Genomic DNA, 57671 nt, shown 5'->3' on the forward strand with positions numbered 1-57671 from the left:
CTGGATGACCGCAAGCAGGATCAGAAACGGCATCGTAAACCATCCGGCAATGCCGTCAGCAGCCACCGTCAAAAACGCGACAAGCGTAAGGCCGATCATCAAACCGAAGGATATGACCTGATATTTCATCTCCTCGGCATTTTTCTTTTTTCGATATTCGAGATCCGTACTGACAGTCCCTCTGTTTTTGTTATCGTCCATCGTTATCCCACCATCCCCATCAAATATACAACGGTAAAGATAAAGACCCACACGACATCGATAAAATGCCAATATAAGCTGGCCACATAATATTTCGGCGCATTATAAAGGCTGAGCCCTCTTTTTGCATTCCGGATCATCAGCGCGCTGATCCACAACAGCCCGAACGCCACGTGTGCTCCGTGTGTGCCGACGAGCGTGTAAAACGCTGAGCCGAGCGCAGAGCTTGTAATGGTAAAGCCGAATTCGTGAGTGTAATGCATAAATTCATAGATTTCCACCCCTAAAAATCCTGCTCCCAATAAAACGGTAACCAAAAGCCACACCTGCATTTTTTTAAAGGAGAAATTTTTCATATGATACATCGCATACACACTCGTTAAGCTGCTCGTTAAAAGAAGCATCGTCGCGATAAATACGATCGGCAGCTCAAACATCTCAGCCGTTGACGGCCCTCCGGCTTTAGATTCCCGTAAAGCAAGGAATGTTGCAAATAGCGAGGCGAACAGAACCGTTTCCCCGCCGAGAAACAGCCAAAATCCCAAAAACTTATTTTTCCCCTCCAGCGTTGCTTTTTCAGGAGAAGCCGGAAAGGTTTCAGCCGTCATTTTTTCCTGCAGCTGCATTACGCCTTCACCCCTTTATCATCATTCGGCAGATCTTCTTTGTGAATATGATAGCCGTAATCATCGACCACAGAGCGAAGCAGCATGGTAAAGAATGTGATGCCGAGCCCTATGAAGATAACCGGAAGCCCCCATGAATAATCGGAGTGGTATAAAAACCCGAACGCTGCGACAAACAGCCCGAAAGATATGATAAACGGCATGATGGAGCCGTTCGGCATATGAATGTCCTCTACAGGCTCTGCAGGCGCCATCCCTTCATTTCCGGCCTGCTTTTCAATCCACAGCGGGTCAAGTCCCCGGACAAACGGAAGCTGTTTAAAATTATATTCCGGCGGCGGCGAAGAGACCGCCCATTCAAGCGTACGACCGTCAAGCCACGGGTCGTTCCCGACGTATTTCCCCTTTATTGAGGTATAAATAATATTGACGACGAGTAAAGCAGCCGCGCCTGCCATGAAAAACGCGCCGATTGAACTGATCAGGTTGCCGGTATCAAGCCCCTGGCCGGGCAGATATGTGTAAACGCGCCGCGGCATTCCCATCAAACCGAGGAAATGCTGAATGAAGAAGGTAAGATGAAACCCGATAAAAAATAAGACGAACGAAATTTTCCCCATCGTTTCATGAAGCACCTTCCCGAACATTTTCGGCCACCAGAAATGCACGCCCGCCAGGATGCCGAACACAACGCCGCCGATAATGACATAGTGGAAATGCGCTACGACAAAATACGTATCGTGGAACTGATAATCTGCCGCTGCGGCCGCCAGCATGACACCCGTGACTCCTCCGAGTACGAAAGAAGGAATAAAGGCGACGGCATACAGCATAGGCGTCGTGAATTTGACGTTTCCTCCCCAGATGGTCAAAAGCCAGTTGAAAATTTTAATGCCGGTAGGCACCGCGATCGCCATCGTCGCAACCGCAAATATCGCATTAGCGATCGGTCCGAGTCCCGTCGTAAACATATGGTGAACCCAAACCATGAACCCGAGAAAGCCGATCAGCACGATCGCAAAGACCATAGACGAATAACCGAACAGACGTTTCCTCGCAAATACGGGAATGATTTCTGAAAAAATCCCAAAGGCTGGAAGAATTAAAATGTATACTTCCGGATGCCCGAAAATCCAAAACAGATGCTCCCAGATTATCGTATTGCCGCCCAATTCAGGATTAAAGAAATTCGTTCCGAACAAACGATCCAGCATCATCAGCGCCAAACCGACGGTGAGCGGAGGAAATGCGAATAAAATGAGTGCCGACGCCACAAATGTCGTCCACGTAAACAGCGGCAGTCTCATATACGTCAAACCCGGCGCCCTCATATTAATAATCGTGGCGAGAAAATTGATCCCCGCAATCAGCGTACCTAAGCCTGATATTTGCAGGCCGAGCACGAAAAAGTCTATGCCGTGCCCTTTCGAATTCAGCGCAAGCGACGCATACGACGTCCATCCTGCATCAGGAGCGCCTCCTAAAAACCAGCTCAGATTCAAAAAGATGCCTCCGAAGAAAAACAGCCAAAATCCGAGCGCATTCAAAAATGGGAATGAAACGTCACGCGCCCCGATCTGCAGCGGCACAACCGCGTTCATCAGCCCGAATAACAGCGGCATCGCCGCCAGGAAGATCATTGTCGTGCCGTGCATCGTCATAATTTCATTAAACTGCTGAGCACCCATAAAATCGTTCCCCGGCCTCAAGAGCTGAATCCTGATAAGCATGGCCTCAAGTCCACCGACGACGAAGAAAAATCCCCCGGCGATCATATATAAAATCGCGATTTTCTTATGGTCAACCGTCGTCAAATAATCCCAAAGCAAAGAGCTTTTTCTTTGCTGTCCTGTAAGCGTATTCATCATTTACGACCTCCCCCCTGATATCTCCCTGTCCTCACTTGTTCTCAGCTTTCAGCCCTTTTAGATATTCATACAGCGCATCCGTTTCAGCGTCCGAGAGCTTCGGATAAGTGCCTGTCATTTTATTGCCCGGTTTAATGCTGTCCGGATTTTTCAGCCAGGCTTTTATATTCTCTTTATTCGCATCCTTAATGCCGGCCACTTTGACCCGTTCACCGAAGGTAGCGAGGTTCGGAGCCGTTCTTGCCGCTTCAGCCCGTTTATCATTGGGCTCAACCGCATGACAGCTCAGGCAGTTTTTTTCCTTAAACAGCTCTTCTCCTTGCGCGGCTAAACCGGAATCTGTTGTATGCTTATAATTTTTCATCGCTTTCGTCCATTGTTTAAATTCTTTTGACGGCAGCGGCTTCACTTTGAAATCCATCAGCGCATGTGAAGGTCCGCACAGCTCTGCGCATTTCCCGAAGAAATATTCTCCCGCTTCTTTGCTGCGTTTAGAATCGAAGGTCAGAAAGAAAGTATTATCATTATCCGTATTCGTATCGATTTTTCCCCCGGCTGACGGAATCCAGAAAGAGTGTTTCACATCTGAGGACTTCAGCTTGAAATAGACGCGTTCATCTGTGGGAACGATCAGCTCCTGACTTGTCACAAACCCGTAATCAGGATACTCGAATTCCCACCAGTATAAATTCGCCCTTACATTAATCACGAGCGCATCCTCTGCTTTACGGTTTTTCTTATCCATCGGCGACGTATCCGCCAGCGCCAATGTGTCGATGACAACCGGAATGACAAGAATAATCAGAAGCAAGATCGGAATAACGGTCCAAGTGATTTCTAAAAAACGGTTCCCCTCCACCTGTTTCGGTATCGTGTCTTCCCCTATACGCGACCGTCTGAATCTCACAATGACGTAAAAGAAAATAACTGCTACGACCGCAACGACGACAACCATGATAAGTGTGCTGAGCACCGTCAGATCATATTGTTTATCAGCCACTTCGCCGGCAGGCTTGAGTGTGGACAGAAACGGTTTTCCACAGCCGCTCAATAAAAGCGGCACTAAGGCTAATAATGATAAAAGACGCCAACGCTTTAACATTTCACCCAACCCCTTTTTTGAATCAGTACGAGATGCACAAGCAGTAAATCTGCTTCCAGCCGAAATACTTCTTTTCCTCATTTCTTAAAATATGAGATTTTTTACTTAAAATTCCATCTATGTATAAAAGCAAAGCCGCCTGATTAAACAAAAGGTCAAGGCGGCGTTTACTAGTTGTCATTGTTTGTTTTGGCGATCAAACAAGCTCATTATTCAATTAAAACAGCGTAAAGACCACCATCGCTACAAAATAAATGGTCATGTAATTAAGCGAATAGACAAACATAAGAGTTGCCCACTTCATGATGTTTTTCATACGGAATCCCATCAGTCCGAGAACAAGCCATCCGACATTCAGCAAAGTGCCGAGAATGACGATCGGAAGACCGAGACTGCCGAGGAAAAACGGAAGCGGCAGCAGGCATGCGACCCAGACGATAATCTGTCTTTTCGTCACTTCAAAGCCGTGCACTACCGGAAGCATCGGAATATTCGCTGCTCTGTAATCTTCCGTCTTCTTAATCGCAAGCGCTAAAAAGTGCGGAATCTGCCAGATGAATAAAATCATGAATAAAACCCACGCGACAACACCGATGTGCCCTTCAACCGCTGTCCAGCCGATTAACGGCGGCACGGCGCCTGATACACTTCCGACAACCGTATTAATCGTATAACGGCGTTTCGTCCACATTGTATAAAGAACAACGTACGTAAACACGCCGATAAAACCGATGACTGCTGCCATCACGGTGGTCATCAAAAGCATGATAAGTCCTAAAGCAATGAGTAAAATTCCTGACCACAGCGCTTGATTCGGCTGAATCTTTCCGGTTACCGTCGGCCTTACTTTCGTGCGTTCCATTAAATGATCGATATCACGGTCGTAATAGTTGTTAACCGCACAAGAACCGGCGATGATCAAAGAAGATCCTATTAATGTAAGAAGCACGGTGTTTAAATTGCCTAAAAAACTCAGACCGGATATATGTAACGCAAGCCACATGCCGGTAAAAGTCGTAATTAAATTCGAATTGACGATTCCTATTTTGATAAGCGAAAGGAAATCCTTCCATGCCGTCGTCTCTTCAATCTGTCCGTCTATAGCTGTATCGTTTAAAATTCTGGAATTAGCCATAACGTAAACCTCCCTTACAAACCTAAAGCAGGTTTTTTAAGACCTGCAACTCTATCATACAAGATAATGACCTGTAAAAAAACATCCTCTTAAATATTAAACGAGAAACAGGAATTTATTTGTGAACTTTTTATGAATTTTACCAAATCCGCCGGTTTCATAATAAAGCGGTTACTTTATTTCTATCAGACCCATCTGGAATAATCAACCCCATTATCTAAGAAGTCCTGATTCTATTATATTTTTGTGAACAAACAGAATTGAGAATTGCCACAAAACACATATTCGCTTACACTTGGTACGTATATCATTTTGTCCAGTTTGTTAAGAAGGTGAATGTAAAATGAATAAAGCTTTGAAAGCGCTCGGCGTGCTGACGACATTCGTTATGCTCGTCGTGCTGATCGGCGGCGCTCTTGTCACAAAAACAGGATCGGGTCTCGGATGCGGAAGGCAGTGGCCGCTTTGCCACGGCCGGTTTTTCCCGGAGCTTAACGCCGCTTCTATCATTGAATGGAGCCACAGACTCGCAAGCGGTGTCTCAATCGTTCTCGTGCTGAGTCTCGCTTTTTGGGCATGGAGAAAAGTCACGCCTGTTTTCCGTGAAACAACCTTTCTCGCCATTATGTCCATTATCTTTTTATTTTTACAGGCGCTTCTCGGCGCATTAGCGGTTGTTTTCGGATCAAATGCGCTCGTTATGGCGCTTCATTTCGGCATATCGCTGATTTCTTTCGCTTCTGTTTTGATTTTGACGCTGCTCATATTCGAAGCTGATAAATCAGACAAAAAGCTCGTCAAGCCGCTCAGAATCGGCAGGAAAATGCAGTTTCATATGATCGGCCTTTCGATTTACACGTATATCGTCGTTTATACGGGGGCTTATGTGCGCCATACGAAATCAAGCCTTGCCTGCCCTGACGTTCCGCTTTGCAGCAGGCTGAATCACGGGCTTCCGTCCCATTTTCAGGAATGGGTGCAGATGGGCCACAGAACGGCAGCGCTGCTTCTGTTCGTATGGATTCTTGTCGCTTTTGCACATGCGGTGCGCTCTTACAAAGACCAAAAACAGATTCTTGGGGGCTGGATAGCGGCTCTTGCCTTTGTTGTATTACAGGCGCTCTCCGGAATCATGGTTGTTTATTCAGAAATGGCCACCGGCTTTGCACTTGCCCATTCGCTCTTTATTGCCGGCCTGTTCGGCGTCTTATGCTATTTCTTATTATTAATCGCCCGCTTCCGCTATGAATCAAAACAGCGGAACATCTGAGGCACATGAAAAGGCCGAAGCATTAGAGCTTCGGCCTTTTTACATATAAAAAACCTGATCGCACACGGGGGAGGATCAGGTTTTTTCATGTTCATTTTTTACGCTTTTTCAATTTCGATCAGTAAATCGCCTGTCTGAATCGGTTCACCGTTTTTCACATGAATCTGCTGTATCGTCCCGGAGAACGGCGCCTGTACCGTCGTCTCCATTTTCATCGCTTCATTAATCATCAGATGATCGCCTTTATTCACCTTTGCCCCGGTTTCCGTTAACAATTTAATGACGGTTCCCGGCATGGATGCCGCAATGTGGCTTGGGTTTGTCCGATCAGCTTTTAATTTTTCCTGTACGGACGATTTAATACTTTCATCTTTAATGACCACCTCGCGCGGCTGGCCGTTCAATTCGAAATAAACGACACGTGTCGCATCTGGCTGCGGTTCACCGATAGATACAAGCTTCACGATCAGCGTTTTTCCGCGCTCGATTTCCACTTCGATTTCTTCACCGAGTGTCATGCCGTAGAAGAAAGTCGGTGTGTCTAATACGGAAATATCACCGAAGCGTTCTGCTGTTTTAACATATTCAGTAAACACCTTCGGATAAAGAGCATACGCGATTGCGTCCTGATCACTCAATTCCATCTGATGCGTTTCTTTCCATTCTTCTTTAATGGCTTCAAAAGATACCGGTTCAAGCAGCTCACCCGGTCTTACCGTGATCGGCGGCTGTCCTTTCAGAACGAGCTTTTGCAGTTTTTCCGGAAATCCGCCGTGCGGCTGGCCGATCTGCCCTTTAAAGAGCTCAACGACTGAATCCGGAAAATCAAGCGTTTCGCCTTTATCATAAACATCTTGTTCTGTTAAATTGTTTTGCACCATGTAAAGCGCCATATCTCCGACGACTTTGGAAGAAGGTGTTACTTTCACCACGTCGCCGAACATGCGGTTGACGACGCTGTACATGTCTTTCACCTCATTCCAGCGATCACCCAGGCCGACTCCTTTTGCCTGCTGCTGCAGATTGCTGTACTGGCCGCCCGGCATTTCATGATTATAAATCTCAGTATGCGGAGACTTCATCCCGCTTTCAAATTCACTGTAATACTGACGGACGGATTCCCAATATTGTGACAGTCTTTCCACCTGGCGGACATCCATTTCAGGACGGCGGCTGTTTCCTTCAAGGGCATGATAAAATCCGCTTGCGCTCGGCTGTGAAGTCAGACCCGCCATTGAGCTGACGGCGACATCCACGATGTCCACACCCGCTTCAACAGCTTTGGCATAGAGAAAGACGCCATTGCCGCTCGTATCATGCGTGTGAAGATGAACGGGAATATCAATCGTTTCCTTCAGCGCTGAGATAAGTTCGTATGCGGCTTGAGGTTTCAAAAGACCGGCCATGTCTTTAATGCCGAGAATGTGCGCACCAGACGCCTCAAGCTCTTTCGCCATAGAAAGATAATATTGCAAATCATATTTCGTCCGGGTCTTATCAAGAATATCTCCCGTGTAACAAATCGCAGCCTCCGCCACTTTTCCGGTTTCACGGACGGCATCGATGGCCAGCGTCATCCCTTTTACCCAGTTCAGGCTGTCAAAGATCCGGAATACGTCAATACCTGACTCCGCTGACTGCCGGACAAATTTTTGGATGACATTGTCCGGATAGTTTGTATAACCGACGGCATTTGATGAACGAAGCAGCATCTGGAACAATGTGTTCGGCACTTCCTTGCGAAGATCTTCAAGGCGTTTCCAAGGGTCTTCTTTTAAGAAACGGTACGCTACATCAAATGTCGCGCCTCCCCACATTTCAAGGCTAAACAGTTCAGGCCACAGGGCAGCCGTCGGATTCGCGATTTTTTTCAAATCATTGGATCTGATCCGGGTTGCAAGCAGGGACTGATGGGCATCCCTGAACGTTGTATCGGTCAGGAGCACGGATTTTTGCTCTTTCACCCAGTCTGCAAGCCCCTCAGCGCCTCTTTCATCAAGGATCTGTTTCGTACCGCTTGCCGGCTTTTCCCCGATACCTAACGTAACGGTCTGAGGCTTATCAAATGCAGGTTTTTCTTTTTTCCCGATTCCCGGAAAACCGTTCACCGTGACATTGCCGATATAGGAAAGCATTTTTGTTCCGCGGTCCTTCTGTTTTGGGAAAACAAACAGCTCAGGCGTTGTGTCGATAAACGATGTGTCATATTGGCCCGTCAGGAATTTTTCATGCTTTGCCACGTTTTCAAGAAACGGAATATTGGTCTTAATGCCCCTGATCCTGAATTCCTGCAGGTTGCGGACCATTTTCGCTGATGCCTGTTCAAACGTGAGCGCCCATGTCGACAGCTTGACGAGCAGTGAATCATAATAAGGCGTGATGACGGCGCCCTGGAAGCTGTTTCCCGTATCAAGGCGGACGCCGAAGCCGCCGCCTGAGCGGTAAGCCATAATTTTACCCGTGTCAGGCATAAAGTCATTCAGCGGATCTTCAGTGGTCACACGTGATTGTATCGCATACCCGTTTGTAAAAATGTCTTTCTGCTCAGGGATATTGACGGCACGGCTGTGCAGTCCGTGGCCCTGCGCGACGAGGATTTGCGTCTGAACGATATCAACCCCTGTTATCATTTCCGTAATCGTATGCTCCACTTGCACGCGCGGGTTCACTTCAATAAAGTAAAATTCACCGCCCGCTACGAGAAACTCCACGGTCCCCGCGTTGATATAGCCGACATTTTTCGCAAGCGCCACAGCCGCTTCACAGATTTCGTCCCTTAATTCAGGCTGCAAAGATACACTCGGCGCCACCTCAATGACCTTTTGATGGCGTCTCTGAACGGAACAGTCCCGCTCATACAGATGGACGACATTGCCTTCTTTATCTCCGATCACCTGAACTTCAATATGCTTAGGATTTTCGATCAGTTTTTCAACATACACTTCATCGTTTCCGAATGCGGCTTTCGCTTCTGATTTGGCCCGCTCAAACGATTCTTTCAATTCGCTTTCGTTTCGGACGATTCTCATTCCGCGCCCTCCGCCTCCGAGCGATGCTTTAATAATAAACGGAAATCCGTGGACTTTTGCGAATTGTTCGACATCTTTTAATGTTTCAGCCGGTCCGTCACTCCCCGGAATAACAGGGATGCCGGCTTTTTCTGCCTGCTCCCTCGCCTTTACCTTATCTCCGAACATATCCAAATGCGCTGACGTCGGTCCGATAAATACGATGCCCTCTTCTTCACAGCGTCTCGCAAATTGGATATTTTCAGAGAGAAATCCGTAGCCCGGATGAATGGCATCTACGCCGTTTCTTTTTGCGATCTCAATAATCCCTTCAATATCAAGATACGCGTCAATCGGTTTTTTGCCTTCTCCCACTAGATAAGCTTCATCCGCTTTATAGCGATGATAGGAGCCCGAATCTTCTTTTGAATAAACGGCTACCGTTCTGATGTTCAATTCTGTGCACGCCCGGAAAATCCGGATCGCAATTTCTCCCCTGTTTGCTACTAACACTTTTTGGATGGATTGTTGTGACAAACTTTTCTCCCCCTTGGCCTAATAAATATGTAGTTTATAATAAAGGAATATCCGTCCTGTGTATACACTTGTTTTTTAGAGATACACAGATTTTTCCGTCTGCCGTCTTTTTACCCCCTTAGACGGAACGGGCTCCCTCTTTTTCTTCTTTTCTGAGTACTTGACATGCATGCTGACATTCACCAATATACCGGCGCTCGTTAATAACAAAAACATTGATGAGCCCCCGTAGCTGATAAACGGCAGCGGAACACCTGTGATCGGAATTAAACCGCTGACACCGCCGAGATTGATAAAGGTCTGTATCGCAATCATGCTGGATATCCCGATTGCCAAAAGGCTTCCGAACGGATCTTCACATTTTCTCGCAATATAAAAACCTTTTAACACCACAAAAGCCAGCAGCACAATGACAAACAGGACGCCGAAAATGCCGAGCTCCTCTGAAATAACCGCCATAATAAAGTCTGTATGCGATTCAGGCAGATAACCGTATTTTTGAATGCTTTCTCCAAGACCGAGACCGAAAAAACCGCCTGAGCCGATCGCATAATACGAATTTATAATCTGCAGGCCTGATGTGCTGGCGTATTTAAAGGGATTTTCAAGGCTTTCAAACCGGCTCATACGCCCGGGTGTCAAAATATCGTCCCATTTCAGATAGATGATCGGGCTGACAAGGAGCAATACGATTCCCGCCATGAGAACCAGCCTGAGCAGGGTCCTTCCGCTGAATCCCGAACACATAATGACGCAAAACGCGATCAGGCCGATAATCATCGCCGTTCCGAAGTCAGGCTGAATGGCGATAAGCGCACAAATGACTACGGTGACGATCACCGGCGGCGCAACCCCCGTCAAAAGCTGATCGATATAGCTTTGTTTCTTTGCGTATACCGCGGCAAGGTACAGTATCAGGGTCAGCTTGACAAATTCCCCCGGCTGAATGGCCATTCCGCCGATTTTAAACCAGCTTTGCGCGTTTCCGGCAACATGTCCGAAAACAAACAGCGCGCAAAGCGCAGCTACTGACGCAAGCAGTATGAATTTCTGAATCTTTTGATGGGCGAACACTTTGTACGGAAAAACGGCCGCGATGATAAACAGCACAAACCCCGCGATGACGGCGAACAGCTGTCGTTTAAAGAAATAGTCGCTGCTCACGCCGTAACGCATAACGGCGGTAATCATGCTTGAGCTGTATACCATTACCAATCCGAAACTGCACAGCAGAATGATAGCGCATATCAATGAATAATCGTAAGATTTTAACATTCTTTTAAACATAACATCCTCTTTCCTGCTTAAAGCTTACGTTTAATACCTATTGCGTATTATATTTTACTATAATTCATAAACATTTTACGCAGTTTCTTTATAGTTTTTCGGATGAAATGCAGATTAAGAGACCGTCTTACGAAAAGAAGATGCAAAAAAACGGTTTACGGTTATAAAAAAACCCAAACCGTTGAATAGTTTGAGTTTGATCATTTATTTTCCTGTAAACGCGTCATGCAAAGCAGACAGTTCTCTTTCAAGTCTGTCCAGCAGCTCTTTGCCGTCGTTTTCGTCAACTAATCCCAGGCGGACAGCAAAATCGATTTCCCTCGACAGTCCGAACATCTGAGTATCCAAGACCTCTTCATACAGAGGACATTGAGGCATCGTTAAGTTATCCATTTGTACTCGGATCAGCTTCAAAATCTTCTCAGCATCTAACTTCAACAGCTCGAATGCTTTCTGCTGATGGTCAACTATAATCTCTGAAGCCAAAAGTATCCCTCCGTTCCCCAGGCGAGTACCTAATTCTTCTATTTATCATAAAGGGTATCAGATGAAATTGCAAGAGGATTTAAGCAGATGTTATGATAAAAAATGTTTCAAAAAATACTCAGCCTGTATTTCTCAGACATGATTTCCAAAAGCTTCACACCCGCGATGCTGTTGCCTTTTTCATCAAGCGCCGGGCCGAATATACCGATTCCGAAGTTGTACGGCGAAATGCCCATGATCCCTCCCGAAACGCCGCTTTTAGCGGGAATGCCGACCTTAATCGCGAATTCCCCGCTCGCATTGTACATGCCGCATGTCACCATAAACGTCTTGCAGATTCTCGCCACATCTTTTTTAATGACCTGCTCCCCGGTTTCCGGATGCTTGCCGTCAAGGGCGAATACGCAGCCGATTTTGGCTAAGTCCAGACTGCTCATCTTAATCGCGCACTGTTTTGTATACAGATCCATGACCTCTTCTACATCGCCTTCAAAAATGTCATACTGCTTCATGTAATAACACATGGCCCGATTAATCATGGATGAACTGAATTCCGATTCCGCGACATGTCTGCAATATGTAATGTCCTGATTATTCGCAAGTCTTCTGATGAATCCGAGCAGGTAATCCAGGCGGTCTTTCGGCGAATGCCCTTTAATGAAACCCGTAACGACGAGAGCGCCCGCATTAATCATCGGATTTAAAGGCTTGCCCGGATTCACTGTTTCAAGCTTAATCATGGAATTAAACGGGTCGCCGGTCGGCTCCTGACCCACGCAGCTGAACACCTTTTCCTTTCCGTAATCCATCAGTACGAGCGCCAGAGAAAGCACTTTCGAAATGCTCTGCAGCGTAAATGTCCGGTCGGCGTCTCCTGCCGTCAGACATGTATTTTCCGCATGATAAATTGTGACCGAAAGGCTGTCTTGTTCAGATTCAGCCAGAGCCGGAATATAGTCTGCCACTTTGCCTTCTTCGGTCCTTTTTTTCGCTTCTTGAACTAATGCGTCCAGCTCTTGGTAATGCCGGCATACCATGTCGATCATCCTCACTTCGCTGCCGTTGTATACATCTAATTTGCGACGCAAAGTGACAATTCATGCGAAAACTTTTATACTTTAAGTAAAGGGGGGCTTCACCATGAGCGTTATTCAAGTAAAAGGCAATGTTACATACCCGATTACAATTGATCCGAGTGTCTGGATTTTCGATGACCGCAAGTTTCCGTTTGAAAAAAATCAGCCCGTTCATCCGGACGGCTCTGCAGAAACCCAGGAGCATACGCTTGATCCGGAACGGGTGATCAGAGAAGGGCGCATTTCGCCGCCGACTTTAAAAAGCGAAAAACGTTATGAAAAAGAAAGACTGATGAACGGCAGCTTCGCCATGAAGCTCGGCGCTGTTTTAGCAAATGCCGAGCCGAAAGAAAGCGCTGTCCTGTGCGCATTTATTTCAAAATCAGAAAGAACCGAAGTGCCGCTCGAAAAGGCGATGGACGCAATCGCGCATTTCAGCGATGGGGGGAAACCCCTTCAAGACGGCGGCCCGGTCCATTTTTACGTGGACGGAGACTTAGAAAAACCGATAACGGGCGTCACAGAAATCGAAGTTTTATAACAAATCGGCTGCAAGCTGTGCAAGGCCGGATCTCTCACCTTTCACAAGCTTCACGCTGCCGGAGACGGTTTGTTCTTTAAACCGTTCTACAACATAAGCAAGTCCGTTGTTTAAACTGTCTAAGTATGGGTGATCTATTTGCTCCGGATCGCCCATCAGGACAATTTTGCTGCCCTCTCCCACCCGAGTCAAAAGCGTTTTGACCTCGTGCCTCGTCAGATTCTGAGCCTCATCAATAATAATAAACTGATCCGGAATGCTTCTTCCCCGAATGTATGTCAGCGCCTCCACCTGAATCGATCCGATTCCTGCCAAAATCGCTTCAAGTTCACCCGGCTTTTTCGCATTGAATAAAAATTCAAGATTATCAAAGATCGGCTGCATCCACGGCTTGAGCTTTTCCTCTTTTTCGCCCGGCAAATATCCGATATCCTTTCCCACTGGGACGATGGGACGCGCGACGATCAGTTTTTTATAAATACCGAGATCCTCCGTCTGCAGAAGCCCTGCCGCGAGAGCAAGCAAGGTTTTTCCCGTTCCCGCTTTTCCGATCAGGGTGACAAGCGGGATATCTTCCCTCAGCAGGAGTTCAAGCGCCCTTGTCTGCTGGACGTTCTTCGGCCTGATACCCCATACGTGCTCATCATCGAAAACGAGTCTTTTTACGGTCTCGCCTTTCTTATCTGTCATGCCGACCGCAGACGAAGATCCTCCTAATTCATCTTTCATCAGCACAAATTGATTCGGATAAACCTGATGCTGCTGAAGCTCCTTGACTGAAATTTGTTTGTCTTTATAAAACGAGGCAAACCGCTCTTTATTCATAAATATATCTTTGTACCCGCTATATATTTCATCATGGTCAACGACTCTGTCGTTTAAAAAGTCCTCCGCCAAAAGCCCGATGGCATCCGCCTTTACCCTGACAAGCACATCTTTGCTGACCAGGATGACGAGGCGGCCGTTTTCTTTCGTTTCCTCCTCAAGGCTTAAATTTTTTGCCACCGCCAAAATGCGGTTATCATTCGTTTTTTCGATAAAAATTTCTTGGAGCTGGTGAAATGACCGGTGGTTCAGTTCAATTCTGAGCGTTCCTCCGCTTTCAAGCGGAACTTTCTCGTGCAGCCTTCCTTTCTCCCTGAGCCCGTCTATCAGCTTAGATACGTGCCTCGCATTTCTCCCGACCTCGTCCATATACCGCTTTTTTGAATCGACCTCTTCCAGCACGACGGCGGGGATGACAACTTCGTTTTCTTCAAAGGAAAAAATGGCGTTAGGATCCTGCAAAAGTACATTCGTATCTAACACATAAATTTTACTCAAGTCTCAGCCTCCTGAAATAAGGATCAAAGCCCATCGTGTGCTTCTCTTTCCGCGAAAAACGGGGATGCCTGCTAAAATATATGATTTGGTGAATAAAGATAGAAGGTTAATTCAACAATAAAATAAATGAAAGCATTCAAGGAGGAAATCTGACGTGCGAATTCTTTTCATTATCATACAAGCCTTGTTTATCCTTACCGGCTGCACTGCTGTACAGGACGGCCGCGGCCGCAATATTCAGAACGAATCAGCCGATCAGCGCGATGCAAAACCGATCCATGTGAAAAATACGGCTCCTGAGACAGCTGAAAATCCCGGCCGGACAGACATCGCTAAGCATCTCGTCGAGGTAACCGAAAAAATCCCCGGCATTTCAGATGCCACCGCGGTTGTACTCGGAAGATACTCCGTTGTCGGTATCGATGTGGATGACAATTTAGAAAGAAGCAAAGTGGAGAGCATTAAATACACGGTTGCCCAGGCGTTAAAAAACGATCCTTACGGCGCCAATGCCGTTGTCGTGGCTGATCCTGATACGGTTTCCCGTCTGAGAGGCATGGGCAGCGACATTAAGGCCGGCCGCCCCGTTTCAGGCATTTTGGACGAACTTGCCGCCATCGTCGGCCGTGTCATGCCGGAAGTCCCAAATGATGTGACCGACAATGAAAAAGAATCACCGACTCAATCGAATGATGATCAGCTGAACGAAAGAGACCAGAATAAGCTGCAGAACGAACAGAACGATCAATCGGATCATCATATGAAAAACCGCCGGTAAAAAGCAGCGCCCGCTCCAAAGGAAGGGCGCTGCTTTCTTTCCCTTTGGCAGGAGGGGCATCCATGATATAATGCTTGTCATAGTGAAAGAGGTGAAAAATCAATGAGAGTAAAATGTTCCATTTGCGACAAAATCGAACAAATTGATGATGAAACACTGACAGCCAAACGCCTCCGCAATCGTCCGATTCATACATATATGTGCCGGGAATGCCATGACCGAATCAAAGTCAAAACGGAGGCGCGGCTGAATACCGGACACTTTTCCTTTCATCCCGGACAAAAAGCGAAAAAAGATAAACTGAAAAAATAAACCGAATAAAAAATGACCCGCCGGAAGGCAAGGTCATTTTTTTATTGCGGTTTAGCTGACTGGCTTTTTTTGGACTGGTGCAGACGGATTTTGTAAACGATCAAAATCAAGGCGGCGACAACAAGCCCTTCTCCGACCGGCAGAAACACACCGAAAAAAGTCAGCACGGTGCAGCCGAGCACGAGGAAGAGATAAACTGCCGCAGTCTTCAACACCGGCAGCCGTTTGGCAAAGCCGAGTTTAAATACAATCACCGAAAGCACGACGATCGTTCCGTATAACAGCCACATTCCCGTCAGCGGATGCTCATCCACTTGGTAAAGAGCCGCAAAGAACGACAGCCGTTCACTTACTTCATTCAAAAGGATCCCCCTCCCCTTTTCCGTTCGGGTTCTACCTTTTCAAATTCTGCAAGTGATTAAGACATTCCTGCTGTTTTTTTCTTTTTCGCCGCTTTTTCACGTTCGTTTTTATTCAGGATTTTCTTTCTTAAACGGATGGATTCCGGCGTTACTTCACAGTATTCATCTTCGTTTAAGTACTCGAGTGATTCTTCAAGCGACATAATGCGCGCTTTCTTAATCGTAGTCGTTTGATCCTTCGTAGCGGAACGGACGTTTGTCTGCTGTTTCATTTTGCTTACATTGACGACAAGGTCATTGTCACGGTTATGTTCGCCGACAATCATGCCTTCATATACTTCTGTTCCGGGCTCAACGAAGATGACGCCGCGGTCTTCAATACCTTGAATTCCGTAAGATGTCGCTTTTCCGTTTTCCATGGAAACGAGCACACCCTGACGTCGGCCTCCGACTTGGCCTTTTTGCATCGGCTGATAGCTGTCAAACGTGTGGTTCAGGATACCGAAACCGCGTGTCAGTGACAGAAACTCAGTAGAATAGCCGATGAGTCCGCGTGAAGGTACGGTAAAGATCAGGCGGACCTGACCGTTTCCGTTATTAATCATATCAAGCATTTCGCCTTTTCTCGCACCCATTGATTCCATAACAGAACCGGTATGCTCTTCAGGCACATCAATCTGCACGCGCTCAACAGGCTCGCAGCTTACGCCGTCGATTTCCTTAATGATAACTTCAGGTTTAGACACTTGAAGCTCATAGCCTTCACGGCGCATGTTTTCAATTAAAATGGACAGGTGAAGCTCACCGCGTCCTGAAACAACCCATGCGTCAGGTGATGCGGTCGGTTCGACACGAAGACTGACGTCTGTTTGAAGCTGCGCGTTCAGACGCTCTTCAATTTTGCGGGCTGTGACATATTTGCCTTCACGGCCTGCAAACGGGCTGTTGTTTACGACAAATGTCATTTGGAGCGTAGGCTCATCAATGCGCAGAACCGGCAGCGGCTCATGGTGGTCAGCCGGACAAACCGTTTCACCGACGTTGATGTCTTCCATGCCCGAAACGGCAACGAGGTCTCCCGCTCTCGCTTCTTCAATTTCCACGCGTTTCAATCCTTGGAAACCGAAGATTTTCGTTACGCGGAATGATTTTACCGTTCCGTCAAGTTTCATCAATGAAACCTGCTGACCCACTTTCATCGTGCCGCGGAAAACGCGTCCGATACCGATACGGCCGACATAATCATTGTAATCAAGCAGCGCCACTTGGAATTGAAGAGGCTCTTCGGCGTTATCTACCGGGGCAGGGACATGTTCAAGAATCGTTTCATACAGTGATTCCATATTTTCGTCCTGCTTTTTCGGATCCAGACTTGCCGTTCCGTTAATCGCAGAAGCGTAGACGACAGGGAACTCAAGCTGTTGTTCGTTTGCGTCAAGCTCGATGAACAAATCAAGCACTTCATCAATGACTTCTTCCGGGCGGGCGAAATCACGGTCGATTTTGTTTACGACGACAACCGGATTTAAGTTCTGCTCAAGGGCTTTTTTCAGTACGAAACGGGTTTGCGGCATGCAGCCTTCATATGCGTCAACGACTAACAGAACGCCGTCAACCATTTTCATAATCCGTTCTACCTCTCCGCCGAAGTCGGCGTGTCCCGGAGTGTCCAAAATATTAATGCGTGTATCTTTATAGTTAATCGCAGTATTTTTCGCAAGAATTGTAATACCGCGTTCACGTTCAAGATCGTTTGAATCCATTGCGCGTTCGGCAATATTTTCGTTGGCACGGAATGTTCCGGCTTGGTGAAGCAATTGGTCTACCAAAGTCGTTTTCCCATGGTCAACGTGGGCAATAATCGCGATGTTGCGAAGATCGTTTCGAAGTTTCACATTTTCATCTCCTAAAAAAATTAGATAACTTTCATATTATACCACACATCCTCTTTAAAAGCGTTACGTTTTTCTGTAAACTGAAAGTATGACGTTAAAGGGGATGGAAATATGAAAAAATTGAATTGGCTCTTATTATTATTTGCATTCGCAGCAGTCTTCAGCATGATGCTGATCGGCGTATCAATCGCTGAGAAAAGCGCATGGGGCATCATCGGAAGCATTGTTCTTGTTATCGCCATGATGGGAAGCGGTTTCACCGTAAAGAAAAAAATGCGCGAACAGGGACTGCTTGATTAAAAGCATGACCCTTTGCAAAATTCCGTAAACATGGAAAGACAATATCTTATGAAGCCTGAATCAAAGATTCAGGCTTTTTTATATCCTCAAAACAGGCTCCAGATGTAAGGCTTATCTCCCCCGCCGCCTAGTCAGGAAGCCGGAAATGACAGCTCCCACTCTAGTTACATCAGCAGATTCCCTCAGAAAATGAAGTCAGAAATAGTCCGGCACCGTTATGCAGAAAATACCATACCTCCTATATCAATTCCATCATTGTCTTTTTATACTTGTGGCTGTAAGCAAATACACATGACAAGGAGAGAATGAAATGAAAACATCTTTTTTGAAGAAAACCGCTGTAACTGCCGCAGCAACCGCCTCAGCCGCCTTGCTTGCATTCAGTCCGCTTGATTCTGCCGGCGCAAAAACGATCCAGGTAAATGAACCGCATGCCCTGGAGGCTTCCGCAGAGAAAACACCGGAAGACGCGGCAAAACTCATTGACATCATCAGCCAATCGATTTACGAAAAAGACGGTGTCTATTATTTTGACGGCGAAAAAGCGGTTGAATTGGGATTAGATCAAGAACAAGCCCAGATCATTCAAAAGCTGTGGGACAGTTCAACCGAATTTTTAACCGTTATTTCTCAATGTATTGAGAAAACGGACGGCGAATATACATTTAATAAAGAAAAAGCGGTGGAGCTCGGCTTTACGGAAAAAGAGGCCCTTATCGTTGATCAGCTGTTCACCGCTTTTTCCCAAAGTCTTCATATCCTTCAATCTGCGCTGATTGAAGAAGACGGTGTGTATACGTTTGATCAGGACCTTGCTGAAAAAGCAGGAGCAGGAAAAAAAGAAGCAAAGCTATGTGCCGGATTCTTTAATTCACTGCCCCAGGAATTGCTTGAAGGCATTTATACAGCCTTTCATCCGGCTGAGTAAACGGATTAAAACGCCCGGTCATTCAGCCGGGCGTTTTTTTAAATCAGCAGTTTAAGGACCAGCATGATAAAGAAAACAGCGCCGAACAAACAGGCTGCTTTTATCAGCAGCTTTCCGTAATACCGTTCCTTAAACCGCCTTTCTTCTTCTGCATAACAGGATGGCGCCTTCATCTCAGAGCTGCCGAGGTCAAGCGGCTCCTTCATCATATGATATAAACTCCCGCACTTACCGCATGATTCAAGATGGCGGGAAATAAACCGCTCCGTTTCTGTTTCACAATCGCCTTCAATATATAAAGGGAGTAAATCTCTCACTAAACAGCAAGTCATATCTGTCCGTCCTTCCTTTTTTCCCCCAAGTGCTGTTTCAGCTGCATTCTCGCCCTGTACAGGGTGCTCTTCACCTTCGAAAGACTCCAGTCCAAAACATCAGCAATCTCTTCGTAAGACAGCTCTTGAAATTCCCTTAAAATTAAAACGGTCTGCTGATCGCTTTTCAGACGCTGAATCTGCCCGGTCAGCGCATTCTAAGTGTCTGTCCGGGCGACGTAATGCTCCGGCAGTTCATATGTTGTTTGCTGAAGCCCTTCATTCAGGGTGATATCTGAAAATTGATATTTTCTATCACGTCTGTACCAATTGATGAAGGTATGATGGGCAATTGCATAGAGCCACGTTCTGATAGACGAGTGGCTCTTAAACGAATCAAGCCCGTTAAATGCTTTCATAAATGTATCCTGAGCGAGGTCTTTAGCGGTCTCAGCATGATGTGTGCGTCTGTAAAGGTAATACATAATATCTTGATAATGTTCACGATACAGCTGTTCAATTGACATCTTGTTTTTCATTTAAAAATAAAACCACACTGTCATCCAGATTGAGAGCACTATGAAGAATCCGTACAATCCATACGTCAGGCATTTCATATATTTAATCTGACGGATATCGCCGGACGGCGCATTCAAACCATGTTCCTTCTGCCCTTTTCTGTTTTCCGCCTCAGCTCCGAATAAAGGCTCATGTTCTTTCATCCACTGGAGCGTGCCGCCTTCGAGTTCCCCCTCCTTATATAGGTCGTATAAATCGAAGAAGACAGCCTTTTTTTCTTTATTGTTCATAAAGGTTCACCGCCTCGTAAGTATCCGCGTTCACTACATATGCGTCATGACGGTTTGAACCGAACGGCTGAATAATGACGAGCCATGCGTTATATGTTACGCCGTCTTTCACCGCTATGACAGGCTTGACCCGCTTTTTGTAAATGATGCCGTTATAAGCTGCCGCCACTTTTTTGAATGCTGTTTGTCCGTCTCTGTATGTATGCGGGAATGTTTTGGCACTTACCTGTCCGTAGAATGAGGCCTCTTTCATGCCTTCTTCATTCCGGAGCGTATAAACGAATGTGCCTTCAGAGTTTTCAAAAACGAGATTGCCTTCCGATTTATCAATTTGTCTAAGCTTTGAAGTATCCGCGTCCAGCAATGAAAAAAGCTTCTTCTGAAGTTCTGTTTTTGTTAAAACGGTGCTGTCAGGTGAGACTCTGATTTTTATAAGACGTCCGGATACTGCATCAAATATCAGCTCCGTTCCGTTATTCGCAGTTACGGTCAAACTGCTGCCGATCAGGCTATTTATATCTGTCTTTGTGATTTCAAATGTCTGATCAGGCATTTGAAGCGTACGAAAGGCGGCTTTTGATGCTTTCACTATGTCTTTTTCCGTCATATGCACCTGCGGCAGTGACTCAAGCTGATAAATAGACGGGGCTTCTGAAAAACCCATAATGGTGTCTTTTTCCCAGTAAAATACTGTGCCCGAAACTTCGTGTTTCGTCCCTTGTGTTTTCGGCGCAATCTCCACGACAAACTGTCCGTCTTCTTTTCTCACTGTTGTCTGAATGCCTTGTGTTTTTATTTTCCGGCCGTGTGCCGACAAGAAATCCAGCGACTTTTTCCGGTATTCCTCTTCTGTAAAAGTGCGGCCTTCCGGTTTTTTAAGATATTGATAATTTGTAATCAATCGGGAAACCTCGTCCACTTCCGCTTCGTAATCTTCCGTTTTAAAACGGTAAAAGTAATGGAGGTCCTGATTGGTTTCTGTTAAATAAATCGGATTCTCTGCCGGAAAAAATGATGTAAGGATCCGTTCCGCTTGGTCTGAAGTGATATGTTCACCCACATTATCAACAGAATCTTCAGCTATCGGCTTTGAAACCGCAAAAGCTGCATCGCCCGCATTGTATACCGGATTCAAAAAGACAATAAAACCAGCGGCCGTTGCCGCCGCAAGAAAGCTTTTCGTCCGCTGTCTGATCCTGTCTGACCGATGAAATAAATGATGGGTCATCAGAAAACCGGCCATCGTTAAATACACCGTAAATGGTAGAAGTCTGCCGTAATCTTTTGTTACACCTGCCGAGGGCGCAGCGAGCACCCACACCAACAGCCCGATGACTCCGGCATAAAACACTCCGATAAAAACAGGTCTCGGTTTCCAATACATTTTAAAGAATAAAACATTCATAGAAATCAGCAGAAGTAAAACAACCGTAATAAAACATAGCATCGAAACTATATCCTCCCCCGCCATCACATCGGGACTGATATTCCAGAAAGCGAAAAAGCTGAAGATCAGCTGAATGACGGGCAGTGCCACCACAGTGAGATCAAACGTATAAAACATGCCCTTTCCCCTCTGCTCCCGCGTCATGAGCATATAGTGAAACGCGGTGAGCAGCACATACCCATACATTAAGAGATGAACGATCGGAAGAAGCTCTCTTTCTTCCGATATCAAATAGTGCGCGCTAAAGTAAGTACTCTGCACCTGATGAACCAATTCAACTGTTATGCCCGCTAATAATACGGCCCTGAGCAGAATTCCTGAATAAAACCAAACTCTCTCACGGCTGATTTTCGGATGAAAAGTCAGCGCGTATAAAACAGCAAGGCAGACGGCTGACCACTGAATGATCAACACGCTCTGTCTGCTTAAAATGAAATACCTGTCGAAATGCTGAATAAAATGACTGAAAATCTCTGACATCTGAAACAATCCTTTTCGTTTATTAAGGCCTCACCCATTTAGACAAACGGCTATAAAAAAAGTTTTACAGATCGGAACATTTTTCCCCTATCATTTTTCCCGACTTCATTTGTCATTTTTTTCAGAATAAATCGCATCATTCGACTCATGTCTGATTCAACACGTGCCTCTCGGCTTATCCCCCGATGCCGGCCGCCGGAAGCCTTTCCGGGACGATTCTATCAATTCATCAGCGGAGTCTAGTTTTATATTGCAGAATGAGAGAATGCTGGTTTATTATAACAATATAAGTTTTCATTATTTTCAAAAAGGGGGATTTATTGTGGGTTTAGGTAAGAAATTGTCTGTTGCTGTCGCCGCTTCCTTTATGAGTTTAACTATCAGTCTTCCGGGTGTTCAGGCCGCTGAGAATCCTCAGCTTAAAGAAAACCTGACGAACTTTGTGCCGAAGCATTCTTTGGTGCAGTCTGAGTTGCCTTCAGTCAGTGACAAAGCAATCAAGCAATACTTGAAACAAAACGGCAAAGTCTTCAAAGGCAACCCTTCTGAGAGACTGAAGCTGATTGACCACACGACCGATGATCTCGGCTACAAGCACTTCCGTTATGTGCCTGTCGTTAACGGTGTGCCTGTGAAAGACTCGCAAGTCATTATTCACGTCGATAAATCCAACAATGTCTATGCGATTAACGGTGAATTAAACAACGATGCTTCTGCCAAAACGGCAAACAGCAAAAAATTATCTGCAAATCAGGCGCTGGATCATGCTTTTAAAGCAATCGGCAAATCACCTGAAGCCGTCTCTAACGGCAACGTTGCAAACAAAAACAAAGCCGAGCTGAAAGCAGCGGCCACAAAAGACGGTAAATACCGCCTCGCCTATGATGTAACCATCCGCTACATCGAACCGGAACCAGCTAACTGGGAAGTAACCGTTGATGCGGAGACAGGGAAAGTCCTGAAAAAGCAAAACAAAGTGGAGCATGCCGCTGCAACCGGAACAGGTACGACTCTTAAAGGAAAAACGGTCTCATTAAATATTTCTTCTGAAAGCGGCAAATATGTAATGCGTGATCTTTCTAAACCTACTGGAACGCAAATTATTACGTACGATCTGCAAAATCGACAGTATAACCTGCCGGGCACGCTCGTATCAAGCACTACCAACCAGTTCACAACTTCTTCTCAGCGCGCTGCCGTTGATGCGCATTACAATCTCGGCAAAGTGTACGATTATTTCTATCAGACGTTTAAACGCAACAGTTACGACAATAAAGGCGGCAAAATCGTATCTTCCGTTCATTACGGCAGCAAATACAATAACGCGGCCTGGATCGGCGACCAAATGATTTACGGTGACGGTGACGGCTCATTCTTCTCGCCTCTTTCCGGTTCAATGGACGTAACGGCCCATGAAATGACACACGGTGTTACACAGGAAACAGCCAACCTGAACTATGAAAATCAGCCGGGCGCTTTAAATGAATCCTTCTCTGATGTATTCGGATACTTCAACGATACTGAGGACTGGGATATCGGTGAAGATATTACGGTCAGCCAGCCGGCTCTCCGCAGTTTATCCACTCCGACAAAATACGGACAGCCCGATCATTACAAAAATTATCAAAACCTTCCGAACACTGATGCCGGCGACTACGGCGGCGTGCATACAAACAGCGGAATTCCGAACAAAGCCGCTTACAACACGATTACAAAAATCGGCGTGAAAAAAGCGGAGCAGATTTACTATCGCGCACTGACGGTATATCTCACTCCGTCATCAAACTTTAAAGATGCAAAAGCAGCTTTGATTCAATCAGCGCGGGACCTTTACGGCTCTCAAGACGCTGCAAGCGTAGAAGCGGCCTGGAATGCGGTCGGCTTGTAAACAAAAAAAGAGACCGGAGAAATCCGGTCTCTTTTTTATATCTGAAACATTTCACAATGGCTTCACCATGATCATATATGTCTTTTCCCGATCGTCTTTTTCAAGCTTAAGCTGTTCAAAGCCGCATTGGCTTAAAAACAAAACCCATTCCTGCCTGTCCAGGGGAACGGCTGAAAACATCGCTTTATGCTCCCCTCTCAGCCGGCCCGCAATCTCTTCAATGACCGCGCGTCCGATTCCTTTCTCTTTTGCCTCCGGAGCGACGGCCACGGTTCCGAGCCACGGTTTTCCGTTTGAAGGCGCCCATTCCAAATGAAAACTGACGGCGGCAGGAGCGCCGTCAATCTCCCATACGAGCCACGTTCCATTGTACATGGAGTATGCAAGCATAAACTCCGCCGCATTTTTTGTTCCGAACTCTTCGTTTTTCCACACCGGGTGTGCAGCCGCCAGCTGCTCCAGAAACCCGAGATCTTCTTCTTCAAAATCTCTACCTGTCAGCATGTAAATAGTCGTCAAAGATAATTTTATGTATTGCCGGATTGCCCGCAAGCACGCTGTGGTTGTCTAAAAACGTAAACGGTTCGCCATCTGTGGTCGTGTAAATGCCCCCGACTTCGTTCAGCAGCACGCAGCCGGCAGCGTAATCCCACGGCGCGAGCCTCATCGTAATGTATGCGTCAATGCGGCCGGCCGCAACACTGGCGAGCTCAAGTGCCGCCGAGCCGTAGGACCGCGTTCCTCTGACCCGTTTTACGAGCGGCGCCAAAATACTCGGGTCAATCCTTCTGTTTTCCGTCACCCATGTGGCATTGATTGCAATAATGGCTTCTTCAATGGAAGCTTCTTTTAAAGGAGCAAGCGGCGTGTCGTTCAGATAAGCCCCTTTTCCGCTGAATGCGTGATACAGTTCGTCCTGCATCACATCATAAATTAAGCCGATTTTGCCTTTTCCGTCTTCAAAGATGCCGATGGAGATCGCGAAATGCCGCTTTTGATGGACAAAATTCATCGTCCCGTCAATCGGATCAATGATCCAGACGATTCCGTCAAGGGAGCGGAGCTTATCTCCCTGCCCTTCTTCTCCGAGAATCCGGTGTCCGGGAAAAGTTCCCTGTATACGGTCAATGAAAAAGCGTTCCGTCTCTTTATCAATATTTGTGACTAAATCATTCGGATTTGATTTTGTTTCAATCGTCAAGCTTTCCTGCATGGATTGTCTGATTCTCGTTCCGGCTTCTTTTACCCATTGTTTTGCGATATCATCAATTTCCGTCCAATTTGTCATACCGTGTACCTCTTTTCTATGTATAGCTTATTCTATAGCATACTGATAAAGGCGATGAAAAAGCAAGGAAAATGAAAAAAATGCCTTCTCACGTAAAAACGAACCATTTCCTGCGGTTCGTTTTTACTATTCTTTATCCGTTAAGCCGAATCCATTCTTTTCTGAGACGTTCCAGTTTTCTTTTGCTGAGATCGATTTGATCTTCATTCTCTTTTTGCATGGCCTCATACAGGGTTGCCAATTCATAATCAACCTCTAGTCTCCAGACAGCTACACGGTTATTTTTTTCCTCCCTGAATCCTTCCTTCACCACTTGCCTCATTGTCTTTCGCCCCTTCCAGAGATCATTTGTTAAAAAAGCATCCCATTTTTCCAATTTATTAATGATACTTCTTATATCGTATGGAAACTTATATTCGGCTGTAACAACATTCTTAAAATTGTGTGTTTACCTATTCGTTTTTTACCACCAATCCTCTCGGTTCAAACGTTCTCAATGTTTTTGCGGCCGGCGGCGGCTGTGGTAAAATATGAATACTTACGATAAGGAGGAAAAAGATGACTCAGATGCGTTTTACAAAAGAAGACTTCGATACATTTACAATAGAAGGTTTAGATCCGCGCATGGAGGTGTTAAAAGAACAAGTCCGCCCGAAGCTGACCTTGTTAGGAGAGCATTTCGCACCGACATTGTCAGCATTGACAGGAGATGAAATGTTCCCGCATGTCGCCAAGCACGCGAGAAGATCTGTCAACCCGCCGGCTGACAGCTGGGTTGCCTTTGCCAACAGCAAACGCGGGTATAAGAAACTCCCTCACTTTCAGATCGGTTTATGGGACACTCATATGTTTGTATGGTTTGCCATCATTTATGAATCTCCGATAAAAGAGGAATACGGCAGATTGCTGGAAGCGAAGCAGGAGGACATCACAAAACAGATTCCCGGTCATTTTGTATGGTCGCCGGATCATACGAAGCCAGGTGCGTACAAGCAGTCCGACATGGATCAGGAGCAGCTGAAAACATTATTTGAACGCCTGCAGACAGTGAAAAAAGCAGAGCTTTTGTGCGGCATTCAGCTGCAAAAAGAAGACGTGATCAACATGAACAACAATGAATTCCTGCAAACCATTGAAGATACTTTTAGGAAGCTTTCCTTTTTATACACACTGACTCAGAAAGTCTCATAACATAAAAAGCGGGCCGATTGCCGGCTCGCTTTGTCTACATTTTGATAATCGCTTGATCTGATTGTTTCGCCTGTTTCACAGTCCGATACGGGGAATAGGTGCTGTCAGCTTCAAATTGGCTGCAGATTTTCTTTTCTTCCGCTTTCCCGGGAACGATTTCTTTAAAGCGGCGGTACGCATTCAGAAGCCTGTCTCGGTCAGCTCCTTTTTCATAGGCGTTTTCCACCTGCTGAAAAAAAGCAATAACATCCACGGCCTCCTCTGTCGTCCAGTCCTCATTCATCGGATATTGATATTCCAAATGTCCTCACTCCTTTATCATCATGCTCAAAATAAGCATCTTCCATAGATCATAAATTGTTCTTTACTTTCTTTCAAGTTCATAATATAATTCATTTGTTTTACGTTTAAAAAACGGGTAATAAAACTGAATGTAATACAAACTAATCCGTAGGTATTATGATAAAGGTGGGAAAACAATTGCCGCAACATGAAACACCCCTGTACAGCGGACTGAAAAAGCACGCGGACAGACAGCCTGTCCAATTCCACATTCCGGGCCATAAAAAAGGCGCGGGAATGGATCCGGAATTCAGACAATTTATCGGAGAAAACGCGTTAAGCATAGATTTAATTAATATCGAACCTCTGGATGATTTACATGCGCCAAAGGGCATCATTAAAGAAGCCCAGGATCTGGCCGCGGAAGCATTCGGCGCAGACCATACCTTCTTTTCCGTACAAGGGACGAGCGGCGCCATTATGACGATGGTCATGGCCGTATGCGGACCCGGAGATAAAATCATCATCCCGAGAAACGTTCATAAATCCATTATGTCGGCCATTGTATTTTCCGGAGCGGTGCCGATTTTTATTCACCCGGAAATTGACGATGAGCTCGGAATTTCTCACGGCATTACGCTTGAGTCCGCCGAGCGGGCTTTGACGGAGCACCCTGACGCAAAAGGCCTGCTTGTCATAAATCCGACGTACTTCGGTGTGTCAGCTGACTTAAGCAGCATTGTAAAGCTCGCGCATTCTTTCGATGTGCCTGTGCTTGTCGATGAAGCGCACGGCGTGCATATTCATTTTCATGATAAGCTTCCTCTGTCCGCCATGCAGGCGGGCGCTGATATGGCAGCCACAAGCGTGCACAAATTGGGTGGCTCCCTGACGCAGAGCTCCATTTTAAATGTGAGAGAAGGTCTTGTTTCCAAAGAAAGAGTACAGTCGATTTTAAGCATGCTGACGACAACGTCAACATCCTATCTGCTTCTCGCTTCACTGGATGTCGCAAGAAAACGCCTCGCTACAGAAGGCCGCGATCTTCTAGAAGATACGATTCTGCTGGCGGATCAGACACGGGAACGCCTCAATCAAATTGAAGGCATCCGCTGTGTCGGTGAAGAAATCACAGGGTCTAAAGCTGCCTTCAGTTATGATCCGACTAAATTAATCATTTCGGTCAAAAACCTCGGCCTGACGGGTCATGACGTTGAAAAATGGCTCCGCGAATCATATAATATCGAAGTCGAGCTGTCCGATTTGTATAATATTTTATGTATTTTCACCCCCGGCGACAGAGCGGGAGATGCCGACCGTCTTGTAAGCGCGCTTACAGACATTTCAAAGCAGGCTTCCGCCAATGACTATGCTCATCAGCAAACCGAGGTTCTGCTTCCTGAAATTCCTCTGTTAGCGATGACGCCAAGAGACGCGTTTTACGCAAATACGGAAGTCATTCCGTTAAAAGAATCCGCGGGACGGATCATCGCAGAGTTTGTCATGGTGTACCCGCCGGGAATTCCAATCTTTATTCCGGGCGAGATCATTACTGAAGAAAATATCAGCTACATTTTTAAAAACTTGGACGCCGGCCTTCCTGTGCAGGGTCCCGAAGATGCAACGCTTGAAATGATCAGAGTCATCAAAGAGCAAAAAGCCATCCAATAAACATAAAGAAGCCCGAAACGAAATCGTTTCGGGCCTTTTTACGCTTTTTACTCTTCTTCAAGATGACACTGGCATTGTCCGCAGCATGTTCCGTATAACGTCGTGACCTTCTCATCCTCAAAGTAATGAATCGCTTCGTTACAGTCTTGGCAAACAATTGTACCCATCTGTCATTCCCCATTTCTCAGAATTTGAAAACGCTTAATTTTTACTTGTTGTTATTATATTATTATGTCACATTTAATATGTCAACTGATAAATTGTATAACACATTTATTTTTTACGGTCTTTTTATAGCTCGAGGGTCAATCACAGTATATCCTTTATGACGCAATCCTTTTACAATGTCCGGCATGGCTTCCGCCGTCCATTTCCGGTCATGCATCAATATGTTGGCCCCGTCCCGCAGATAAGGACTGTTCAGTGTGATATCGGTAAGCGCTTTTTTGGATTGATATTTCTGATCCCAATCATACCCGAAGGTCCAGTTCATTTTCACCATACCTTCTTTTTTTATAAGTCTGTCACTGTAGTCCGTATTGCTTCCGAAAGGCGCCCTGAAAAATGCGGGTTTCTCTCCTATTACCTTTTCAACCGCTTTATTGACGCCAATGATTTCTTCCCGTTGTTTTTGTTCGGAAAGATCTTTTAAGTTTTGATGAGTCATTGTATGATTACCGATCATAAAACCTAACTCATGAATATGCTTAAGCGCTTTCTTATTTTCATCTTTTTTCAAAAAATGTCCGTTTACAAAAAAGATCGCTGACGCATTGAGATCGTGCAGTTTGTCCGCAATCTCAGCGGCATGCTGATCAGGCGCGTCATCGATCGTTACCAATGCGATCGGTTTTTTCTCTTTCTGTTCATCCATTTTTTCCACAGAAAAGCTTTTCGGATTGATATAGTAACGGGGCTCCGCCTTCTGTTTTTTCTGTTTTTCCTCTTTTGTATGGTGGTTTTCCCGTTTGGCATGATTGGCCGCGGTTTGAGAATGGGGTTTGTTTGTTTGCATCTTTTCATTTGATTGGCAGCCGGCGAGTAAGCATATACATATGACAGCTGCAGCGGCTTTATACATGACAATCCCTCCTGATATGGTTTTGCTCCCAGTATAACGAAAAAACAGCGCTCTCACGAAAAACAATGTGCCTTTTTTACACATCGGCTGCGCAAGTTGTCACACGTATTATTTCTTCATTAAAAACGGTTTCAATTATATAACAATTCAGTAACAAGCCTTAGGTTTTTCACCTCTCGTGATACACTTGATATAGTCCTTATAAATGGATGAACCCATATATTATATAAAACAGAGGAGTAAGATAGATGCGCTACCGTACGGTGATTCCCTTTTTTTTGATGCTGTTCGTTCTGTCAAGCTGTTCGGTTTCTACTGTCAGTCCATTCACAAAAAACCGGATCGACAGCATTCATCACACTCAAATCTTGTTTTTTTCCGATGAAAATCATATAGATAAAGAAGTGCCTTATTACGATGCGATTCTTGATTTAGAAAAGAAATATCCCCATCATGTCGATCAAATGAAGGTTTATGACAACAGAAAGGGATGGGAAGAGGAAATCAACACGTTCCCTGCGCTGATGGTGATCAATCATCGGCATGTGGTCATGAAGATTGAGGGATCCGTAAAGAAAAAAGAGGATATCATCAAACCTATGCAGCATGTGCTTGCACAATAAAAACAGCCCCCGCTTTTACAAACGGGGGCTGTTTCTTTGTTGCATTATTATTTCACGATATGGATCGGGCTTCCGATTGCTACTTCGGCAGCTTCCATAGTGATTTCGCCCAATGTCGGGTGAGCGTGAATTGTCATTGCGATATCTTCAGCAGTCATTCCGCCTTCGATCGCCAGGCTCAATTCAGAAATCATGTCAGAAGCGCTTGCGCCGGCAATTTGCGCACCGATTACAAGACCGTCTTCTTTACGAGTGATCAGCTTCATAAAGCCGTCAGTTTCGTTAAGAGACAGCGCACGTCCGTTTGCTGCAAACGGGAACTTAGCTGCAACGACTTCAATGCCTTCTTCTTTCGCCTGTGCTTCAGTGTAACCGACAGAAGCCAGTTCAGGCTCAGAGAATACAACCGCCGGAATACCGAGGTAATCGATTTCAGCCGGCTCTCCTGAAATAGCTTCGGCAGCGATTTTACCTTCGTAAGACGCTTTGTGAGCCAATGGAGGTCCGTCAATGATGTCACCGATTGCGTAAATGTTCGGTACGTTTGTGCGGCACTGCTTGTCTGTTTTAATGACACCGCGGTCAGTCATTTCGATACCGACTTGCTCAAGTCCGAGCTCATCAGTGTTCGGACGGCGTCCGACAGTGATTAATACGTAATCAGCATCAACCGTTTTTTCTTCGCCTTTTACTTCGAATGTAACTGTTACGCCGTCAGGTCTTTCCTCAACGCCTTTAGCCATGGCGCTTGTATGGATTTCAACGTTGCCTTTTTTCTTCAGTCTGCGGGTAACGAGAGAACTCATTTGTTTTTCGAAGCCAGGAAGAATTTCATCTCCGCCTTCTAAAATAACCAATTCAGTTCCGAAGTTCGCATACGCTGTTCCAAGCTCAGTACCGATATATCCGCCGCCGATAACAACGAGCTTTTTCGGAATTTCTTTAAGTGCAAGTGCGCCTGTAGAGTTCAGAACGCGTTCGCTATATTTGAAGTTTGGCAATTCGATAGGGCGAGAACCGGTAGCAATGATTGCGTTTTTAAACGTGTATGTTTGCGCAGAGTTCTCATCCATTACGCGGACAGAGTTGCTGTCTACGAAATAAGCTTCCCCTTTTACAACGTCCACTTTATTTCCTTTTAAAAGACCTGCAACACCGCCGGTAAGCTTATTTACAACAGAAGCTTTCCATTCTTGGACTTTTGTAAAGTCAACCGTTACGTTCTCAGCAGTGATTCCCATGTCATCTGAATGTTTTGCATTCTCGTAACGATGGCCTGCATTGATGAGCGCTTTTGAAGGAATACAGCCGACGTTCAGACAAACGCCTCCAAGAGTTGCTTTTTCAACGACTGTTACTTTTTGTCCAAGCTGAGCAGCGCGGATGGCAGCTACATAGCCGCCGGGTCCCGCACCAATCACAAGAGTATCTGTTTCAATAGGGAAATCTCCTACTACCATAACATTACGCCTCCATTAAAATAAGTTGTGGATCGTTCAGTAAACGCTTGATGTGGTTTAACGCATTTTGTGCAGTTGCTCCGTCAATCATACGGTGGTCAAAGCTGAGAGAAAGAGCTAAGACAGGAGCAGCTACAATTTCACCGTCACGGACGATCGCTTTTTCAGCAATACGGCCGATACCGAGAATCGCAACCTCTGGATGGTTGATAACCGGTGTGAACCATTGGCCTCCGGCAGAACCGATATTTGTGATCGTGCAAGAAGCGCCTTTCATTTCCGCAGGTGCAAGCTTGCCTTCACGCGCTTTTGTAGCAAGGCTGTTGATTTCATCAGAGATTTCGAAAACGGCTTTACGGTCGGCATTTTTCACTACCGGCACAAGCAGGCCTTTTTCGGTATCCGCTGCAATTCCGATGTTGAAGTAATGTTTTTGGATCACTTCATCTGTTTTATCATCAATAGATGTGTTTAAAACAGGGAATTTTTTCAAAGCGGATGTTAATGCTTTGACGACGTAAGGCAGATAAGTCAGCTTAATGCCTTGATCAGCAGCAACTTGTTTGAACTGTTTGCGGTGAGCAACAAGATTTGTTACGTCAACTTCATCCATAAGAGTTACGTGCGGTGCAGTATGCTTAGAGTTCACCATTGCTTTCGCGATCGCTTTACGGATACCGCTCATTTTTTCGCGTGTTTCAGGGAATTCGCCTTCAGGAGCCTGAGCCGCTGCAGGTTTAGCTGTTTCCTGAGGTGCAGCTGTTTCTTGCGGTGCCGCTTCTTGAGCCGCTCCTCCATTTGCAAAGCTGTCGATATCTTCTTTTACAACACGTCCGTTATTGCCTGAACCTGTTACTTTACGGATATCCACGCCTTTTTCACGGGCATATTTGCGTACGGAAGGCATGGCGATCACGCGTTTGTTCGGATCAGCTTCCACTTGGTCCTGCTGTCCTGCGCCGGTTTCTTTTGCAGGCTCTTTAGGAGTCTCTTCTTTAGAGATATCCTGCCCTGCTTCAGCAGACGACTGAACTTGAGCCTCAGTTTTCGCCTCTCCTGAATCATGGCTTCCTTTAAATTGAAGATCTTCGTAACCAGGTGCGTCAAACGTAATAATCGTTTGTCCAACAGTTGCAACTGTTCCCTCTTCAACTTTTAATTCTAATACTTTTCCTTTAACAGGTGAAGGAATTTCTACCACTGCTTTATCATTTTGCACTTCAGCCAGAACATCGTCTTCTTCTACCTCGTCGTTCGGCTTAACAAACCATTTTACGATTTCGCCTTCGTGGATACCTTCCCCGATATCCGGAAGTTTAAATTCAAATGCCACAGTTTTCGACCTCCTAGTTGATTAAGCAAATTTTAGTTATGCATTCGCAAGCATTGAACCTAGTAAACAGATTCCTTCATATAAGAGAGAAGGACTCTCTTTACCGTCTTTTATGATGCCTGATTAAAATTCAAGAACTTTTTTCGCAGTTTCAAGAACGTCTTTATGGTTTGGAAGCCATACGCTCTCAGCAAGCGAGAAAGGAAATACTGTATCAGGCGCCGCAACACGCAGAACCGGAGCTTCCAGGCTCAGAATCGCGCGGTCATTGATTTCAGCTACAACGTTGGCAGCGATGCCGGCTTGTTTTTGAGCTTCTTGCACGACAATTGCGCGGCCTGTTTTTTCAACAGAAGCAATAATTGTATCAATATCAAGCGGACTTACAGTGCGAAGGTCGATAACTTCAGCAGAAACGCCTTCTTTTTCAAGCTCTTCAGCAGCCTTAAGCGACTCATGAACCATCGCGCCGTATGTGATGATAGAAAGGTCAGTACCTTCGCGTTTCACATCAGCTTTGCCTAGCTCGATTGTGTATTCCTCCTCAGGAACTTCCTGACGGAAAGAACGGTAAAGTTTCATATGCTCTAAGAAAACAACCGGATCATTGTCTCTGATAGAGGCAATCAGCAGTCCTTTTGCATCGTAAGGAGTGGATGGGATAACAACTTTAATACCCGGCTGCTGAGCGATAAGGCCTTCCAAACTGTCAGCGTGAAGTTCAGGTGTATGAACCCCTCCGCCGAATGGAGAACGGATTGTCACCGGAGAAGTCCAGCGTCCGCCGGAACGGTAGCGGAGACGAGCCATTTGTCCTGAAATTGAATCCATTACTTCATATACGAATCCGAAGAATTGGATTTCCATAACAGGACGGTAATCTTGCAGGCCTAAACCGAGAGCGAGACCGCCGATACCGGATTCAGCAAGCGGCGTGTCAAATACGCGGTCCTCACCGAATTCTTTTTGAAGGCCTTCAGTTGCACGGAATACGCCTCCGGCAACGCCTACATCTTCCCCGAAAAGCAGAACGTTTTCATTGTTTTTCAGTTCTGTGCGTAACGCATCAGTGATCGCTTGAATCATTGTCATTTGCGCCATGGCTTACTTCGACTCCTTCGCTTTGTAAATTTCAAGTTGTTCTTTCAAGTTGAACGTCGGCTCTTCAAACATATTCTCAATCAGCTCTGTTACTTTCGGTTTTGATTCGCCGTCAGCCTTTTTGATAGCTTGTTTGATTTCTTCTTTGGCCTGTTCAATCACTTTGTTCTCTTCTTCTTCAGACCATAGTCCTTTGTTTTCCAAGAACTTGCGGAAACGTACGAGCGGGTCTTTTTGCTCCCATTCATTTTCTATTTCTTTCGTACGATATTTAGTCGGATCGTCACCGGACATTGTATGAGGTCCGTAACGGAATGTAAGAGTTTCAATCAGAGTCGGACCTTCACCGTTAATTGCGCGCTGGCGTGCTTCTGCGGTTGCAGCGTAAACGGCAAGTGCATCCATTCCGTCTACTTGAACACCTGTAATACCGACGGCAACTGCTTTTTGGGCAATTGTCTGTGCGGATGATTGCTTTTCTACAGGAGTTGAAATCGCATAGCGGTTATTCTGAACAACGAAGATCGCTGGCGCTTTAAATGCTCCGGCAAAGTTCATTCCTTCATAGAAGTCACCTTGAGAAGCTCCGCCGTCACCAGTGTAAGTAATAGCTACCGCTTTTTTACCGCGCTTTTTAAGACCTAAAGCTACACCTGCGGTTTGGATAATTTGAGCACCAATAATAATTTGAGGTGATAAAGCATTTACTCCCTCAGGCATCTGATTACCTTTAAAATGGCCTCTTGAGAACAGGAATGCCTGGTGTAAAGGAAGACCGTGCCAAATCAGCTGAGGAACGTCACGATAACCCGGAAGGATAAAGTCGTCCTGTTCAAGCGCGAAGTGTGATGCAATTTGAGAAGCTTCCTGGCCCGCTGTCGGTGCATAGAAACCTAAACGTCCTTGACGGGAAAGAGAAATTGAACGCTGGTCTAAAATGCGGATATACACCATTCTTCTCATTAATTCCTTTAACTGATCATCTGAAAGATCAGGCATTGCGTCTTTATTTACGACTTCTCCTTCAGCATTTAAAATTTGGAACGTTTCAAACTGCTTATTAATAGCATCAAATTGTTTTTTGCTATCAACAATTGAAGTTTTTGTCTTTGCAGCCATTTTTTAAACCACCTCTTCTTTTGATTTAACAGGGTTAGGATACCGTTTAGCCATCCGTATTAAAAACAGTCTTATCATGCTCTGCAATTCTAAAATTAATCATTCAGAAATTCACATAGCGCTTAAGCAAAGATAATGACGTTTAAACTGTACTAATAAAAAAAGATTTTTTATTAGTACAATATGATCAACAACCATAGTTTACAGTAATTAAACAAAGCCGTCAATTATTTATAACCTCATTTTGAAACCGCTTATAAAACATAAGATCATATTGCGCCAAACTGTACTATAAAAGACTTTAAACTGTATTATAAAAATGCTCTACTGTACTATAATTAAAAAAAATTACAAAGAGTAAATTAAGTTATTTAACTTCGGGTCAGGCTTTGAAAAGATGCCGCGGGATAAAAACGGGCAGTTAGCAATCGTCCCGCCTGCCGGACAGACGGGACGACGCTTTTGACAATTATTCAATACCCGCCCACACGATATTCAGCGGCGTCAGCACGGCATGAGGATGAAACTCGGAAATCGGAGTGAAAAATACATACGTAAAATCTTCGGCTGGATCAGAAAACATGCCGCACCACCCCATTCCAAGATGTGAGAAGGTGCCTTCTGTCATGAAATAATGGTCACCGGCCGGCCACAAATTAATGCCTAAACCAAAGCCGCCTTCCTCTCTGGGCGCTCCGAAGAAGTAAAAAGGAAGACCGGGCTTTATTTGATTTCTCAGCATCGCTTCGACTGTTTTTCTTCCAAGTAGCTTCTTATCTTTCAATCTGCCTTTATTTCTAAACATTTCAGCTAACTTCCAAATATCTCGCAACGAAGAGTACAGACCGCTTGTCGCTTTATTCGGAAAATACGGGTGATGACTTTTTTCCAGCTGTACGCACTCGTGCTCATTGATCACACAAACTTCTTCTTTTAAAGCATCAGGCACATAAAAATACGTTCTTTCTAATCCGAGCGCTTCAATAATATGCTTTGTTACATACTGTTCGTAGGATACGCCTGTTACTTTTGAAATAATGATGCCAAGTATAACAAAGCCGGTTCTGGAATAGTTCCATGCTTCATCCACTCCGTACTCCAAAGGCGTACTGACCAGATTGTTTATCCATTCTTCCTCATTCGTTAAGTCAATGCCTTCAGCCTTTTGAATATCCAGCTCAAAACTTAATCCCGCCGTATGAGTCAAAAGGTGCAAAATTTTAATGTCTCCGAAACCCGGTTTATCAAACGCTGGCAAAATGAGCTTGACCGGCATTTTCAGATCGAGCAAACCTTTTTCGACGAGCTGCATGACGGCTACAGCGGTAAACACTTTTGTCAAAGAACCGATTTCTCTGATTGTATCAAGCTGAAATGTTTGCTTTTCTTTTTGTCCGCCGGTAAATTCCCCTAACGACTCAGCTGCAAAAACCTCACCTCCTCTTGACATCATATAACTCGCACATTGCAGATCTCCATTGTCTATCATCGTCTGATAATGGCCGTTAAGAGCGTTAATTTGTTTCATATCAAATGCCGGATTGCTTATTGTTTGTTTCATTGTTTTCTCCCCCTGTACTGTATGTATCTTTTTCATCCCTTACTTACTGATTTCTTGATGAATTCTGACACCGTTTTATTGAATTCTTCAGGATGTGTAATGTTCGGAAGATGCCCCGCTCCCTTAATTTTCTTTAATTCTGCATTGCTCAGCAGTTTCTGCAGCCTTTTTGTTTCTTTCTGATCAACTACGCTTTCCTTCTCACCCGTAAGGATAAGCGTTCTTGTATGAATGTCTTTTAAAAAGCCGATCGTAGAATAGCCTTCTTGTTGATGTATCTTCATAAAACGTTCAATAGAAGCATTTAGGAATTGATTACTGTATAAACTTTCATATTCATGTGATTTTCCTATAGCTATAAAATCATTTTTCAGTTTTTCCTCGACACTGCTTTCAGGGTCTTCTTCGTATTCGGTGTAACTTCCGGAAAGAATGAGCGTTTTTACTTTTTCAGGGTATTCATAGGCAATCCTCTGCCCTATCATGCCTCCCCAAGAAGCTGCCGCAATGTGGATCGGCCAAGCAACCCCTATCTCGTTCAGCACTTCGATAAAAGTCTGAGCCAGCCCGCTCAGTGTAAAATCGGCGCTCCCCTCACTCAGCCCGTAACCCGGTGTGTGTATGACAATTACATTAAATTGATCTGCCCACTCCTTCATTTGTTCTTTCCACATGTAAGCAGTGGTAGCAAAACCGCAAATCAGTAAAATTGTTTCACCCTTACCGCTCATCAATATTTCCATATGCCGGGCATTTTCTGTGTTTGCCAGAAAATGAACGGTTTCCGTTTCTTCTGTCTGGTAAAAAGCGATGAGTTTTTTTGCGGCATCGCTTTGATTGTGCTGAAGGGCTCCTTTCTTCAGTCTGCTCCAATAATGCAAATAATCGTCGAGATGACGATTGGAAGCTGTGCCGAGTATTCGGAAAGGACTTTCAGCTTCTTCCGTAACGATTGACGAAGCATCAAAATCGGCTGCAATCGCTGAATCTCTTACCAGAGGCGGTGCTGAACGGGCGGATAACGGCTTGAAATCGTTTTGTATTTTTTCTTTTTCTCCGTATAACACGATCAGCTGGTGGCCTCGGCCGAGAAGCGAGTGTTCCAAAGCTTTGATTCCGGCAGTATTTTCTAATGGGTGAAGTCCGTACTCCATTTTCATAATATCTTGAATGCCGGGATCAACTGACATGCCTCCGTCTTTCCAGAAAGGCCAATTTACAGCGATGGTTTTTCCTGATCTTCCCCCCGCCTTTCTCATACATTCCCTCCACTCGGCAAAATGCTCCAGAAAACGATTGGCGTAGGCGTAATCGGCTTGACCCAGACTTCCGATTTCTGAGGAGATGGAAGAAAACAAAACAAAAAAGTCTAAAGGCATACCTCTGAGCGCTTCATCCAAATGAATCACACCATTGACCTTTGATTGCAGCACCGCTTGAGCTTCCGCGTCTGTTTTATTCATAATGAGAGAGTCTTTTAACACGCCTGCACTGTAAATGACCCCGTTGATTTCGGAATAATCAGCATGAATTTTTTCCGCTAACTTGATGACCTGCTGCTTATCTGACATGTCAGCCTGGATATAAGAAATGCTTGCCCCGTCATATCGGATGCTGTCTAATTTTTCTTCCATGTCTGCTGTCATTTTCGATCGCCCGGCAATGATAACGCTGGCTCCGTGATTTGCATAAAGAAACGCTGAAATAATCCAGCCGATGCCGCTTAATCCTCCGATGATGAGATACACCCCGTTTTTTGCAAACTTGGCGGCCTTTTGTCCTGTTTGCGGCGAAGCGTCTTTATATGCTGTCACCCTCCTTTTTTGATCGCTGTCATATTTCACAGCCTGATGATGTCCGGCACTTAATTCATTGAGAAGCAAAGGTGCTTTTTCAATGGTTTGTCTTGAAGAAATCTCAACCGTTTTACACTTTATATTCGGCTGCTCCGCATTCAGCGTTTTAAAAAAGCCTCCAATCGCGGCGTAAACCGGGTTTGTATATTGACCCTTGTCATGCACGTACAAAATGTTGATGTTTTCTTTTGTTTTTTGACGGATCAACGCTTTGCTTAAATAAAGGATTGAATAAAAGCTGTGAGTCAAATCTAACGCTGCCTCAGTATAAACTTTTTTTGACAGGTAATGAATGATTGACGCCGGAAATGCTCCGGACTTTTTCATATCTTCTAATAGTCTGGTGTAATGAGCAGACTGCTCCGGATTAATTTTATAATGCTTTTCATTTACCATTTCATATTCAGCAGCGGCTTCCGCATAAATAACATTTTCACTGCCGATGTACTTTCGGATTTCATCACTCAATGAACTGTCGAAATCGAAAATCAGTGTATTTTCCTTAGGTACTTCTCCGGACTTTAATGGCGATTCTATCCATTCTTTTTGTAAATACAAGGAATCAAGCACCGGCTTTTCAGACGGCTCTTTCGTTTGCGTTTTTTCTTTAAAAGCTGCGGCCGGCGTATTACGCACATCATATTTTTCTTCTAAATAAGCCGCTAAATCATGAATATTGTTATAATCAAAAAGCAATGTCGGATACAATTGTGTATCCAATCTTTCCTCGAGCATTTTCGATATATGCAGCAGCTGTTTTGAGTCAAGACCCAGTTCGTAAAAAGATTGGTGTTTGTCCGCTTTATTTGGCGGTGTGTTTGTAACCTCTCCAATAATGGATGACAGCTCATCTGTTAATGTTTTATGACTGTCTTGGTGCTGAACTGTATCAGAGATAGAGTCTGTAATGTTAGCTCCGTATTTCTCCTGCAGAAATTCCGTCAATTCACCGATTGTGGAGTAATCAAATAATAAAGTCGGGTACAGCTTTGAACCTAACATCAGTTCTAACTTTTTGGATAAGTCTAATAATTGTTTAGAATCCAAGCCCATCTCATAAAAGGAAATATCATTCTTCACTGTTTCAGCAGGTTTTTCAATCATGCCGGCTATCTCTTGGATCAAATTATTTCTGATTATTTCTTTATTTTTCGTTGCGCTGCCGACCTCTTTAGCTTTTTGGGAATGCTCCAGCCTTTGTATTGAATTTTCATTTCTGACTCTTTTCACACCGAATCGCTCATAATAAAAAGCAAGCTCTCCATCAGGCCTGTATACTTCTATGTCCGCATATAAAATGTCTTTAGAAGGCGGCTGCGTTATACTGGTTTTATTAATATACACAAAACAAGACCCAGTTGTTTTATGCAGTGCCCGGAATGTCTCAATATATATAGGGATAAACGCATTTGTTCCTTCATCCGGCAAGTCTGATGTAAGGATTCCCAACAAGCTGAGAGACCCATCCAAAAATGCGGGATGCATGTAAAAGTCATCTGTATATTCTTTTGAAAGTCCGCTTAAACTAACCTCTCCCAGAATATAATTTTCACCTTCATATACCGTACCTTCCAATTTCATAAAATCTTTATGAATCAGGCCGCCTCTGCGCAAATTACGATAGGCGGCTTCAGCATCCGAAATCCGGACGGCCCCTTTCTTTAATTCTTCGATTGAAATTGTCTTTTCGTTTATCGCATTTTTTCTTATGATTTCCGCCTGCAAGTTGACTGACGCTTCACCTTCCGCCTTTTCAGCGACCCATTTCCTGCTTGTTATTTCAACAAGCCAGCCGTTTTCTTGTTCCGTAAACTGGAAGGTGACTTTTTTATCAAAATGGACTGACGTCGCAACAGGTTCACGGAATAAAACATGTTTGATTTCAAAACTTCGGGGTGATATCCCTTTCTCAGCTAAAAATCGTGTTATTAAATCCAGATACGTTACGCCGGGTATCGTACGCACTTGATGAAGGACATGGTCTGAAACAATATAATCGTCATGTTTGACTAATACGCTGAACCTCATGCAACTCGACAACCTTTCTTCTTTTACAAAGTAAAGAAACAGAGCAGGTGCTACTCTGTTTCATCAATAATTTCAAGAAGCCGTTTTTTATTCTGTTTGATTTGTTTTTTCCGATTTGAATCCGGCCAGTACTCTTTTCTGACAAACTCGGCAGGCGGCAGCGGAGTTCTGACGGAATGATATGAATCATCCAGGCCGCTTACCAAAAGGTGGGCGTTTGTTCCGCCAAAACCGAAAGCGCTGATGCCCGCCCTCCGTTTTCCATCCTTCCAGCTTCTCAGCTCTGTATTCGGATAAAAAGGCGACTTTTCAAATTCAAAGCGGGGATTTGGCGTTTCACAATTCAATGTAGGCGGAATTTCCTTATGCCATATTGATAAAATCACTTTAATGAAACTTGCCGCTCCGGCAGCGCTTAATAAGTGTCCGATATTGGTTTTCACACTTCCTACTCCGCAAAATTGCGTTTTGTTTGTGTCTCTTCGGAATACTTTTGTCAGAGCCTGAAGCTCAATCGGATCTCCAATCATCGTGCCTGTGCCGTGAGTTTCGACGTAGCTGACTGATCCGGGAGTGATATCGGCTTTTTCAAATGCATCTTGAATAACCTGCTCTTGAAGCTTAGGATTCGGGGTCGTAATTCCCATTGTCGCACCGTCATTATTAATAGCTGATGCTTCAATGATACCGTATATCCGATCTCCGTCAGCTTTCGCTTTCTCCAGCGGTTTTAACAGAACAGCGCCAAAACCCTCTCCGGGTACAAAACCGTTTGCCCTTTCATCAAAAGTAAAACACTGACCGTCCGGCGAAAGAGCTCCTCCTTCTGTTAACATCAGGTAAGGAATTTCATCCAAAAGCAGATCCGCCCCTCCTGCCAGCGCCATCTCTGAATCACCGTTTTTTATGCTTTGGCAGGCTAAATGAATGCTGACTAGTGAAGAAGAACAAGCGGTATCAGAAACCATGCTTGGACCGTGAAAATTAAAGAAATGCGACACATGTGAAGCAATAAAGTTTTGACTAAGCCCGACGATGTGGCTGCTGCTTTCTTTCGGCAGTTTGTGACCGTAGCCGCCCATTCTGGAACCGACAAATACGCCGACTTTTTTTCCCGATAATTCCGTTTCTTCATAACCGGCATCCCGTACAGTCTGTACACTCGTTTCTAAGAAATGTCTTATCAGCGGGTCCGTTTGGATGGCTTTCTCCTCTTCCATGCGGAAATACTCCGGATCGAAGCTGCCGATTCCATTGATAAATCCTCCCCATTTGCTGATGCTTTTTCCCTTTTGCTGCACCGGAGAGTAATTTTCTTCTATATTCCACCGGGAATCAGGTACTTCTTTAATATGATTCTTCCCTTTTCTCAGATTGTTCCAAAATTCCTCTTTATCAGCCGCTCCAGGGAACTTACATCCGATTCCGATAACAGCTATCTTTGCAGAGGAAGCCGTCTGCGGTTCTGTATTTCGGCTCGTCACAGACTGCATATCTTGCTGATTGCTGCTTTGAGAATCAGTCTGTTCGATTTGTTTCTTCAACGGCGGCGCCGTCTTACCGATATATTCCGCAAGACCATGAATCGTGTTGTGTTCAAGAAGCACAGTAGGGTCAATTTTTTTCTGAATCATTGCTTCTATTCGATGTATAATGCTGACAAGAAGTATAGAATCCACACCGTATTCCTGAAAATCCGTATTTGGGTTAAGCTTTTCAAGGGGAATGCTCAATTCCTCGGCAAATACGGCAGAAAGTTCACTGACAAGCCCTTCTGAATGATCAAAAGTGTCGGGAGTCTCCTGTCTTCGGACTGGAACCGAAGCTCCGCCGGTTTTATTGATGTTCAGGAGACTGTCTGCATGAAACACTGTTCCTTTTTTCACGATAGGAATGATATTGGCTGATTTTTTCTCCAGTGCATGATACAAAATCGCCAGTCCTTCCCGTGTGGATAGAGAGTTCAGTCCCAATTCATCATATAAAGGACTCGTCACAGTACCCATTCCGACTTCTTTCCAGCTCGGCCAATTGATTGACGTGAAATACGTTCTCCCCTTTTGAAAATGATAAGCCGCGAAATAGTCCATATATGCGTTTGCAGACGCGTAATCAGTCATTCCTTTCGACAGTTTGGGTGACTGTGCTGCAATTGATGAAAATAGAATAAAGAAATCCAGCGGCCTATTATTAAAAATCCGCTCCAAATTTTGAAGTCCAGTGACTTTCGGCCCGTACACCGTCTTAAATTCACTCATTCTTTTATGAATAAAGGCCGGATTTCCGCCGCTGTGCAGTCCGGCACAGTGTATGATACCGCTTATATCTTTAAATTCAAGGCTTACTTGGTGAAAGAATGAACGCAGCTTCTCTTCATTTGTGAGAGAACCGCTGTAATACAGATAGTTGACACCTTTCTCTTCAAAACTTTGAAACAGTTTTATATTGCTGACTGTCTTTTCGTCCTGTCTGCCCTCTTTCAGCAAATGATCCCATTCACTTCGCAAAGGTAATGGACGCGTACCCGTCAGCACGAGTTTTTTCACTCCCCGTTTCACCAAATCTTCAGCTATTGCTCTGCCAATGCCCCCTGTCCCGCCGGTAATCACGACGGCTTTATCCGCAGGAAATGAAACAGGCCCGCCGGTATGGATTCTTTCTTCTTCAAAATACGGAACATATCTGACGCCGCTGCGGTAGCATACTTCATTCTCTCCGGTACATTGCCTTTCATTCTCAAAGATTTGTTTCAGCTCATGCGTTTCTTTCATGCTGTCTATATCTATTGTTTTCACATGAACAAAACCGTATTCCGCAGAAAGGGCTTTCAGAAAAGCCGCTGATTCTGCCCCCGTCAGCTTTGGTTTTTCCGCTTTAAATACCTGCAAGCCCTTGGTGATTTGTAAAATGGATAATGGTGTTTCCTTTTTACTCCGCTTAATTATTTCTTGTATAAATAAGAATTTACCATATGGGATGCCGTTCTGATTGTCACTCTGGTTTCCGATATCTGAGAAATCAATTATATTTTGGATCTGCCGCTCACCGCCCGAGAAGATCTCACGGATAACGTCGTATGCGTGGTTTTCATCTAATAAAGAACACTCAAACATTTGATCAGAGTGTTTTATAAATGAAGAGTGATGTTTTATGACAATCAGATTCTCCTGATCTATATCCGAACAAATAGAGCGGGCAATTGATTCTGTGTCTTGATTTACAAATGCTACTGTCAGTCCGTACTCTTTTGTTTCGGATGGATTTACAAACGGATTCTCCCTCCATTTTTTTTGCAAGTGATGTTGAAAAGAATGCTGAGGGATCTCTGTCTTCTTAGTCCTGGACGGAACCCAATAACGTTCTTTTGCAAACGGATAAGTCGGAATTGAGATCCGTTTACCCGGCTGCTGTAAATGTTGATGAACGGATTTCCAGTCGACATCCGCCCCCCAAACCCATAATTGAGCCAGCTTTTCCGCATCACCGTTCTCAATAATAGTCTTTACAAACAATTCACCTGCTGTGCCTTCCGTTAACACCTTCATTTTTTCAGCAAATGCATCTGCTGATTGCTGATGAACATATACGCCTGGAACTTGCTTGTCACCGCGGCAAAACTCAAATAATTTATCTTTCATTTCTTTAAGAGACGTACCGGTAATCGCCGCTCTGGCCTCCATCGCTTCTCTGCCCGATTGTGTAGTGTATGCCAGATCCCGTAAAACGACGCTTTCCGATTGGCTGCCTTCCATCACTTCATTCGGGAACAGGTTTCTTATCGCTCCGGCATATTCCTTCAATAAGTATTCAGTAACCGCTTGAATGGAGGGGCAATCAGTTAATTCATACATCGTGAGTTCAATATGAAACATTTCGTTAATAAAATCCGCCATCCGGCTTAATTCCAAAGGCCCTACGCCAAATTCACTCAGGTGATCAGCAATATTAATTTCTTCCGGATGGATATGAAGCAATTCCGAAACAAACGGTTTGAGTACTTCATACACCTTTTCTCTCATATCAGGCTGCTTATCCTTTACTTCAGGACTTAGTGAACGTTGGATAAAATCTCTCATGTTTTCGGCATACTCAAGAAGACGTTCATTGTCTTTGGCAGATAACAGGACAATATGCGGTTCGTTCTCAACATGTTCTGTTGAGACGTTTGTTTCTTCATATTCTTCTATAATGATATGAACGTTCGTTCCTCCCGCTCCGAATGAGCTGATCCCCGCTCTTCTCGGAACAGTTACTGTTTTTCCGTTTTCCTGCAGTTTTGGTTTCTTCCAATCTTGCAATGACCGCTGTACATAAAAGGGAGATGCTTTAAAATCGATATTTGGATTCAACGTCTCCGCATGGATGGAAGGAAACAGTTTTTTCAGTTTCATTTGCAAAAGAACCTTTGTCAAACCGGCAATTCCCGCTGCGGCCTCAAGATGGCCGATATTTGATTTGACAGAACCGATGGAACAATATTGAGTGTGCTCCGTAAATTCCCGAAACGCTTTTGTTAACCCGGTGATCTCAATCGGGTCTCCAAGAGAAGTTCCCGTTCCGTGAGCTTCAATATAACTAATTGTACGAGGGTCAATACAAGCTTTCTGAAGCGCTTCCTGTATCAGTTCAGACTGACCATTTGGATTAGGAACCGTAAAACCGTTTGTTCTCCCTCCGTGATTGACCGCTGTCGCTTTAATCAGCGCATAAATATGATCTCCATCCCTTACCGCTTCCGCCGCCGGCTTTAAAAGTACGGATCCCACTCCTTCTCCCGGTACATAACCGTCACCGCCTTCGCCGAATGTACGGCATCGGCCATCACTTGCAAAGAAGCGGCTTTGATTTAATAATGTATATTTATTGGGATGAAGCGTAAGATTGACCCCGCCCGCAACAGCAAGTGTGCTTTCTCCTCTTCGTATACTTTCACAGGCTAAGTGAATGGCGTTAAGAGAGGATGAACACATTGTATCAACCGCCATACTCGGCCCCTTAAAGTTAAAGAAATATGATATTCTGTTTGCTATTGCAGAAAATGGAGACCCGACGGCCAGTTCATTTCCTTTAAGTGATTCTTCAACGCCGAAAAATTGATAGCTTCCATATGTGACGCCTGCAAATACTCCGACCTTTTTGCGGGTCAGATCTGAAGGTTTATAACCCGCATCCTCTATGGTATTGTACACTGTCTCTAAAAAGAGACGTTCCTGAGGATCAAGAAAAGCCGCTTCTTTCGGTGATATCCGGAAAAATAAAGGATCAAACCGGTCTGGATTTTTCAGAAAACCTCCCCACTTATAGCAGCTTCCCTCCAGCATTTCCTTCCGGTCATCAGGAATTTCGCTTACGCAATCCCGTCCATTCATCAGCACATTCTGGAACTCCCTGATGTTTTCCGCGCCCGGATACCTGCCGCTGACACCGATAATGGCTATATCAGCAGAAAGGGGATCGGCCGCCATGTGCTCTTTTGAATCTTCTCCTTCAGAGCGTACCGGCGCTTTTGTTTCCACTGGTTTTCTTTTTGGCTTTTTTTGATATGAGACAAGTTCAGATGTGCCGGCCGGTTTCAGCAGTTTCATCATTCGTTCGCTGTGATGACTCAGGAAATATTCGGCTAACTGAGATATTGAATGATATTCAAAAAATAATGTTTTCGACAATCTGCCGATACTTTGCTCCAGCTTTTTGGTCAGACGCATGATCATTACTGAATCAATGCCGTATTTCTCCAGGTATTGTTTTTCATCTATGAGTGAGACCGGTAATTTCAATTCCTCTGACATTATATTTTTCAGATAACTGATGATATTTTGTCTTAATTCATCGTTTTGCAAATCGGCATCTTCCTGCTGGTCTGAATGTAAGCTGATTGTGCCGGCACGCTTCAGCACATCCTCAATCTTTTCTTTACGGCCTTTCAGGGCAATCAGCTGTTCAGATGATTGACACAAGCTGTTCTCCAGAGCCTGTATTCCGTCACCGTCATCTAACGGGTCAAGACCGAGTTCCTGTTTCATGTAGGATATTCCTTCATCGTCAATATTCATCCCGCCGGAAGTCCATAGCGGCCAATTGACTGACACTATCCTTTCGGCAGACTCTTTTGCGGTCATAACTGCTGCATACTGATCCAAACAGGCATTGGCGAAAGCATAGTCACATTGGCCGGCTGAGCCGAAGACTGCCGATGTGGATGAAAACAAGACAAGTAATTCAACTTTCATTTTTTTGATTTCTTCCGCCAGCCACAGCGTGCCATAAACTTTCGAACCTGTGACTTGATCAATTTCTTCTTTTGTCTTTCTTAAGATAAAAGAGTCACGGAGTACGCCGGCACTGTGAAATACTCCATGTAAGGTGCCGAACTGCTCTTTTGCAAAAGCAAACATCCGTTCAGCATCACTTTGTTTTGAAACATCAGATCGGATATATTCAACTGTTGAACCTGAACTTCTTAAATATTCGATCTTTTTCTCCTGCTCTTCAGTTAAATCAGAGCGCCCCGTCAATATGAGATTCGCTTTCCATTTTTCCGACAGATGTTTTGCCAGAATATAACCGAGACCGCCCAGGCCTCCTGTAATTAGATAATTCCCATGATGTTTCAGCGGCTGGGTTAAATCGAATGAGCCGGCTTTATTATAGCTTTTCGTAAAACGTCTGCCGTTTTCATAGCGCACTTCAAAATGGATATCCCGTTTTTCGTCACACTCTCTCTGATATATATCCGCTATTGCTGGAAGAGCGGCTCCCGCACCCTCTGATTGCGTGATATTGATAATCTGATAGTGAAAATTGGGGTGTTCCTGGTGAACGGTTTTCACCAATCCGCCGAGAGCATGATGCAGCGGCAGTTGTTCTTTATTCTCTGTTTGAAAAATATGCGTCAGCTTTATTATCTTTTTCCATTTTAGTTCAATCAGCGCCTGTGTAATATACAGAAGAGAAAACAATCCGTTTTCCAATTGTTTCTGTATACCTTCCTTCCTCATGTCAGCCTGAGAATCAGACCACAAGTGAAGAATCTTTTCGGGCAGCTGATAATGATCATGAATGTATCGGAACAGCTTTAGATAATCGTCTTTTTTCACGTGGTTCATACAAATCGTATCATCATGTAAAACAGCAAATTCTTTTCCGCGGATAACAAACAAGAGAGTACAGTCCTTAAACAAACCGCTCAATTCTTGTATTTGCCGTTCATTTTCTGCAAAAATCAGGAGCAATCCCGTCAAGGGTACGCTCTTCTTACTCGGAATGAACGATTCAGTCCATTCCGGCTTGTAATAAAAAAGCGGATGGTTCGATGCCCGTGATTTTTGATTCTGAATGGATGTCACACGGGCATAGCCTTCGTCAGCCGATATCTGTCCTGATTGAATCAGATCAAGAATATCGCTGATTTGTTCACGTTTTCCGTTCATCATTCTTCCCCCATTAATTGTTTCAATACAGCCTTCTGATCAATATCATTGGTTTCCAATTGACGCAGGAGACGAATGAGTTCGTCGTCCGTCTGAACAGTGTCTTTTTCATGACCATATCTGAATCTCACATCTCTGCACTCTGCCAGAATGCTTCCGTTTTCATCTGTAAATGTCATATGACACGTTACATCACGGCTGTTCTGCCGGTTCTCTTTTTGAGTATAGACATAAAAATTTTGAGCGAGAGGGTGATAGACATCCGCCGCTCCCATTCCGATCAAATCCGGGAAGGTTTCGCCGCTGACAAAAAACGCACTGGCTTGAATCGCGGACTCAAGCGCTTCAGGAGAGATCGTAAAATTCTCTCTTTTTGCATAAAGCTCATCCGGCAATGAATGAAGCGACAGCATTCCGTCACTGTTTTTCGCTGATTCAATGACAAAAGGCGCTTCAGCCGGATGTTCAGTCATTTCTGATTTGACTTCAGCAATATCAAGCGCTTCAGGAAGCATACCGCTTTCAGGCTTAACAATATGCGCATTTCCCCTGGCAAGACGTACTTTATTCTCATTTTTTGTGTTTGCATATATGTCAAACCGCGCAAAGTCGCGCTCAGGCGTCAGCGTAATCATCAGTTCCCTTATATCAGTCATTCCGTTCATGCTTTCGGTCCACAATAAATCAGTCAATGTTTGAACTGGTTGTCCAAATGCCGCCGCTGCATTGACGATAGCCATTTCAGCCAAAGATGCATAAGGGAAAAAGGACACGTTTCCTTCAGACAGACTTAGTGCGAACGGATGATTACGGGTGATTTTTTTCGTGAAACTGAACTGATTAAAATCGGACGTGTTACTCCCCAAGAAAGGGTGACCCGGCTTACTCATATCCGCTGAAACAAGCGTTTCCCCTTTTTCCGCTATCCAATACCGCTGTTTGATCAGCGGTTGTCCCGGAATAGAAATCCTGCGAGCATTCCGATTCACCTCAAAAGTCTCCCAATCTATCTTTCTTCCATTTACCCATTTGGATGCTGCTTCGGCGTAATCTGAACAAACGTGAGGCATTTCATTGTGAACTTCTGATTCGAATGTATTACCGGTATAGCTTAAGCTGCTTTTTTCACCCCTGGTATAAGCTGAAAGCTCTTCAGCAATGACCCGCCCGGAATCTGCCACTATCGCCAGCCGTTCTTCCATATGATCGCGTCCCGTCTGAAGTGTATAGGCAATATCCTGAAGACGCAGTTTATGATTGTTATCCTTCGATTCATTTTCTGATAGAAAATCAGCCATAACCTTCGCATATTTTATCAGCCGTTGCTTGTCTTGAGCCGATAAAACAAAGATCACTCGGCCGCTTTGATGATCAAAAGCTTTTGGCGGCTCATACGCTTCCAATATAAGATGCGCGTTTGTTCCTCCTGCCCCAAAAGCGCTTACCCCGGCTCTCAAAGGATGAACAGCATTGCTGTTTTGCGGAATATTCCATTCAGCCGCTTTCCGCTGCACTTGAAAAGGAACCTGATCAAAATCTATAAACGGATTAACAATATCGGAATGCAGAGAAGGAACAAGCTGCTTATTCTTCATTTGGAGAAGCACTTTCGTTACCGCAGCGATTCCTGCCGCAGATTCTAAATGTCCGATATTTGATTTCACCGAACCGATGGCGCAAGGATGGTTCAATTGATAGGAATCTTTCAGTCCTTGAATTTCAATCGGATCGCCTAATGACGTACCCGTTCCATGCGCTTCAATATAATTGACGGTATTCGGATCAATGTCAGCTTTACGAAGCGCTTCTGAAATGACCTCCGCCTGCGCATCCGGATTCGGTATGGAATACCCGCTCGTCTTTCCTCCATGGTTAACGGCGCTTCCCTTAATCACACCGTATATTTGATCTTGATCGTCTATTGCTTTTTTCAATGGTTTTAACAATACGGCCCCGACTCCCTCTCCGGGAACATAACCGCTTCCATCTTTTCCAAAACTCCGGCATCTGCCGTCACTTGATAGAAACTGTCCCATGCTGAGGAACTTATATTTATTCGGATGTATTGACAAATTCACTCCGCCGGCTAATGCCATATCGCTCTCTCCGCAATGTATGCTTTGGCATGCGTAATGAATAGAGGTCAGTGATGAAGAGCACATTGTATCCAGAGCCAAACTCGGACCTTTTAAATGAAAATAATAAGACACCCGATTGGCAATTGAAGAATAGACGGACGCCGGCGAGAAAGCCACTCCATTTTCTTCTCCTTCAAATAGTTGATATTGGCCCCACATTGCACCGACAAATACACCGACTTTCATCTTTTCCAGCATGTTTCTCGGGTACCCTGAGTCTTCAAAACAATGTTTGGCCGTTTCTAAAAAGAGCCTTTCCTGGGGATCCATAAGTTCTGCTTCCCTTGGGGAAATATGAAAGAAAAGCGGATCAAATTGATCGGCTCCGCTGATAAAACCTCCCCACTTGCTGTAAGACTTCCCTTTCATATCTCTGTCTTCGCTGAAGAAATCATCCATATTCCAGCGGTCAGGCGGGATTTCTGTAATACAATCTTTTCCGCTCTTTAAATTTTCCCAAAATTCAGGTAAGTCTTCAGCCATCGGATACTTCCCGCTTAATCCGATAATGGCAATGTCCTCATGCCTTGTATCAGCTGTTTCATTTATTTGGATCTCACGGCTTTCATCCTCTATGAAGGTATCTTGAAGTGCAGATTCCAATTTTTCTTTGTCACCTTCAAACACGATCAGCTGTGATGCGTTCAGAGAGAGTGAATCTTGAAAAGCTTTGATCCCATTGGTTTTACTAAGAGGAACCATACCGATTTTTTGTTTCATCCATTTTTCAGTTTGTTTATCCACTTTCATGCCGCCGTCTTCCCATAGCGGCCAGCCGATGGCTACTGAGACGCCGGAGCGTTCTTTTTTCCGCCTCATTCCTTCACGCCACTCAGCGAAAAGATCGATGAAGCGGTTGGCCAATGCGTAATCCGTCTGTCCGATATTCCCGTACATCGAGGTGCTTGATGAAAACATCACAAAGAAGTCCAAAGGTTCGGTTTGCAGCAAGCTGTCCAATAAGACCGTCCCATTTATTTTCGGAGCGATTACTTCCTGAATTTCATCTTTTGATTTTTGAATCAATAAAGCGTCGTGCGTCACACCGGCACTGTGTATCACACCGTTGATTTCCCCAAATTTCCTTTTAATGGTTTTTATGATTCGCTCTGCATCGCGGCTATCTGAAAAATCACCTCTTATATATTGAAACGAAGAACCGCCTGCTTTCATTCGGCTGATTTTGTTCTTTTTGTCTTCCGTAAGTTCAGAACGGCCCGCTAAAATAATATTGGCTTTCGTTTGGGCTGCGATATGTTCTGCAAATATAAGGCCTAAGCCGCCGGCCCCTCCTGTAATCATGTATACTCCGTTTTCTTTAAAGGAGAAATCTGAGTTTGGAGCCGGTTCTGCTTCCCGTAAGGCACGGACCCAGCGCACATTTCCTTCATAATAAAGATCGGTTTCTCCCGGATGCGCTTCCGTAGATTCGACTCTGATGATTTCAGCTGTAAGTTCCGGCAACGATGACTTGTCTGAAACTGATATCCCGATTGTCTTAAGGGCCAGTTTCGGGTTCTCAAGCACAATAGACTGCCCTGCGCCATGGACTGAAGCGTAAAGCGGCTGATCATTTTTATGATCCGCCGGATAAAGGAAAAGCGATACAACCTTTTTTTCCGTCTTGCTGCGCATCAATGCCCGGCTGAAAAAGAATAGCGGGTAAGCCCCCTTAGAAAGCTGTTCACTTATTTTTTCCGGGCCGGCAAATGACCCTTCCGGCCACCCGTAAACCACGGTGTCGGGCACTTGCCCCCTTTTTTTCAGATCAGCTGCAAGCCTGTCAAAGTGAGCTTCCTCCCTGTGATCTATCTCATAAACACCGTCTCCGTGATAGGAGAAACGATTCCCTGATAAAACGAGAATGATCTGTGTATTTTCGAATCCATTTTCAGCATTTTCCCGCATAAAATGAAAAAGCTCTCTGTCATATTGAAACAGCAGGCATGTTCTTTTCTTTTTATTTCCGCAATTCGGGTCCCAAGCGGCAGCCTTTTGTCTCCAATGCGGCGTTAAATAGGTCAGAGCCGTATGATTCTCTCCATGATGAAGAGGGAGGTCTTTTTCAACGGAAGTTTTTTCGCCGCTCTCTGCAAAATAGTTTGCAAGTTTTTGAATCGTCGGATACTCAAACAATAAAGTAGGGTACAGTTCCCTGCCTGTTTTCTCTTCCAGTGCCTTTACGGCTTGCATAAGTGTTACAGAATCGAGGCCTTGTTCATAAAAACCTTTTACAACAGAGAGTGTTTCAGGGGCAGTCCCTTTGATATCTGCGATCAGCTGCTGAATGTCTCCTTCTGTTATAAGAGCGGAAAGATTTTCGTTCATACTTTCTTTCATGTCAGGCTTTTCAGCCGGTTGATTTCGCGTTAAGAAATAACTGGACATTCTTTGATTTTCTTTAATATACGCGGCGAGTTCCCGGATCGTTTTCTGCTCAAACAGGAGTGTAGGATACAGCTGTTCCCCTGTTTTGTTTTCAAGTTCTTTAACAATGGCAAGCAAAGAAGCTGAATCCAGGCCCTGTTCATAAAAACCAATGTCTGTCCTTATGTCACGCAGATCTATATTTGAAACCCCGGATATTAATTCTTTAAGGTGTGTCTCGATGCTTTCGCTTCGATTTTTGATTGAATCTTTTCTGATCAGGCTGTCTTTTGGCTGAGAAGCCGCTTCAGTTTCCAAACGAGTCTGCTTCAGGTTTTCAATTAAATCTTTTGAGCGAATATGTTTCACAGACAGCCGCGTAAAATAAGCGATCATCTCCCCGTATGCATCGTACAAACCGTAGCTTACTTGGATGACATCCCCTGAATCATGATTTTGGTCTTGCTTCTCTATGTACACATAACACCTGTCTTCCAGGCGCTTCGTCATACGGAAAGATTCAATATGAATGGGAATATACGTTTTCATCCGGCTTGCCGGAGATCCTTGTGTAAAATATTCGGGACATGCCTGATAAAGGATCGATATGATGGTAGACGCATCAAGAAAAGTGGGATGCAATTGAAAATAGCCGGTATATTGATTGGCAATTTGGCTGAGCGACAACTCTGCAAGTACAGAATGATCAGACGCATAAACCTTCCCCGGACTCTTCATAAATTCAAAATGCTCTATATCAACCTTTTTTAAATAGTCATAACATATCTCCATATCGGCTTCACGGACGGAGGCATGTTTGATTTCATCGATATGAATTGAACTCATGCTTTCCGGGAATTTCTGCATGAGCCTGCAGGTCATATTCTCATCCCAGCTTTCATCCAGGATGCGGTCATCTTTTACCTTTCTGCTCTTCGCCTGAATTTCCCATCCCTGTTCCAATCCCTGAAAAAGGATGCGGATTTCTCTGTCAAAGGTATCCGATGTTGCTACAGGTTCCAAATACAAAATATTCTGACACTCGAGTTCTTCAATAGGCAAACCTTTGCTCAGCGCCATACGGTATATCATATCTAAAAATGTGACACCGGGTATAATCCGGGTGCCATGCACCCGGTGATCCCTGACAATATAGTCCGTATGTTTAATTGTTAATGTGAACTGATAGTTTTGATTACTGGCCACCTGTCTCATTCCTTTTCTTTTCTTTATAATTCTTTGAAATCAAGTAAAGGAATCAGCAATTCTGACTCTTCCTTTTCTGGAGTTTCTCCATTGTCAATCCAGCATTGCTCCTTATTGAATATAACCGGAGAAAGAGGGTGTCTTTTTGTCTCTCCATATCCTAATGTGAGATGGCTGTCGCTCAATATCATATGTGCGTTCGTGCCCCCGAATCCAAAAGAACTGATTCCGGCTCTCAAAACCCCTTTTCTGGGACGCCATTCTTTTAAAGACGTGTTCGGAAAGAATGGCGATTGATCAAATTTAAAACGCGGATTTGGCGTTTTACAATGTAATGTCGGCGGGAGCATCTGATTTTTTATGGATAAGGCAACCTTTATAATACTCGCTATCCCCGCTGCGCTCATTAAATGTCCGAAATTCGTTTTTACGCTGCCTACTCCGCAAAATTGCGTTTCTTCCGTAACCTCCCGGAACACTTCAGTCAGCGCTTTTAATTCAATCGGATCTCCTATCATCGTGCCGGTGCCATGCGTCTCGACATAACTGAGAGTATCTGCATCAATTCCCCCTTTTTTCAGGGCTTTTTTTATCACTGCGCTTTGCGCTTTCGGATTAGGTGTTGTCATTCCCATTGTCTGTCCGTCATTATTAACCGCGGATGAGTCAATTACCGCGTAAATTCTGTCACCTTCGGCAAGGGCGTCATCAAGTCTTTTCAAAAGGACTGCGCCGCATCCCTCTCCCGGTACAAATCCATCTGCCTTCTCATCAAATGTATGACATTTTCCTTCAGGTGAAAGCGCCCGAGCCTCACTCAGCATGACGTAAGGCTTTTGATCCAGCAAAATGTCAACTCCGCCCGCAATCGCCATATCTGACTCTTTTGACATCAGGCTTTGACAAGCGAGATGGACGCTGACCAATGAAGAAGAACAAGCCGTGTCTACAACCAGATTCGGTCCTTTAAGATTAAAAAAGTGTGAGATATGCGCGCCTATGAAATTTTGTCCTATACCCACGATCGTATTTTTTGAAGGGGAACCTATTTTGGACATAAACGTCCCGGTCCGCGAACCGATGAAGACGCCGACTTCTTTGTTTGATACTTCTTCTTTTGTATAGCCGCCGTCTCTCAATGTCTGGACGCTGACCTCAAGGCATTTTTTGATTAACGGATCAAGCTCTGATGCCTCACTTTTGTTCATATTAAAAAACGCGGGATCGAAAGACTCAATATCTTGAAGAAATCCGCCCCACTTACTGATACTTTTTCCTTTTTCATAGGTGTCAGAGTAGTATGAAGAAATATCCCATCGCGACGCCGGGACTTCGCGGACACTATTTTGTCCTTTCTTCAAATTTGTCCAGAACGTTTCTGTGTCCGGAGCATCCGGAAACTCACAGCCCATTCCGATAATAGCGATTTGGTTCAGACTGGTTTGTTGTATTTGAGATCCGCTGTCCCGTACTTCGGAAGCATTTTGATTTATATGTTGCTCTTTTTTCCGAACCTCAATGTTTTCTGAGTCAATTTGAGGACTGATCCCCTCACTTGCAAATAATTCGTTTAAATAGACGCCCAGTTGTGAAAAACTCGGATACTCCAGAAAAGCTGATGGTTCAATTTTTATTTGAAATGCATCTTCCGCTTTTTTGACAAGCTGAACAAGTAAGATTGAATCAACTCCGTAATCCGCAAAAGACGTATCCTGATCTAAATTCCCGTAAGGTATTTTCAGCTCCGCAGAAAAAATCTCCATTAACTTCCTGATTATAGCTTCATTGTCTCCCTGACCAGAAATCACTTTTTCCTCAGCATCCGGGTTATTTTTAGCAGCTTGAATTCTTGTCTGAAGCAGCTGCTGCAGCATGAATTTCTCCGGATGTGTCTTTGCCGGTATAAGGCATGGGTATCCGTTTATCGTCATCATTTCATCCAGCATGGCAATACCTGTTTCTGTTGAATGTGAAAGTAAACCAAGTGCCTGATATGATGGACTTGTCACCTCGCCCATCCCAATGTCCTTCCAGCTCGGCCAGTTAATTGATTGATAATATGTTCTGCCGGCTGCATGCTGATACGCCGCAAAGTAATCCATAAAAGCGTTCGCCGCGGCATAGTCACTTGTTCCGGCGCCTAATAAAGGAAAGGCGCTCGCAACAGATGAAAACAAAATGAAGAAATCAAGTTCGTCATCAATAAAAATGTCATGAAGTACCTGCATCCCCTGTACCTTTGGCTCAAATACTTCTCTTATTTCTTGATCAGATTTATGAATAAAAGCCGGATTCGAATGATTGGCTGCACCAGCGCAATGAATCACCCCGCCGATTTTGCCGAACTTCATCCTCACCTCTGAAAAGAAGCGATGTAATGTTTCTTTTTCCGTGAGCGGCCCGGAATACACTTCCACCTGAACTCCCTTTTGATCCAACTCATGCAGCAGTTGTAATTTCGAATAAAGAGGTGACTTTTCATCGGTGTCTTTTAACAAGCCGGCTATTTTATCAGATTCCGGAAGGTCGGTTACTCCCATCAACACAAGTTTTTTGACTCCCTTGCCGGCATAATGTCTGGCAAGTTCTGCTCCGATCCCTCTTGTTCCCCCTGTAATAACCAGGGTTTGATCCGTACGGCATACTGGCAGACCGGATAGTTTCCGGTCTATTTCCGCTGCATGTAATTTCTCGACGTATGGAATATAACGTTCACCGTTCCGGTAGCAGATTTCACTATACAGCCCGTCAGCGCAAGCTTCATCTGTGATTACCTGTCTCAATTCCGCCGCAGTCCCTACATGCCCGTCTACATCTATTGTTTTTGATTTTATCTTTTGATACTCCGCGCTCAGCATTTTATATAGTCCGGCTGTTTCGGCTCCGGCTAACGACGGCTTGTCATTCAGAAATGTCTGCAGCCCTCTGGTCACATGTAAAACGAAAAGCTGTTTACGTGTCTTTATGATTTCCTGCAGCAGTGTCAGCTTCCCGATTGTGCCGGTGCGTGCCCCGTTTTGATCACTCCGCAAATCTGACAGGTCAATCATGCCGATGATTTCCGGATTTTCTTCTATGACCGCTAGAGCCGTTTTTTTGGCTTCCCCATCCGAATGATCCCAGTTATCTGCACAAATGACAGCGGATTCAATCAGAGGATCTGAATCAAACAATTCGAATGCAAGCCGCTCACTTTCACTATTAGCCAGGATCATCACCTGTCCTTTCGTAAAAGCGGAAGGCGCAGCCTTTTGTTTTTTCCACGATTTTTTTAATACATCAAATGATAAGTCACTCGGTGCATGGGGCAGACTTTGCGGTACACCTGTTTTTTTCTGTTTCTGTGCAGCTTTTGCAACAGGCACCCAATATCTGTTCCGTTCAAAAGGATAAGCAGGAAGAGAGACAAGCTTCGGTAATTCCGCAGTGTACATCTCTTCCCATTGAACGTCTCCTCCGTTCACCCAGTGAATGGCCATTTCTCTTGCACTTTTAAAGTGGGCGGCTGACAGGGCATTCTTTTGACCAGCGCCTCGGCGGGACTTTCCCCTATATAAACCGTTTACCTTATGATCTGACCGCAAATACATCGTCAGCTTATTGCGAAGGTCGTCAATGCTGCTAACCTCAACAGCGAGCCGCTCTTCCATAGCGTTTCTCCCGGTCTGCGAGGTGTATGCAGCATCAGCTAGTGACGTTTTTGGCTCCAGTTCATTTATATATGCATCAATCAAGAGTCTGAGCCGTTCTTCATTTTTGGCAGAAAGCAGAATAATTTGCGTATTGTTGCTCTTTACCGTTTCCATCTTTTCTTCATTCTTATACTCTTCGATGATAATGTGGGCATTAGATCCTCCAGCGCCGAACGAACTGATGCCTGACCTTCTGGCTTGATTTTGCGGCGTCTCCCAATCAGTCAGTTCAGACTGCACGTAAAACGGTGTTTCCTCAAAATCAATATTAGGA

At 44.7% G+C, this 57671-nt stretch carries 40 protein-coding genes and 1 pseudogene (2 of these 41 running past the window's edge); 10 read left to right on the plus strand and 31 right to left on the minus strand.

From position 1 onward, the window contains the following. The 5 genes from ctaF to cyoE all read right to left on the minus strand — a co-directional run. Positions 1–201, minus strand: partial view of a cytochrome c oxidase subunit IVB gene (gene ctaF, locus SB24_RS02310; protein ID WP_007409686.1) — the 5' portion only. 132 nt of this gene lie to the left of the window's left edge; 201 of the gene's 333 nt are visible here — the first part of the coding sequence; the start codon lies at positions 199–201; the stop codon falls past the left edge of the window. A gap of 2 nt (positions 202–203) precedes the next feature. Further along, positions 204–827, minus strand: coding sequence for a cytochrome c oxidase subunit III (gene ctaE / locus SB24_RS02315; RefSeq protein WP_003154482.1), 624 nt, complete (start codon positions 825–827; stop codon positions 204–206). After that, entirely contained in the window at positions 827–2695 is a 1869-nt protein-coding gene (ctaD, locus tag SB24_RS02320; RefSeq protein ID WP_007611227.1) for a cytochrome c oxidase subunit I, read from the minus strand. Before ctaD ends, ctaE begins: the two co-directional genes overlap by 1 nt. A 31-nt stretch (positions 2696–2726) precedes the next feature. Next, positions 2727–3797: a cytochrome c oxidase subunit II gene (gene coxB / locus SB24_RS02325; RefSeq protein ID WP_003154484.1), complete on the minus strand. Its 1071-nt coding sequence runs from the start codon at positions 3795–3797 to the stop codon at positions 2727–2729. A 217-nt stretch (positions 3798–4014) separates the two neighbouring features. Next, complete coding sequence (cyoE, locus tag SB24_RS02330; protein WP_003154486.1) at positions 4015–4932, minus strand: heme o synthase; 918 nt, start codon at positions 4930–4932, stop codon at positions 4015–4017. A 343-nt stretch (positions 4933–5275) separates the two neighbouring features. On the opposite strand from cyoE, the gene ctaA reads away from it, so the two are divergent. Next, positions 5276–6202 (plus strand): heme A synthase CtaA, encoded by a 927-nt coding sequence (gene ctaA / locus SB24_RS02335; RefSeq protein WP_007611205.1) that lies wholly within the window; start codon positions 5276–5278, stop codon positions 6200–6202. A gap of 98 nt (positions 6203–6300) precedes the next feature. Here the strand turns inward: ctaA and pyc are convergent, their stop codons facing one another. The 4 genes from pyc to glsA all read right to left on the minus strand — a co-directional run bounded on the left by pyc (position 6301) and on the right by glsA (position 12557). Then, a complete protein-coding gene (pyc, locus tag SB24_RS02340) occupies positions 6301–9747 on the minus strand; it encodes a pyruvate carboxylase (RefSeq protein ID WP_015417410.1) in 3447 nt (1148 codons plus the stop codon). A gap of 75 nt (positions 9748–9822) precedes the next feature. Beyond that, entirely contained in the window at positions 9823–11034 is a 1212-nt protein-coding gene (locus SB24_RS02345; RefSeq protein ID WP_031378763.1) for an FtsW/RodA/SpoVE family cell cycle protein, read from the minus strand. A gap of 204 nt (positions 11035–11238) precedes the next feature. Then, the gene (locus tag SB24_RS02350; protein WP_003154494.1) at positions 11239–11520 is read right to left on the minus strand and encodes an Fpa/YlaN family protein; all 282 of its coding nucleotides are present in this window, start codon (positions 11518–11520) and stop codon (positions 11239–11241) included. Positions 11521–11627: 107 nt separating this feature from the next. After that, positions 11628–12557, minus strand: a complete 930-nt coding sequence (gene glsA, locus SB24_RS02355) for a glutaminase A (RefSeq protein ID WP_012117487.1) — start codon at positions 12555–12557, stop codon at positions 11628–11630. 103 nt (positions 12558–12660) lie between these two features. On the opposite strand from glsA, the gene SB24_RS02360 reads away from it, so the two are divergent. Next, entirely contained in the window at positions 12661–13137 is a 477-nt protein-coding gene (locus tag SB24_RS02360; RefSeq protein WP_015417408.1) for a hypothetical protein, read from the plus strand. Here SB24_RS02360 and SB24_RS02365 read toward each other — a convergent pair. Next, complete coding sequence (locus SB24_RS02365) at positions 13132–14460, minus strand: PhoH family protein (protein ID WP_039251569.1); 1329 nt, start codon at positions 14458–14460, stop codon at positions 13132–13134. The two genes, SB24_RS02360 and SB24_RS02365, sit on opposite strands and share 6 nt — an antisense overlap. Before the next feature lie 154 nt (positions 14461–14614). Between SB24_RS02365 and SB24_RS02370 the strand changes: the two genes are divergently transcribed. Together SB24_RS02370 and SB24_RS02375 are read left to right on the plus strand one after the other, a co-directional pair. Beyond that, a complete protein-coding gene (locus tag SB24_RS02370) occupies positions 14615–15238 on the plus strand; it encodes a YhcN/YlaJ family sporulation lipoprotein (protein WP_014417659.1) in 624 nt (207 codons plus the stop codon). Between the two features lie 102 nt (positions 15239–15340). Then, positions 15341–15550, plus strand: a complete 210-nt coding sequence (locus SB24_RS02375; protein WP_007409677.1) for a YlaI family protein — start codon at positions 15341–15343, stop codon at positions 15548–15550. A gap of 41 nt (positions 15551–15591) precedes the next feature. On the opposite strand, the gene SB24_RS02380 is transcribed toward SB24_RS02375, so the two are convergent. Both SB24_RS02380 and typA read right to left on the minus strand, forming a co-directional pair. Continuing rightward, positions 15592–15912 carry a YlaH-like family protein gene (locus SB24_RS02380; protein WP_039251570.1) on the minus strand — a complete coding sequence of 107 codons (321 nt, stop codon included), beginning with the start codon at positions 15910–15912 and terminating at the stop codon, positions 15592–15594. 56 nt (positions 15913–15968) lie between these two features. Beyond that, positions 15969–17807: a translational GTPase TypA gene (typA, locus tag SB24_RS02385; RefSeq protein ID WP_007409675.1), complete on the minus strand. Its 1839-nt coding sequence runs from the start codon at positions 17805–17807 to the stop codon at positions 15969–15971. 111 nt (positions 17808–17918) lie between these two features. Here typA and SB24_RS02390 point away from each other — a divergent pair, with 111 nt between their 5' ends. Both SB24_RS02390 and SB24_RS02395 read left to right on the plus strand, forming a co-directional pair. Then, the gene (locus tag SB24_RS02390) at positions 17919–18107 is read left to right on the plus strand and encodes a YlaF family protein (protein ID WP_003154504.1); all 189 of its coding nucleotides are present in this window, start codon (positions 17919–17921) and stop codon (positions 18105–18107) included. Between the two features lie 310 nt (positions 18108–18417). Next, positions 18418–19035: a hypothetical protein gene (locus tag SB24_RS02395; RefSeq protein WP_015417406.1), complete on the plus strand. Its 618-nt coding sequence runs from the start codon at positions 18418–18420 to the stop codon at positions 19033–19035. Positions 19036–19073: 38 nt separating this feature from the next. On the opposite strand, the gene SB24_RS02400 is transcribed toward SB24_RS02395, so the two are convergent. The 4 genes and pseudogenes from SB24_RS02400 to SB24_RS02415 form a co-directional block, all read right to left on the minus strand. Beyond that, positions 19074–19367 carry an anti-sigma factor family protein gene (locus SB24_RS02400; RefSeq protein ID WP_015417405.1) on the minus strand — a complete coding sequence of 98 codons (294 nt, stop codon included), beginning with the start codon at positions 19365–19367 and terminating at the stop codon, positions 19074–19076. Further along, positions 19364–19885, minus strand: a pseudogene (locus SB24_RS02405) (sigma-70 family RNA polymerase sigma factor). Before SB24_RS02405 ends, SB24_RS02400 begins: the two are co-directional and overlap by 4 nt. Next, positions 19886–20155 carry a hypothetical protein gene (locus SB24_RS02410; RefSeq protein ID WP_015417403.1) on the minus strand — a complete coding sequence of 90 codons (270 nt, stop codon included), beginning with the start codon at positions 20153–20155 and terminating at the stop codon, positions 19886–19888. Next, complete coding sequence (locus tag SB24_RS02415) at positions 20145–22082, minus strand: hypothetical protein (RefSeq protein ID WP_015417402.1); 1938 nt, start codon at positions 22080–22082, stop codon at positions 20145–20147. The genes SB24_RS02410 and SB24_RS02415 overlap by 11 nt, the downstream gene beginning before the upstream one ends. Before the next feature lie 322 nt (positions 22083–22404). Here SB24_RS02415 and SB24_RS02420 point away from each other — a divergent pair, with 322 nt between their 5' ends. Then, entirely contained in the window at positions 22405–23970 is a 1566-nt protein-coding gene (locus SB24_RS02420) for a M4 family metallopeptidase (protein WP_007409672.1), read from the plus strand. A 51-nt stretch (positions 23971–24021) separates the two neighbouring features. On the opposite strand, the gene SB24_RS02425 is transcribed toward SB24_RS02420, so the two are convergent. The 3 genes from SB24_RS02425 to SB24_RS02435 form a co-directional block, all read right to left on the minus strand. After that, complete coding sequence (locus SB24_RS02425; RefSeq protein WP_012117478.1) at positions 24022–24474, minus strand: GNAT family N-acetyltransferase; 453 nt, start codon at positions 24472–24474, stop codon at positions 24022–24024. Further along, positions 24461–25258: an inositol-1-monophosphatase gene (gene suhB, locus SB24_RS02430; RefSeq protein ID WP_007409670.1), complete on the minus strand. Its 798-nt coding sequence runs from the start codon at positions 25256–25258 to the stop codon at positions 24461–24463. The genes SB24_RS02425 and suhB overlap by 14 nt, the downstream gene beginning before the upstream one ends. 133 nt (positions 25259–25391) lie before the next feature. Beyond that, a complete protein-coding gene (locus SB24_RS02435; RefSeq protein ID WP_003154513.1) occupies positions 25392–25580 on the minus strand; it encodes a hypothetical protein in 189 nt (62 codons plus the stop codon). A 236-nt stretch (positions 25581–25816) separates the two neighbouring features. On the opposite strand from SB24_RS02435, the gene SB24_RS02440 reads away from it, so the two are divergent. Then, the gene (locus SB24_RS02440; protein ID WP_015417401.1) at positions 25817–26449 is read left to right on the plus strand and encodes a DUF1054 domain-containing protein; all 633 of its coding nucleotides are present in this window, start codon (positions 25817–25819) and stop codon (positions 26447–26449) included. Positions 26450–26483: 34 nt separating this feature from the next. Here the strand turns inward: SB24_RS02440 and SB24_RS02445 are convergent, their stop codons facing one another. Then, positions 26484–26750 carry a UPF0223 family protein gene (locus SB24_RS02445; protein WP_007409667.1) on the minus strand — a complete coding sequence of 89 codons (267 nt, stop codon included), beginning with the start codon at positions 26748–26750 and terminating at the stop codon, positions 26484–26486. 179 nt (positions 26751–26929) lie between these two features. Between SB24_RS02445 and SB24_RS02450 the strand changes: the two genes are divergently transcribed. Next, a complete protein-coding gene (locus tag SB24_RS02450) occupies positions 26930–28402 on the plus strand; it encodes an aminotransferase class I/II-fold pyridoxal phosphate-dependent enzyme (RefSeq protein WP_015417400.1) in 1473 nt (490 codons plus the stop codon). 47 nt (positions 28403–28449) lie between these two features. On the opposite strand, the gene SB24_RS19370 is transcribed toward SB24_RS02450, so the two are convergent. Next, the gene (locus SB24_RS19370; RefSeq protein WP_003154518.1) at positions 28450–28569 is read right to left on the minus strand and encodes a GapA-binding peptide SR1P; all 120 of its coding nucleotides are present in this window, start codon (positions 28567–28569) and stop codon (positions 28450–28452) included. 113 nt (positions 28570–28682) lie between these two features. Further along, positions 28683–29483, minus strand: coding sequence for a polysaccharide deacetylase family protein (locus SB24_RS02455; RefSeq protein WP_033574599.1), 801 nt, complete (start codon positions 29481–29483; stop codon positions 28683–28685). A 248-nt stretch (positions 29484–29731) separates the two neighbouring features. Between SB24_RS02455 and SB24_RS02460 the strand changes: the two genes are divergently transcribed. Beyond that, positions 29732–30106 carry a hypothetical protein gene (locus SB24_RS02460; RefSeq protein ID WP_007409664.1) on the plus strand — a complete coding sequence of 125 codons (375 nt, stop codon included), beginning with the start codon at positions 29732–29734 and terminating at the stop codon, positions 30104–30106. Positions 30107–30153: 47 nt separating this feature from the next. On the opposite strand, the gene lpdA is transcribed toward SB24_RS02460, so the two are convergent. The 9 genes from lpdA to SB24_RS02505 form a co-directional block, all read right to left on the minus strand. Further along, on the minus strand, positions 30154–31566 hold the full coding sequence (gene lpdA / locus SB24_RS02465; RefSeq protein WP_033574600.1) for a dihydrolipoyl dehydrogenase: 1413 nt from the start codon (positions 31564–31566) through the stop codon (positions 30154–30156). Between the two features lie 4 nt (positions 31567–31570). Beyond that, positions 31571–32899, minus strand: a complete 1329-nt coding sequence (pdhC, locus tag SB24_RS02470) for a pyruvate dehydrogenase complex dihydrolipoyllysine-residue acetyltransferase (protein WP_015417397.1) — start codon at positions 32897–32899, stop codon at positions 31571–31573. A gap of 123 nt (positions 32900–33022) precedes the next feature. Further along, positions 33023–34000 carry a pyruvate dehydrogenase complex E1 component subunit beta gene (gene pdhB / locus SB24_RS02475; RefSeq protein WP_003154528.1) on the minus strand — a complete coding sequence of 326 codons (978 nt, stop codon included), beginning with the start codon at positions 33998–34000 and terminating at the stop codon, positions 33023–33025. Between the two features lie 3 nt (positions 34001–34003). Next, positions 34004–35119, minus strand: a complete 1116-nt coding sequence (gene pdhA, locus SB24_RS02480; protein WP_003154530.1) for a pyruvate dehydrogenase (acetyl-transferring) E1 component subunit alpha — start codon at positions 35117–35119, stop codon at positions 34004–34006. Between the two features lie 469 nt (positions 35120–35588). Then, the gene (locus SB24_RS02485; RefSeq protein ID WP_039251574.1) at positions 35589–36680 is read right to left on the minus strand and encodes a serine hydrolase domain-containing protein; all 1092 of its coding nucleotides are present in this window, start codon (positions 36678–36680) and stop codon (positions 35589–35591) included. A gap of 32 nt (positions 36681–36712) precedes the next feature. Continuing rightward, on the minus strand, positions 36713–40564 hold the full coding sequence (locus SB24_RS02490) for an alpha/beta fold hydrolase (protein WP_039251576.1): 3852 nt from the start codon (positions 40562–40564) through the stop codon (positions 36713–36715). Between the two features lie 50 nt (positions 40565–40614). Next, entirely contained in the window at positions 40615–47994 is a 7380-nt protein-coding gene (locus tag SB24_RS02495) for a type I polyketide synthase (protein WP_039251579.1), read from the minus strand. Beyond that, on the minus strand, positions 47994–53705 hold the full coding sequence (locus tag SB24_RS02500; protein ID WP_039251581.1) for a type I polyketide synthase: 5712 nt from the start codon (positions 53703–53705) through the stop codon (positions 47994–47996). Before SB24_RS02500 ends, SB24_RS02495 begins: the two co-directional genes overlap by 1 nt. A 23-nt stretch (positions 53706–53728) precedes the next feature. Beyond that, positions 53729–57671, minus strand: partial view of an SDR family NAD(P)-dependent oxidoreductase gene (locus tag SB24_RS02505; protein ID WP_039251582.1) — the 3' portion only. Its footprint extends 3062 nt past the window's final position; only the last 3943 of its 7005 coding nucleotides appear in the window; the start codon falls outside the window, past its right edge; it ends in the stop codon at positions 53729–53731.

The sequence above is a fragment of the Bacillus sp. Pc3 genome (genome assembly GCF_000815145.1).
Taxonomy (GTDB): Bacteria; Bacillota; Bacilli; order Bacillales; family Bacillaceae; genus Bacillus; species Bacillus velezensis.

Excerpts from the sequence above, each read along its gene's own strand:
- lpdA (WP_033574600.1), bottom strand. The coding sequence starts at position 31,566 with ATGGTAGTAGGAGATTTCCCTATTGAAACAGATACTCTTGTGATTGGT.
- SB24_RS02485 (WP_039251574.1), bottom strand. The coding sequence starts at position 36,680 with ATGAAACAAACAATAAGCAATCCGGCATTTGATATGAAACAAATTAAC.
- SB24_RS02360 (WP_015417408.1), top strand. The coding sequence starts at position 12,661 with ATGAGCGTTATTCAAGTAAAAGGCAATGTTACATACCCGATTACAATT.
- SB24_RS02435 (WP_003154513.1), bottom strand. The coding sequence starts at position 25,580 with ATGAGGCAAGTGGTGAAGGAAGGATTCAGGGAGGAAAAAAATAACCGT.
- SB24_RS02425 (WP_012117478.1), bottom strand. The coding sequence starts at position 24,474 with ATGCTGACAGGTAGAGATTTTGAAGAAGAAGATCTCGGGTTTCTGGAG.
- ctaA (WP_007611205.1), top strand. The coding sequence starts at position 5,276 with ATGAATAAAGCTTTGAAAGCGCTCGGCGTGCTGACGACATTCGTTATG.
- SB24_RS02390 (WP_003154504.1), top strand. The coding sequence starts at position 17,919 with ATGAAAAAATTGAATTGGCTCTTATTATTATTTGCATTCGCAGCAGTC.
- ctaE (WP_003154482.1), bottom strand. The coding sequence starts at position 827 with ATGCAGCTGCAGGAAAAAATGACGGCTGAAACCTTTCCGGCTTCTCCT.
- SB24_RS02375 (WP_007409677.1), top strand. The coding sequence starts at position 15,341 with ATGAGAGTAAAATGTTCCATTTGCGACAAAATCGAACAAATTGATGAT.
- pdhB (WP_003154528.1), bottom strand. The coding sequence starts at position 34,000 with ATGGCGCAAATGACAATGATTCAAGCGATCACTGATGCGTTACGCACA.
- SB24_RS02345 (WP_031378763.1), bottom strand. The coding sequence starts at position 11,034 with ATGTTTAAAAGAATGTTAAAATCTTACGATTATTCATTGATATGCGCT.
- suhB (WP_007409670.1), bottom strand. The coding sequence starts at position 25,258 with ATGACAAATTGGACGGAAATTGATGATATCGCAAAACAATGGGTAAAA.
- SB24_RS02395 (WP_015417406.1), top strand. The coding sequence starts at position 18,418 with ATGAAAACATCTTTTTTGAAGAAAACCGCTGTAACTGCCGCAGCAACC.
- SB24_RS02455 (WP_033574599.1), bottom strand. The coding sequence starts at position 29,483 with ATGTATAAAGCCGCTGCAGCTGTCATATGTATATGCTTACTCGCCGGC.
- coxB (WP_003154484.1), bottom strand. The coding sequence starts at position 3,797 with ATGTTAAAGCGTTGGCGTCTTTTATCATTATTAGCCTTAGTGCCGCTT.
- SB24_RS02440 (WP_015417401.1), top strand. The coding sequence starts at position 25,817 with ATGACTCAGATGCGTTTTACAAAAGAAGACTTCGATACATTTACAATA.
- cyoE (WP_003154486.1), bottom strand. The coding sequence starts at position 4,932 with ATGGCTAATTCCAGAATTTTAAACGATACAGCTATAGACGGACAGATT.
- SB24_RS02460 (WP_007409664.1), top strand. The coding sequence starts at position 29,732 with ATGCGCTACCGTACGGTGATTCCCTTTTTTTTGATGCTGTTCGTTCTG.
- pdhA (WP_003154530.1), bottom strand. The coding sequence starts at position 35,119 with ATGGCTGCAAAGACAAAAACTTCAATTGTTGATAGCAAAAAACAATTT.
- glsA (WP_012117487.1), bottom strand. The coding sequence starts at position 12,557 with ATGGTATGCCGGCATTACCAAGAGCTGGACGCATTAGTTCAAGAAGCG.
- SB24_RS19370 (WP_003154518.1), bottom strand. The coding sequence starts at position 28,569 with ATGGGTACAATTGTTTGCCAAGACTGTAACGAAGCGATTCATTACTTT.
- SB24_RS02490 (WP_039251576.1), bottom strand. The coding sequence starts at position 40,564 with ATGAGGTTCAGCGTATTAGTCAAACATGACGATTATATTGTTTCAGAC.
- SB24_RS02400 (WP_015417405.1), bottom strand. The coding sequence starts at position 19,367 with ATGACTTGCTGTTTAGTGAGAGATTTACTCCCTTTATATATTGAAGGC.
- SB24_RS02495 (WP_039251579.1), bottom strand. The coding sequence starts at position 47,994 with ATGAACGGAAAACGTGAACAAATCAGCGATATTCTTGATCTGATTCAA.
- SB24_RS02410 (WP_015417403.1), bottom strand. The coding sequence starts at position 20,155 with ATGAACAATAAAGAAAAAAAGGCTGTCTTCTTCGATTTATACGACCTA.
- ctaD (WP_007611227.1), bottom strand. The coding sequence starts at position 2,695 with ATGATGAATACGCTTACAGGACAGCAAAGAAAAAGCTCTTTGCTTTGG.
- SB24_RS02415 (WP_015417402.1), bottom strand. The coding sequence starts at position 22,082 with ATGTCAGAGATTTTCAGTCATTTTATTCAGCATTTCGACAGGTATTTC.